We start from the raw sequence: 56,915 nt of genomic DNA on the forward strand, positions 1-56,915 counted from the left end.
GGCCTGCAGAACTACGTCGACCTCGCGCGCAGCGAGGAGGCGATCCGCGCCGGGTGGGTGACCCTGCTGATCGCCGCCGTCGGGACCGTGCTGCTCAGCGTGCTGGGTCTCGGTTTCGCGCTGCTGGTGAACGGCGCGTCCCGGTTGAACGCGTTCTTCCGGGTCGTGCTGTTCTACCCGCACGTGCTGAGCGCCCTCGTGGTCGGCTTTCTCTGGAGCGCCGTGCTCGGCACGTCGGGTGTAGTCAACGGCTGGCTGACGTCCAAGGGCGCGGAGGTGCTGCCGTTCCTGTCGAACCCGAACTGGGCGCTGGCGAGCCTGATCGGCGTACTGGTCTGGGCCGGGTTCGGCGTCAACGTGGTGCTCTACCTCGCCGGGCTGCAGACGGTGTCGCGTGACCTGCTGGAGTCCGCGCGGATCGACGGTGCGTCGACGCGGCAGACGTTCCTCAACGTCACGCTGCCTTCGCTCGCGCCGGTCGTGACGGTCAATCTGGTGCTGTCGCTGGTGACGTTGCTGAAGACGTACGACCTGGTCGTGTCGCTGACCGGTGGCGGTCCGGCCGGGTCCACGCAGACGGCGGCCTACCTGATCCTGTGGGACTCGTTCCACAACAACGCGCTCGGGTTCGGTTCGGCCCAGTCCGTCGTACTGATGATCGTCACCGCGGCCCTCGCCCTGACCGTCGCCCGCCTTCGCTCGCGGGTGGATCAGGGGGTGAAGGCGTGAGTGCTATTCGCATGCCTCGGATCAGGACCAGGGTGGTCCAGCCGAAGCCGATCAAGGCGAAGGGCGCCGGGCGGATCGCGTTCCTGGTCGTCACCAGCGTGCTGATGCTGGTGCCGATGTACCTGCTCGTGGTGAGCGCGTTCAAGTCGCAGCAGGACATCCTCACGCACCCGTTCTCGCTCTCGCCGGACCTGCTGACCACCGAGTACCTGCAGAAGGCCTGGACCAACCCGGACTTCAACATCCTCAAGGGGTACGGCGTCACCGCGCTGTTCGTGGTCCTGGTCAACGTGCTGTCCGTCGCGCTCGCCGGCCCGGTGTCGTACGTGATCGCCCGTCGCACCGAACGCCGGTACCGGGTGCTCCTGCTGCTGTTCGTCGCCGGCACCTTCATCCCCAGCCAGGTGCTGGTGATCCCGGTCGTCTACACGCTGAAGTTCCTCGGGCTGATGGGCACGATCCCGGGGTTCGTGCTGTTCGAGACCACGCTGACGCTGCCGTTCTCGATCTTCCTGTACGCCGGCTACATCATGACGATTCCGGCCAGCCTGGACGAGGCGGCCGCGGTCGACGGCGCCGGCAAGCACCGGATCTTCTGGTCGATCGTGTTCCCGCTGATGAAGCCGGCCGTGGTGACGATGGTCATCCTGAACACCTTCTCGGTGTGGAACGACTTCGTGAACCCGCAGATCATCCTCGGCCCGGGCAGCGGTCTCTACACGGTGACCACCGGCGTCTACGCGGCGGTCAGCCAGTACTCGACCGACTACACGGTCGTCTTCCCGACGCTGCTGCTCGCCGTGGCGCCACTGCTGGTGGTCTTCGTGCTGCTGCAGCGGCACGTCATCAGCGGCCTGACGGCAGGAGCGACCAAGGGATGAAGACCATCGTTGCGCAGACCCCGATCGGCAGCCCGCCCGCGTGGGCGATCATGCAGCGCCGCCTGTTCGACGTGATGGACGAGGGCTGGTGGCTGTTCCGCGAACGCTACTGCCTGCCCGACGGCAGCCTCCGGTACGCCGGCCCGGTGCCGAGCCGCGACGGCGCCGACGACTTCTACGAGGCGTTCGTGAACTGGCCGGTGCTCTACCAGCTCGGCGGCGCGGACGACCTGATCGACGTCGCCAAGTGGCACTGGGAAGGTGTCACCCGCCAGCTCACCGACCTCGGGTTCCTGGTCGACGAGTTCGAGCGCGGCTACGACTGGTTCCACATCGGCGAGTCGATGATCTTCTTCTACTCGCTGTGCGCCGCCGACCCCGGCGACGAGGTGTTCCGCGAACGCGCGTACCGGTTCGCCGAGCTCTACCTGCCCGGTTCGCCGGCCGGCAACTACGACGCGGCGACCCGCACGATCCGCGCGCCGCACAACGGCGGCGGTGGCCCGCGCTGGGGGATCAACGACGAGTGGCGGACGTACGGCGCCGACCTCACCAACATGCGCATCTTCGGGCTGCCGCTGCCCGGCGTGCAGGGGATCGAGACCTGGGACGACCTGAAGGACCCGGCCAAGGCCGACCTGATGGGCGCGGAGATGATCCGCCGCCTCGGCGCCGGCGACGTGGCGGTCAACCTCGCCGCGACCACGCTGACCGCCAACGCCTGGCTCTACGACCACAACGACCGCTTCGCCGCCTGGACGCTCGAGTATCTCGACGCCTGGCAGGAGCGCGCCGGGGCCAACGGCGGCCTGCTCCCGGACAACGTCGGACCGAGCGGTGAGGTCGGTGAGCTGCACGACGGACGCTGGTACGGCGGCAACTACGGCTGGAACTGGCCACACGGCGTCTACAGCGTCGGCTCCGCGGCGTGCATCGCGGCGCTGAACGGCGTACTGCTGACTGGTGATTCGCACCGGCTCGACTTCGCGCGGCAGCTCCTGGATCACCTGTACGAGCGTGGCATCACAGCCGCCGTGGACGAGACCGAGCTGAGCATCCGGGACCGTTGGCAGGCAGAGCTCGGTGAGGACTGCGCGGAGCCGACACTGCTGATCCCGAACCGGTACGGCGACGACGGCTGGTTCGACTACCAGCCGCCGCAGCTCGGGCTGCCGATGTGGTTGTGGCAGGCCGCCTTCGAGTCCTCCGACCGGCAGCGGCTGCAAGACCTGCGCGAGCGCAGCGGCTACGACTGGCGGACCGTGCGCGACTTCCGGAACAAGGAGGACGCCGGGCACGAGGCGCCCTGGCTCGCCTACCTGGCCGGTGACAACCCCGGCTATCCCGAGGCGATGCTCGGGGTCGCGCTGTCCCAGGTGCAGCGCCGGATGGACCTGATGGCCGTCGACACCGTCGACCCGGCCGACATGAACATCCACCACTGGCAACGGCACAACCCGGTCGCGACCGAGGCCCTGCTCCAGCTGACCACCGGTACGCCGCAACTCCTCTACAACGGTGGCCTGCTGCCGTTGCGCGTGCTGTACCTCGACCCCGAGCGCGGCCGCCCCGGTCTCCCGGCGGACGTCGCCGCGCTGGTCGACACGGTCGAGCCGGACCGCACCGGGCTGCAGTTGGTCAACCTGTCCGCGACCCAGACCCGGCGCGTGATCGTCCAGGCCGGCAGCTTCGGCACCGACCGCATCGACGAGGCCGTCGTGACCACGGTGATGCCTGGGACCGGTGCGTACCCCGGCCCGTCCCCGGCGTACACCTCGCCGCCGCCCACCCCCGGCACCGAGACGGTCGTTGTCGGCGGCAACAGGCTCGAGATCGCGATGCCGCCGGGCCGGACCATCCGGCTCGACCTGCGGCTCACCCGTAACGCCTATCGCGCCGCGCACGTGGCGCTTGACTGAGGAGACATATGAGCATCGAACAAGCCCCCGTGGCCCCGGTCTGGGACCTCCCGGTGCGCGGCGAGAACCCGCCGGCGCCGGACCCCGGCCTGGTGTCCCGGTTGTCCGCGATCGGGTCGGCCACCGCCTGCGCCCGGCTGCACGGACAGGGCATCCGCCGGACCTTCGTCGACGGGCCGACCAGCATGTTCCCCGGCAGGAAGGTGGTCGGCCGCGCGCTGACGCTGCAGTTCATGCCGCAGCGGGAGGACATCGCGGACGGCCAGACGCAGGAGTACATCGAGCGCAGTACGGCGCTGTGGGCCGTTCTCGACGAAGTCCAGCCCGGCGACGTGCTCGTGGTCCAGGCCTACGGCAGCCACACCACCGGCTGCTTCGGCGACATGCTGGTCCGTTACTTCAAGCTCCGCGGTGGCGCCGGCATCGTGGTGGACGGCCGGATCCGCGACGTGCCGCGGGTGTCCGAGCTCGACGTCCCGATCTGGTCCACCGGAGCCACCCCGCACTACGCGTCCCAGTCCGAGCTGTTCCCCTGGGCCTACAACGTCCCGGTCGCGGTCGGCGGCGTGCTGACGCTGCCCGGCGACCTGGTCGTCGCGGACGACGACGGCGCTGTCGTCGTACCGCGGCAGCGCGCCGAGGCCGTGGTGCAGGCCGCTGCCGAGCACGACGCGTGGGAGAAGTTCAGCCGGCGCCGGATCGACGAAGGCGCACCCCTGCGCGACTACTACCCCCTCACCGAGAAGACCCGCCTCGAGTACGAGCGCTGGCGCGACCAGAACGGTCACAGCGCCGGCGACTGATCCCTGAGAGGACACCGCCCAACCATGTCCCAACCCAGAACCAGGCGTACGACGCTCAGCGTCGGCGCCGGGGTGGTCGCCGCTGCCATGACAACAATTGCAGTGGCAGTAGCGTCCATCCCGCTGAACAGCCAACCCGCCGGCGCAGCCAAGTGCGAGAACTTCTACGTCGCGCCCGACGGCAACGACCAGGCCAAGGGCACCGAGAAGAGCCCGTGGAAGACGATCACCCGGGCCCGCGACGAGATCCGCAGCAAGCAGCTCAACGACCGGATGGGCTGCGACATCACGGTCAACCTGAAGGCCGGTGAGTACCCGGTCACGTCCACGATCGGCTTCGACCAGCGCGACTCCGGCAAGAACGGGCACCGCGTCGTCTACCGCAGCGTGGACGGACCCGGGAAGGCGACCCTGTCCGGAGCCGAGGAGATCACCGGCTGGACGCCGTACCAGAACGGGATCTACAAGGCCAAGGTGGACCCGTCGAAGCCGTTCTACACGCTGTTCGAGGACGGCAAGCGCGCCACCAACGCCCGGTACCCGAACCGCGGCACCGAGGACACCTGGTCGCCGTACCTGACGTCGATCCTCTACGAAGAGGACAAGATGGACGTCCGGAACTGGATGTGGGGCACGCCCGGTGACTGGGATCCCACCTGGGACCTGAGCCAGGCGTCGGTGACCATCTGGTCCGGCGGCTCCTGGTCGTGGTTCACCGACACGATCCCGTTGCTGGACACCAACTTCAAGAAGACCCAGACGACGCTGAAGCACTGGACCCGCTACGCGATGGTCAACAGCCGCGGCGGCTCCCGGTACTTCTTCCACAACTCGCTCAGCTTCCTGGACCAGCCGGGGGAGTACTACCTCGACTACAAGGCCGGCGAGGTCTACTACAAGCCGCGGTCCGGCTCGATGGACAACGTGCGGGTGCTGCGGCCGACCGTGAAGACGGTCCTGGACCTGGCCGGCGCGTCGCCGCAGGACCGGCTGCACGACGTCACCTTCGACGGGCTCGGGGTGCAGTACTCCGACTTCGTCACCTGGTACCGCAACGGGTGGGTGTCCAGCGGTGACGCCGGCATCGAGCACAGGTACCCGGAGTACGACCGTCAGATCGAGATGCCGCGGAACCGGTTCGGCGCGATCAGGCTGACCAACACCAGCAACATCGACCTGACCCGGCTGCGGTTGTCCGACACCGGCTTCACCGGGATCTACCTGCTGTTCGCCAACGACCACACCCGGATCACCGACAGCCTGCTGGAGAACATCGGCGCCGACGGCATCAAGGTGGAGGGCGGCTGGCCGGGTGAAGGTGACCTGAGCAACCACCACACCATCTCGAACGTGTTCATCGACCACATCGGTGAGCTGGTGCCGGGTGACGCGGCCGGGATCGAGCTGATGGACACCGGCAACAACACCATCTCGAACATCGTGGTGAAGCACAGCGCGCGGTACGGCATCAGCCTGGAGTCGCGGCCCGAGGTGAAGGACGGCGACCAGTACACGTCCGGCAACTCGTTCAAGTACATCCGGCTCGAGCAGACCGGCCTGGACTCCGGCGACATGGGCGCGTTCTACACCTACGGCGTCGAGAACCAGGAGCCGCACCCCGTCCAGAACACCGTCGAGCAGATGGTCGTCGGTGACGTGATCCCCGACCCGTCGATGCCGGACGCCGGTGGTACTCGCGGCGTGCACATGGACGCCGGCGGGTGTGGGTTCAGCTTCGCGAACATCGAGGTCGGCAAGGTCTCCGACGACAAGTACCAGTCGTACCAGTGCAACCAGGTGACGAACGCCAACTGGGCGACGGGTTTCGACGCCTCGAAGATGGAGTACGACAAGATCGGCGTGCTCCCGACCTTCCCCTACGACGTGGCGGGGCGGTGACCTCGATGCGCGTACTTGGTGGATTGGTCATCGGCCTGGCCCTCGGAGTGGTCGGAGCCGGTACGGCGTTCAGCGCCCGGCCGGCCGAGCAGACCGCGGGATGCCAGTCGTTCTGGGTCTCGCTCGACGGCGAGGACTCGGCGCCGGGCACGAAGTCGAAGCCCTGGCGGACGATCGAGCACGCCCGGGACACCATCCGGGCGCGGAACCTGAACCGGCACCTGTCGTGTGACCTCGTGGTCAACGTGACGGCAGGCGCCTACCAGGTCGACAAGACGATCACCTTCGACGACCGCGACTCCGGGTCGAACGGGCACAAGGTCGTCTACCGGAGCGCCGACGGTCCGGGCAAGGCCGTGCTCGAGGCGGCGCAGGAGGTCACCGGCTGGGCGCCGTACAAGGACGGCATCTTCAAGGCGAAGGTGGACATCGACCAGCCGTTCTACACGCTGTACGTCGACGGCGAGCGCGCCACCACGGCGCGGTACCCGAACCGGCGGTCCGACGAGGAGTGGGCGCCGTACCTGGAGTCCGTGCTGATCGAGCCGGAGAAGGAGGCCGTCCGGGACCAGGTCGGCTACACCGACGGGGACTGGAACGAGACCTGGAACCTGAACAGCTACACCGACTGGCCGGCCCAGCTGATGATCTGGTCCGGCGGTTCCTGGAGCTGGTTCACCGACACGGTCCCGATCAAGAACGCGGACTGGAAGGACAACAAGGTCATCCTGGACTACTGGACCCGGTACGCGATGATCAACTCCCGGGCCGGTTCGCGGTACTTCGTCCAGAACTCGCTCGACCTGCTCGACGCCGAGGACGAGTACTACCTCGACTGGGCGACCAAGGAGCTGTACTACAAGCCGCGCGGCGGCACGATGGACGGCAAGCGGGTACTGCGTCCGACGCAGACGCAGGTGTTGTCGCTGGCCGGTGCGACGCCGACGCGACGGCTGCAGGACATCGCCTTCGACGGACTCGGGATTTCGTCCTCGGACTTCATGCAGTGGTACCGCTCGGGATGGATCAGCGCGGGTGACTCGGGTCAGAAGCACAAGTACAAGGAGTACGACCGGCAGGTCGAGATGACCCGGAACCGGTTCGGTGCGGTGACGCTGACGAACACCCGGAACGTCGACCTGACCGGCCTGCATCTGCGCGACACCGGCTACCACGGCGTCTACCTGTTGTCGGCCAACGACCACGTCCGCGTGGCCGACAGCCTGCTCGAGAACCTCGGCGCCGACGGCATCAAGGTCGAGGGCCCGTACCCGGGCGAGGGCAACGTGGCGCACCACAACACGTTCACCAACCTCTACATCGACCACGTCGGCGAGCTGGTGCCGGGCGACGCGGCCGGGATCGAGTTGCTGGGCACCGGCGACAACGAGGTCTCGCACGTCGTCGTCAAACACAGCGCGCGCTACGGGATCAGCCTGGAGTCGCGGCCGGAGGTCAAGGACGGTGAGCAGTACGCCACCGGCAACTCGTTCAAGTACATCCGCCTGGAGGAGACCGGCCTGGACAGCGGTGACATGGGCGCGTTCTACACGTACGGCATCGACAACCAGGAGCCGCATCCGGTCCAGAACACGGTCGAGCAGGTGGTCATCACCGACGTGATCCCGGACGCCTCGATGCCGGACAGCGGCACCCGCGGCGTACACATGGACGCGGGCGGGTGTGGGTTCTCGTTCGCGAACATCGAGGTGGGCCAGGTGACCGACGACAAGTACCAGTCGTACCAGTGCAACCAGGTGACCAACGCCAACTGGGCGGCCGGTTTCGACGCCTCGAAGATGGAGTACGACAAGATCGGCGTCCTGCCCAGCTTCCCGTACGACGTGGAAGGGCGGTGAGGTCGATGCGATTGCTTGCAGCAGTCGTCGTCGGTGCTCTCGGAGTGGTAGGCGCTGGTTCCGTGGTGGAAGCAACGCCGGCCGACAAGTGTGATGCGTACTGGGTTTCACCGACCGGGAACGACGCCGGTCAAGGGTCGGAACGGAAGCCCTGGAAGACGGTCGAGCATGCTCGCGACATCCTTCGGTCCACGAAGTCCGCGTGCAACCCGGTGGTCAACCTGAAGGCGGGGACCTACCGGGTCAGCAAGACGATCACCTTCGACGACCGGGACTCCGGGGTGACCTACCGGAGTGTGGACGGGCCGGGGAAGGCCGTCTTCGAAGGCGCCACGGAGGTGACCGGCTGGACGCCGTACCAGGACGGGATCTTCAAGGCGCCGGTGGACGTGGACCAGCCGTTCTACACGTTGTACGCCGAAGGGACGCGGGCGACCACCGCGCGGTATCCGAACCGGCGGTCGGACGACGAGTGGGCGCCGTACCTGCGGTCGATCCTGTTCGACCCGACCAAGGAGGCGGTGCGCGACCAGCTCGGGTTCAACACCGGTGAGTGGGATCCCTCGTGGGACCTTCGGCTCGGTACGTCGTGGCCGGCGCAGGTGACGGTGTGGTCGGGTGGATCGTGGTCCTGGTTCACCGACACTGTGCCGTTGCTCGACATCAACCACACCAAGCGCCGGACCACGCTGATCTACCCGGCGCGGTACGGGTTCATCAACTCCGGCGGCGGCTCGCGGTACTTCGTGCAGAACTCGCTCAGCCTGCTCGACCAGGCGGGGGAGTACTACCTGGACTACCCGGCGAAGACGCTGTACTACAAGCCGCGCGGCGGCACGATGGACGGCGTGAAGGTGCTGCGGCCGACGGTGACCCAGGTGTTCTCGATCGCCGGCGCGTCGCCGAGCCGGCGGGTCGAGAACCTGACGCTCGACGGCCTGGCGATCCAGCACACCGACTTCATGGAGTGGTACCGGTACGGCTGGAACGGCACCGGCGGGTCCGGGTTCGCCCACAAGTACCCGAAGTACGACACGCAGATCGAGTTGCCCCGCAACCGGTGGGGCGCGATCACGCTGACCAACACCCGCGGCGTCAAGCTGACCCGCCTGCACCTGCAGCGGACCGGGTTCACCGCGATCGAGTTGCTGTTCGCCAACGAGCAGACGACCGTGTCCGACAGTCTGCTCGAGCACCTCGGCAACGACGGCATCAAGGTCGAAGGCGGTTGGCCTGGTGAAGGCGACCTCGCCCACGACAACACGTTCACGAACAATTACATCCACCACATCGGCGAGCTCGTCCCGGGCGACTCGGCCGGCGTCGAGATCATGAACAGCGGCCGCAACGAGATCAGCCACACCGTCGTCGAGCACGGCGCCCGGTACGGCATCAGCATCGAGTCGCGACCCGAGATCCCGAACGAGGACAACTACACCAGCGGCAACACCGTCCACCACGTGCGGCTGTCGCACCTGGCCAAGGACAGCGGCGACACCGGTCCGTTCTACGCGTACGGCGTCCGCAACCAGCCGCCGTACACCCCGGACGCGGCGGTGTCGCAGCTGATCATCGACGACGCCAACGCCGACCCGTCGATGCCGGACAGCAAGCCGTACGGCGTGCACATGGACTTCGGCGGCTGTGGGTTCGCGTTCTCCGACGTGAAGGTGACGAACACCGAGAGCGACCCGTACCACGGGCCGTCCGCGGGTCCGTGCGACACCTTCGAGAACGTCAGCTGGGCGGACGGCTTCGACGACTCCCGGATGCAGTACGACCGGATCGGCGTGCTGCCCTCCTTCCCCTACGAGAAGCCCTGAGGTCCCGAAGTAGATATGGACACGCAACGTTTTGCGGGCAAGGTCGCGCTGATCACCGGAGGAGCCTCCGGGATCGGCGCGGCCACGGCCCACCGGATCGCCGCCGAGGGCGGCACGGTCGTGGTCGCCGACCGCGACGGTACGGCGGCCGCCGAGCTGGGCAAGTCGCTCGGCGGCACCGGCGTCGAGCTGGACGTCACCGATCTGGAACGCACGCTGGAAGTGGTCGCAGCGCTGGACGCCGTCCACGTGCTGGTCAGCGCGGCCGGCGTCGACGTGTGCGACACCGTGCCGAACACCAGCCCGGACGAGTGGCGGACCATCCTCGACGTCGACCTGACCGGCGTCTACAACTCCTGCCGCGCGGTGCTTCCCCGCTTCATTGCTCAGGGCAACGGCGCGGTCGTGACGATCTCCTCGGCGATCGGCACGGTCGGCGAGCGCAACCGGTCGGCGTACTGTGCGGCGAAGGCCGGCGTGGAGAACCTGACCCGCGCGATGGCCCTCGACCACGGCCGCGACGGTGTCCGGGCGAACTGTGTCGCACCGGGCCTCATCGACACCCCGCTGATCCGCAACGGCAAGGTCGGCGGCGAGGACGACCCGGGCGCGATGCAGGCGATGGTCGACCGGCACCACGCCCTCGGCCGGATCGGGCAGCCGGCCGAGGTGGCTGCCGCAATCGCGTTCCTCGCCAGCGACGACGCGTCGTTCATCACTGGCGCCGTACTGCCGGTCGACGCCGGGTGGACCGCCCAATGAGCATCCTGTCCGGCTACCGCGTGCTCGACCTCTCGGTGGCGATGGCCGGTCCGCTGGCCGCGATGCGGCTGGGTGACCTCGGCGCCGACGTGGTCAAGGTCGAGCCGGTCACCGGAGAGTGGCAGCGGCACACGGCTGCCGGCGGTGCCGTCGGCAACGAGGTGAACGCGTCGTTCCTGTCCCTCAATCGGAACAAGCGCAGCCTGGCCGTCGACCTCAAGTCCGACGAGGGCCGTGAGCTGCTGTACGACCTCGTGCGCACGTCCGACGTCTTCCTACAGAACTACCGGCCGGGCGTCGCGGCCCGGCTCGGCGTCGACTACGAGACGCTGCGCGCGCTGAAGCCCGACCTGGTCTATGTCTCAGTGTCCGGGTACGGCGAGACCGGTCCGTACGCGTTGTGGCCCGGGCAGGACCTGCTCGTGCAGGCGATGAGCGGTGCGTTGTTCAGCGCCGGCCGACCAGGTGAGCCGCCGGTGGCCGCGCCGTACTTTCTGGCTGACGCGGTCACGGCCTACAGCTCGTTCGAAGGTGTGCTCGCGGCGCTGCTGCATCGTGAACGGACGGGCGAAGGCCAGCTCGTCCAGGTGAACATGCTGGACGCGGTGATCGCGATGCAGATGCAGGAACTGTCCGTCCACACGGTCGGCGGCGTCCCGCAGACGCGGTCGCAGGAGGTGCACGCCCACAGCTACATCCGCGCGCCGTACGGCATCTTCAGCACGGCAGACGGCTACATCTCGCTGGCCTTTGCCGAGTTGTCGGTGCTGGCCGACGTACTGGACGTGCCGTCGCTGGGCGAGCTGGACGCGGAGCGCGACGGGTTCGTCCGCCGGGATGAGATCTCGGCGGTGGTCTCTGCCGCGCTGCGCACCGAATCCACCGATCACTGGCTGACGAAGCTGCGCGAACGCGGCATCTGGTGCGGCCCGGTCTATTCCTACGCCGACCTCCAGACCGATCCGCAGGTGCTGCACAACGAGTCGTTCGTGACCTACGAGCACCCGACCGAGGGCACGGTCACGACCCCTGGCTTCCCGTACCGCTTCAGCGAGACACCAGCAGCGGTACGGCGACCCGCGCCGCTGACCGGTGAACACAGCGACGAGCTGCTCGCCGAGCTCGGTGTCTCCGCCGAACGCCGCGAAGAGCTGGTACGGCGTGGCGTGGTGGTGTCGCGGTGACAGTCCAGCTGCGCGGACTGACGTGGGACCATCCACGGGGATATCGACCGCTGGAGGCGTTCGAGACACCCGGCGTCGAGGTGGTGTGGGACCGGCAGCCGCTGTCCGGCTTTGAGTCGACCCCGCTGTCGGAGTTGGCCGAGCGCCACGACTTGCTGGTCGTGGATCACCCCGGTCTCGGCGCTGCGATCGAGGCCGGGGCGATCCTGCCCGTGGAGGACGTGTTCGCCGCGCGTGATCTCAAGGTCTGGCGGGACCGCGCAGTGGAGCCGACGTGGGACAGCTATCGGCTGCACGGGCACGGCTGGGCCCTGCCGTTGGATGCCGCTACGCAGACCTGCCTCTACCGTCCGGACCTGCTCGAGGTGCCTCCTGCTTCCTGGTCCGACGTGCTGGACCTGTCTGGCGTCGTGCTGTGCATCGCCGGTCCACACGCCGGGTTGATGCTGCTCGGTCTCGCCGGTGATCGGACTGGCGCCGGTCTGCTCGATCGAACTCGTGCGGTCGAGGCGATGGAGTTGCTGCGGGCTGTGTGGCGACGGTCGGACCAGAGTGCTGCCGGGCTCGACCCGATCGGCATCCATGAGCTGCTTGCCACTAGCAATGAGCTGGTCTGCTGCCCGCTGGTTTACAGCTACGCGTACTACGGTGCTGACTCGGCAGACCGCGTGCCGGTGGCCTGGTCGGCGGCTCCGCGGTTGCGGTCGGCGGACCAATTGGGCAACGGCACGCTGGGCGGTACTGGTCTGGCGGTGACACCTCGCGCCTACACGCGCGTGCTGGCCGTGACGAAGTACGTGCGTGGCTTGCTGGATGTCGGCGTACAGCTGGACACCGCGTCGACGGTGGGTGGGCAGTCGGCGACTGCGGCGGTGTGGGCGTCGGACGTGGTGGACAAGGCGTGGAACGGGCACTACTCGGCCACGCTCGGCACGCTCAGGACGTCGTACGTGCGGCCGCGGTTCGACGGCTGGATCGCCTTTCAGGACGAGCTGTCCTCGCGGGTGCGGGAATTGCTGGGGAACGCCGCCGATGCCGCGACGGCGGTCGACCGGATCGAGGACGACTATCGGAGGGCGAGCCATGGATGACGGCCGGATCCGCTTCGACACCGACGGCGGGGTCGGGCTGCTGACCCTCGACCGCCCGGCCAAGCTGAACGCGGCGACCCGCGCGATGAGCACCGAGTTGCTCGAACTCATCCCACGCATCGACGACGACCCGTCCATCCGCGCGGTCGTGGTGACCGGCGCCGGCGACCGGGCCTTCTCGGTCGGCAGCGACATCGGCGAGCTCGACCGGTACGACGGTCCGTGGCATTTCCGCAACCGCCGCGACTACTGCGACGCCCTCCGCAGCCTGCGGACGCCGATGATCGCCGCGATCAACGGCTACGCGTACGGCGGTGGGCTCGAGCTCGCGTTGTCGTGCGACATCCGGCTCGCGGCTGCGCACGCGAGCTTTGCCGCCGCGGAGATCAAGCTGGGGTGGATCGGCGGTGGGGGAGTGACCGCGCTGCTCGCCGCGAGTGTGGCGGCGAGCGACGTGGCGATGATGCTGCTGACCGGCGACCCCATCGACGCCGCGGAGGCGTTGCGGATCGGACTGATCAGCCGGGTGCTCCCCGCCGACGAGTTGTTGCCCGCGGCCACCGAGTTGGCGCACCGGATCGCCCAGCGGCCGCCGGTCGCGGCCCAAGCGGCCAAGGCCAACCTCCGGGCAGCCCTCTCGATGGGCCTCGAACCAGCCATCCAGTACGAGCGGGAGCTGCAGGCGGTGGCTCTCGGGACCCGCGACGCTGCCGAAGGCCGGGCGGCCTTCGCGGAACGTCGTACCGGAACCTTCGAAGGACGGTGAGCGATGCCGACCCAGATCGCCCCAGGGATCCACCAGTTGGCGACCGACTACCCGCACGTCTGCGGACTGCCGTTGTGGTTGCACGTGATCGACGCCGGCTCGGAGTTGGTGCTGCTGGACGCTGGGATCGCTTCCACCCCCGAGGCCGCAACTGCTCCGGAGTTGGCGGCGCTCGGACTCGGGCTGGGTGACCTCACGCTCGTGGTCAACAGTCACGCGCATCCGGACCACATGGGCGGGAACGCCGTACTGAAGAAGCACAGTGGCGCGCGGTTCGCCGCGCCTGCGCTGGAGGCCGGCTGGCTGGAGGACAACGAGAAACTGCTGACCGAGTTGTGGGGAACCGATACCGCCGCGCTCGACCTGTCGGAGGGCGAGCGGACCGAGATTCTCGGCATGCTCGACGACCGGGTCCGGGTGGACATCCTGCTGCGTGACGGCGACCATCTTCCGGCCGATCGGCGTTTACAGGTAGTCACGACCAGCGGGCACAGCCCCGGACATATCGCCGTACTCGACGAGCCCAGCCGGACGCTGTTCACCTTCGACGACGTGCAGGGCCGGGGCCGGCCGTTCCTGGACAGCGAGACCTGGCTGGCGCCGCTCTACACCAACGTCGGCCAGTACGTCGACGGCCTCAACCGCCTGCTCGAGTTGGATTTCGACGCTCTCGTGCCCTCGCACGGCGACCCGCTCGACGCGGCCGCCGGACGCGCTCGGATCACCGAGAGTGTCGAGTGGGTGAGCGACGTCGACAGCTTCACCCGGCAGCTCCTCCGAACGCGTGGATCGCTCACGGTCCGTGAGCTTGCGGGTGAGATCGGTACCCAGTTGGGTGACTTCGGAGGGCTCTGCCTGCAGACCGTCCAGATGGCCCGGGCCCACCTCGAACTCCTGGCCCGTGAGCGCCTCGCCGAGCCTCGGTGGCACCTCAGTTAACCGAAAAGACCCACCGCATGACCTAGCGCGACACGCCGAGACGCGATATCAACGTTGTAATGGTAAGCGCTCTCCAACGGTGGAGGGCGGCGTCCGGCAACGACGCAGGGAGTGTCGCGTGGCTCGAACAGACGGAGTCCTCAGCCCGCAGATCGACCAGTCCACAACCATCGACCGAGCCGGTGTGACCGGCTCCGGACCCCCGGGCGCCGCCCTCGGGGGATCCGCCCCACCGAGGCGCGGCGGGCAGCTGACCTGGTGGGGACGCGTCCGCCGGGACAAGGTGCTGCTGCTGATGGCGGTGCCCGGTCTGGGCCTGATGCTCGCCTTCCACTACCTGCCGTTGCTCGGCAACCTGATCGCGTTCCAGGAGTACCTGCCGTTCGTCCCGATGGGACGCAGCGCCTGGGTCGGCCTGGACAACTTCGCGGTCATCTTCAACGGGGACGCGGAGTTCCTGAACGCGCTGAAGAACACGCTGCTGATCACGCTGGTCCAGGTGGTCTTCGTGTTCCCGGCGCCGATCGCGCTGGCGCTGCTGCTGAACAGCCTGCTGTCGGAGCGGATCAAGCGCGTCGTCCAGTCGGTGCTCTACCTGCCGCACTTCCTGTCCTGGGTGATCGTGATCGCGATCTTCCAGCAGATCCTCGGCGGCAGCGGCATGATCAACAACATGCTGCGGTCCCGCGGCATCGACACGATCGACTTCCTCGGCAACCCGGACAGCTTCATCGCGCTGCTCACCAGCCAGGTGATCTGGAAGGACACCGGCTGGGGAACGATCCTGTTCCTGGCCGCGCTGACCCAGATCGACACCGGGCTCTACGAGGCCGCCCGGGTCGACGGAGCCTCCCGCCTGCGGCAGTTGGTGCACGTCACGCTGCCGGGGATCCGCGGGCTGATCATCCTGCTGCTGATCCTGCGGCTCGGCGACTCGCTGACCGTCGGGTTCGAGCAGATCATCCTGCAGCAGAGCTGGGTCGGCAGACCGGCCAGTGAGGTGCTGGACACCTACGTCTACAACAACGGCGTCCTGGCCGGCCAATGGGGAGTCTCGGCCGCAGTGGGCCTGGTCAAGGGTCTGGTCGGCGTCGCCCTGGTGATCGGCGCCAACAAGATCGCACACGTCTTCGGCGAGGCGGGGGTGTACAGGAAAGCATGAGCACATCAACGAATCTCTTGCGCTCCACTCGCAAACCGGAGCTCATCGACGCACCTGGGATTCCGGTCCGGGTGATCAAGGGCATCGTGCTGGTGCTCTGCTGCCTGGTCGTGATCGTTCCGTTCATCGGCGTGATCTCGACCAGCATCGCGAGCCAGGCCCACGTCACCAACTCCGGTGGCTTCGTGCTCTGGCCGGACGGCATCAACCTCGACTCGTACCGCACGATCTTCAACGGCGGCGTCGTACTGCAGGCGCTGTCGGTCAGCTTCCTGATCACGATCGGCGGCACGTTCATCAGCCTGGCCGGGTCCACCATGCTGGCGTACGCGCTCAGCCGGCCCGGTTCGGTCGGGCAGCGGCCGATCCTGATGATCGTGCTGTTCAGCCTGCTGTTCAGCCCCGGGCTGATCCCGAACTACCTGGTGGTCAAGCAGTTCGGCCTGCTCGACTCGCTGTTCGCGCTGATCCTGCCGACCGCGATCAGCGGCTTCAACGTGATCATCCTGCGGGCGTTCTTCATGAGCATCCCGGACTCGGTGGTCGACTCGGCGCGCGTCGACGGCGCCGGCGACTTCCGGATCTTCTGGTCGATCGTGCTGCCGCTGTCCCGGGCGGTGCTCGCGGTGATCGGCCTGTTCTACGCGGTCGGTTACTGGAACGCGTTCTTCAGCGCGATGCTCTACATCAGCGACACGGCGAAGTGGCCGCTGCAGCTGGTGCTGCGGACGTACGTCATCAACAACACCGAGCTCAGCAGTGGTGACCTCGGTGGCGCGGCGGCCGACCAGTTGCCACCGCAGGAGTCCATCCAGATGGCGATCCTGGTGATCTCGCTGGTGCCGATCCTGATCGTCTACCCATTCCTGCAGCGGCACTTCGCCAAGGGAATGCTGACCGGGGCGGTGAAGGGATGACGCTCAGCAGAAGAAGGTTCCTCGGCGGTTCACTGGCCGCCACGGCGGTCGCCGGCGGGTTGAGCGGCTGCGCCACGGTGACCAGGTCGACCGACATCGCGGCGTTGAACAAGCCGGTGCAGCTGCCGACGTACCGGCGGTTCGACGGGCCGAAGCCGGACCTGCCGCGGTCGCATCCGTTGATGCCGGACTGCTTCTACCGGTTCCCGGAGCAGCCCGGTCGGGTGACCGACGGCGTACCGGGGGACGGCAGCGACATGTCCGGCAGTGCGCCGACGTCGAACCCGATCCCACCGACCGCCGACCGGAACGCGTACTGGCAGGAGCTGAACAACCGGCTCGGCTCCCCGCTGGCGCTGACGATCACGGCGGCCGCCGACTACGACGACAAGTTCGCGACCTCCGTGGCCGGTGACACCCTCGGCGACCTGTTCAACGTCGAGGGTGGGTTCTCCTACCTGCCGCAGTTCCTGGAGGCGCGGGCGCAGGACCTGACCGAGTACCTGTCCGGCGACGCGATCCTGGAGTACCCGTTCCTGGCCAACCTGTCCACCGAGTCGTGGCGCGGGTGCGTGTACTCCGGGGGAATCCGGGCTGTCCCGATCCAGCGCGGAGTGATGTCGACCGACCTGCTGTTGGCGCGGCAGGACATCCTCGACCAGCTGGGTGTCGAGCTCGAGTCGCCGAACCTCGACGAGTTGATCAAGGTCGGCAAGGCGGTGACTGACGAGAAGAAGAAGCGGTGGGCTTTCGCCGTACCGCCTAAGTGGGCGCTGTGCGCGATGCTCGGGTTGCCGAGGGACTGGGAGGTTCGCGACGGCCGGCTGGTGCACAGCTGGGAGCTCCCGGAACACAAGGAGATGCTGACGATCACCCGGCAGATGGTGGTCGACGGCCTGATCCATCCCGACGGTGTGGCCAAGCCGAACCAGAAGGTCTGGTTCAGCCAGGGGTCGGCGGTGCTGACGCAGGACACGTACTCGTCGCTCCAGAGCTTCTACCGGCGCAGCGTGGTGAAGAGCTTCGCCATCGGGATCCCGGTCGTGCGTGATCAGTCCGGGAAGGTCGGCCGGGTGCTGCTCGGCAAGCCGAACAACTCGATCGCCGCGATCAAACCCAGCTCGCCGGAGCGGACCAAGATGCTGCTGCGGGTGCTGAACTGGATGGCCGCGCCGTTCGGGACCGAGGAGTACCTGTTCCGCAAGTTCGGGCTGCCCGATCGCCACTACACGCTGAAGGGCACCGACCCGGTGCTGACCGAGGCCGGTCAGAGCGAGGTCTGCCTGGGCGAGTTCCCGATCCAGTACCTGGCCGACGGCGGCTACCCGGTCTACTTCCCGGGGCGTCCCGAGGCGGTCGACGTCGCGTACGGCCACCTCAAGGCGGTCCTGCCCACGGCTGTCCTGCCGCCGGTCTACGGGCTCTACTCACCGACCGAGTCCACCAAGGGCAAGGTCTTCACGACCCGCTTCGACGCCCTGACCAAGGACATCCAGCTGGGCCGGGCCAAACTCTCCGCCTGGGACGAAGCCGTCACCGAATGGCGAAAATCCGGCGGCGACGCCATCCGCGCCGAATACGAACAAGCCATGTCAATCCAAGGCCGCAAGTAACAACCAGTCGCGGACCCGCCGCGCGCACCGCCCCCCGGGCGGTGCGCGCGGTGGTTTTTAGTTGCAGCGGAGGGTTTCTAGGTTGGCGGCCTGGCCCATGGCGTGGTTGCCGGCGTCGTTGGGGTGGAGGCCGTCGCCGCCGTCGTACGCGGACTGGAGGCGGGTGGGGTCGGCGGGGTCGCGGGTGGCGGCGTCGAAGTCGACGACGCCGTCGAACTCCCCGCTGGTGCGGATGAACGTGTTGACGGCCTGCCGAGCCGCCTCCTTCTCCGGCGAGTACACGAACGACCCACCGACCGGCGTGATCGTCCCACCGACGATGCAGCGCCCGGCCGCGTGCGCCCGCGCGATCAACTGCCGATACCCGTCGATCAGTTCGTCCGCAGTCGCCCCGGCATAGATGTCGTTGATCCCCTCCAGCACAAGAACAGTCTGTACGCCGGGCTTCGTCAGCACATCCCGGTCGAGCCGGGCCAGCGCGTTCGGCCCCGCACTACCCGCCTTCGCCACACCGTTCAGCACCCGGTTCCCGGAGATCCCCTCGTTGGAGATCGCGAGCCGCCGATGCTCGGGCAACTGCGCGTACCGGTCGGCGAGCACGTCCGGCCACCTCCGGTTGGTGTCGATCGTCGTACCGACCGACGAGGTGATCGAGTCGCCCAGCGTGGCGACCGAGTCGACCTGCCGCGGCGCCGAGACGATCGCGGCGTTGACGAAGAACCACGCCGACGACTCGGTCTGGTACGGCGTCGCCGACTCGTCGGCCGCGTGGTCACCGGAGACCGACTTGTAGCTGTGCTGCATCGCGCGGTTGTGCGCCGTGATCACACCGGTCTGCCCGACCACGTGCAAGCTCACGGTCAGGCTGGTCTGCGCCGGCACCGGACCAGGCAGCGGATCACTGATCGCCAGCCCACCCGGCGGGATCCGCACCGACGTCTTCCCGCCGAACGTCAGTCGCCGACTCGTTCCCGGTACGACGCTCGCGCCGTCCTGATGTCGCCCGACGTACACGGAATCGGTCACCAGCGGCTGGTCGCCGTACGCGTTCGTCAGCCGGATCCGCAGGTCCGACCCGCCGACGCTGGTGCGCACGATGTTCCGCACCGTCATGTCGCTCAACGTCCCGCCCGCGATGTCGTCACTGGCGCCCCAGGTCGTCACCAGTTGGGTGCCACCAGCATCGTCCCCACCATCCGGAGCCGCCGGGTCCACCAGGCCCGCCACCCCCACCGCCATCACCAGCAAACTCGCGCCCACACGGCGCCACGAGGAAGTATTCATTCTGCCAAGTCATCCCTGAATAGATATAACCTCAACGCGTTGCAGTTGTTGCAGCGCCGAACGGCCCCTTCCCCGAGCCCAGCGGTCGCTCGAAAACCGTGAGCGCCACGACACCCGCCTTCGGGACAATCAGCCGCATGCTGCTCGTACCGCAGGACCCACTGAACCCGCGCCGGGTCGACCCACACTTCGCCGGACAGGCCGCCGCCGCCCGCGAGCGGGGGATCGCCGTCGCGCGCATCGACCACGACGCGCTCGGCGATCCGGAGCGCGCCGTCCAGGGAGTGCCGGCTGCGGACCATGCCGTGTATCGCGGATGGATGATGTCGACGAGCGAGTACGACGGATTCGCGAAGGCGCTCGCGGATCGTGGAGTGACACTGCGGACGTCAGCCGAGGCCTACCGGACTGCGCACGAGTTCCCTGGCTGGTACGACGCGATGAAGTCGGTCACACCGGAGTCCGTGTGGACCACAGGTGACGACGTGGACGAGCTGACAATCGCGGCTCAGCAGCTGGGAAACGGCCCCGCCGTACTGCGGGACTACGTGAAGTCGATGAAGCACTACTGGGACGAGGCTGCCTACGTGCCCGAGCCGGCCGCCGTAGAGCGGGTGGCCCGCAGGTTCCTGGAGTTGCGGGAGGACGCGTTCACGGGTGGGTTCGTGCTGCGGCGGTTCGAGGAGTTCGCCGGGCCGGAGGTGCGGACGTGGTGGGTCGGTGGGCGGTGTGTGCTGGTCACGCCGCATCCGGACAGCCCGGACGATTTGCCGGCGGGGGTGGATCTGGTCGAGGTCGAGCCGCTGGTTGCCGGGCTCACGCTGCCGTTCGTGACTGTTGACCTGGTCCGGCGGGCCGACGGGGTGTGGCGGGTCGTCGAGCTCGGGGACGGACAGGTGAGTGATTGGCCCGCGTCGCGGGAGGCGGGCGACCTGGTCGCCGCGCTGTTCTGGTCCGTAAGGGACAATGGGTTGCGATGACGCTGACTGAGAATGTTCCGGGGACGACCGACGCCGATGCCCTGTACGACGCCTTCGCCGGGTGGGTGGGGGAGCAGGGGATCTCGTTGTACCCGGCGCAGGAGGAGGCGCTGATCGAGGTGATGACGGGGTCGAACGTGATCCTGTCGACGCCGACCGGGTCGGGCAAGAGCCTGGTCGCCACCGGGGCGCACTTCGCCGCGCTGGCGAACGGGCGGCGGACCTTCTACACCGCGCCGATCAAGGCGCTGGTGTCGGAGAAGTTCTTCGCGCTGTGCGACGTGTTCGGGGCGGACAAGGTCGGCATGCTGACCGGTGACGCGTCGGTGAACGCCGGAGCGCCGATCATCTGCTGCACCGCCGAGGTGCTCGCCAACGTCGCGCTGCGCGAGGGCGCCGACGCCGACGTCGGCCAGGTCGTGATGGACGAGTTCCACTTCTACTCCGAGCCCGACCGCGGCTGGGCCTGGCAGGTGCCGCTGCTCGAGCTGCCGAACGCGCAGTTCGTCCTGATGTCGGCGACCCTCGGCGACGTCGAGCGGTTCAAGATCGACCTGTCCCGGCGGACCGGCCGCCCGACCGCGATCGTGTCCAGTGCCGAGCGCCCGGTGCCGCTGATCTACAAGTACGTCACCACCGCCCTGCACGAGACGCTCGAGGAGCTGCTCACCACCCACCAGGCGCCGGTGTACGTCGTTCACTTCACCCAGGCCGCCGCCCTCGAGCGCGCCCAGGCGCTGACCAGCATCAACGTCTCCTCGAAGGAGGAGAAGGAGAAGATCAACGAGCTGATCGGCAACTTCCGGTTCAGCAAGGGCTTCGGCCGGACCCTGCAGCGGCTGGTGAAGCACGGGATCGGCGTCCACCACGCCGGCATGCTGCCGAAGTACCGCCGGCTGGTCGAGCAGCTCGCGCAGGCCGGCCTGCTCAAGGTCATCTGCGGCACCGACACCCTCGGCGTCGGCATCAACGTCCCGATCCGGACCGTCGTGCTCACAGCCCTCAGCAAGTACGACGGACGCCGGCAGCGGATCCTGAAGGCGCGGGAGTTCCACCAGATCGCGGGCCGGGCGGGACGGGCCGGGTACGACACGTCGGGGACGGTCGTCGTCCAGGCGCCGGACCACGTGGTCGAGAACGTGAAGGCCCTGGCGAAGGCCGGCGACGACCCGAAGAAGCAGCGCAAGGTGCAGCGGAAGAAGCCGCCGGAGGGGTTCGTCACCTGGGGCGAGGACACGTTCGACAGGCTGGTCGCGGCCGAGCCGGAGGCGCTGCAGTCGAGGATGCGGGTCAGCCACGCGATGCTGCTGAACGTGATCGCCCGCGACGGCGACGCCTTCGCGAGCATGCGGCGGCTGCTCCGCGACAACCACGAGGACGCCCGGACCCAGGTCCGGCTGATCCGCCGGGCGATCCAGATCTACCGGACCCTGCTGACCGCGGGCGTGGTCGAGCGGCTCGACGAACCGGACGAGTACGGCCGGACGCTGCGGCTGACCGTCGACCTGCAGAAGGACTTCAGCCTCAACCAGCCGTTGTCGACGTTCGCGCTGGCCGCCCTCGACCTGCTCGACCCCGAGAGCCCGGAGTACGCGCTGGACGTGGTCTCGATCATCGAGGCGACCCTGGAGGACCCGCGCGCGGTGCTGTGGGCGCAGGAGCACCACGCCAGGGGCGAAGCGGTGAACGCGATGAAGGCCGAGGGGATCGAGTACGAGGAGCGGATGGAGCTGCTCGAGGACGTCAGCTGGCCGAAGCCGCTGAACGAGTTGCTCGAGGCAACGTTCGAGATGTACCGGCAGACGCACCCGTGGATCGCCGACACCGGGCTGTCGCCGAAGTCGGTGGTCCGGGACATGTTCGAGCGGGCGATGACGTTCGGTGAGTTCATCGGGTACTACGGGCTCGCGCGGTCCGAGGGGATCGTGCTGCGCTACCTCAGCGACGCCTACAAGGCGCTCCGCCAGACGGTTCCACCGGACAAGGTGAACGACGACCTCACCGACATCGTCGAGTGGCTCGGCGAGGTGGTCCGGCAGACCGACTCCAGCCTGCTCGACGAGTGGGAGGAGCTGACCAACCCGGTGCCCGAAGAGGTGGCGGAGGTCGCGACCCCGGCCGGGCCGCGCCGGATCACCTTGAACAGCAGGGCTTTCCGGGTCCTGGTCCGCAATGCGATGTTCCGCCGGGTCGAGCTGATCTCCCTGCACCGCTGGGCGGAGCTGGGCCAGCTCGACACCGAGGCGGGCTGGGACGCCGCTCGCTGGGCCGAGGCCGGTACGGCGTACTACGCCGAGCACTCCACCCTGAACACCGGCCCGGCGGCCCGCGGCCCGGCGCTGTTCATGGTCGAGGAGCACCCCGGCTACTGGGAGGTCCAGCAGATCATCGACGACCCCGAGGGCAACCACGACTGGCGCATCACCGCGTCCGTCGACCTCGCGGCCTCCGACGAAGCCGGCGATCTCGTCCTGGAAATGGCGTCGTTCAAGCCGCTGTAGTCACCGGCGTCTCGAGCGTGCGCACCTCCCGGACGAACATGGGCAGTGCGGACAGCGCCATACCGATGGTGCCGATCGCGACCGCGGCGGTCGTGCCGAACGCACTGCCCAGCACTCCGCCCAGCGCAGCGCCGATCGGGAGCACGCCGTACGTGAACGTGCGGTAGGCGCCGTTGCTCCGGGCAAGGGATGCGCGGGGGATGAGCAGCTGGCGGATCGTCACCGACAGCACATTCGCACTGCCCAGCCCGATACCGCCCGCGAACTGGACGAGCCCGAGGAGGACGCCGTACCTGACTCCGCGACCGGGGAGGAGCGCGGTCAGGAGCGGCACGCCGGTGGACAGCACCATCGAGGCGAGGAACGCCCGGCCGTACCCCAGCCGCTTGGCGAGCCGCAGCCCGATCATCGCTCCCGCGAACGCGCCGGCGCCGCCCGCGCTCAGCGCGATGCCGTAACCCCCGGCGGACAGGCCGCGCTCCTTCACCGCGAGGACGACGAGGTTGACGACCATGATCTGTGCGGACGCGTTGAACAGCGCCGCGTGGGCGGTCAGCGAGCGCAGGAACGGGCTGACTTTGATCTGCCGGACGCCTTCCCACAGGCCAGGCCGGTCGTCGGTGGCGTGCGGCGCCGCCTCCGGCCGCCGTGCCGACCTGATGCCGAGTGCGCTGGTGAGATAGGAGAGCGCGTCCACCAGGAGTGCGACGGCCGGCCCGAGTAGCTGGACGAGCAAACCCGCCAAGCCTGGCCCGCCGACCTGCGCGGCCGTGCTCGACCCTTGGAGAGCCCGGTTCGCCGACGGCAGCTCCGCTTCCGGCACGAAGTCCGGGAGGTAGGCGAACGATGCGATGTCGAAGACCACGCTCGCGGCGCCGACCAGGAAGGCCACGGCGACCAGCAAGGGCAGGGTGAGGTGACCGAATGCCCAGGCGGCCGGGATCGCGGCCACCGCGGCGGCCCGGATCACGTCGGCGGCGATCATGACACCGCGCTTTCGCCGCCCTTCGAGCCAGTGCCCGGCGAGCAGCGGCAGCGCAGCGCTCGGTAGGTAGGTCGCCGTCGCGATCGCGCTGACGCCTGCGGCGCCCGCGTCGAGGGTGAGCGCAGCAGTCAACGGCAGGGCGACCGCCGTGACGTGGGTGCCGACCGCCGAGACCGTCTGCCCGGCCCAGAACCGCTTGAAGTCGCTGTCCACCGTTACCAGTACCTCCGCCTCATCTAGTAACCGTTACCGGATCATGCCCCAACAGCGGTAACGTGGCAAGCGTGATTCAGCCCGGCGAGCGCAACCCAGCCCCTGAGCCGCTGGTGCTTGTCCAGGACCTGGTGAACACCGTCGACCTGGAGCTGGCGCGCGACGAGCTCGGCAAGCCCGCCGATCTGCGGACCTTCTGTGCCGACCACGGACTACCGGAGCTGCGGTTCGACTGGGCCGACCTCGCCGACGTGCTGGCGCTCCGCGAGGCGATCCGCGATGTCTGCCTGGCCCATGCCGGTGTCGACGTACCGGGGGAGTCGCTTGCGGTGCTCGACCGGATCCTCGCCGAGGCGCCGCTCCGGCTCGAGCTGTCGGCCGACGGAGGCGCGACAGTTCGTCCGGCGGACGGGCTCGTGGGCGCGCCGGGGCTGGTCGCCCAGCTGGCCGCGGACATCACCGCATCAGTTGCCGTCGGCAACTGGCAGCGCCTCAAGGCATGCGCGTCCGACAGCTGCCGATGGGTGTACTACGACCGCAGCCCGGCCGGCCGCAGTCGCTGGTGCACGATGTCCCTCTGCGGCTCCCGCAACAAGATGCGGCAATACCGCGCCCGGAACTAAGGCCAGGTGACGTCGACCTGGGTCGGCGCCTCGTAGTCGACCCCGGGTACGTCGAAGCCGTAGAGCCGCCGTACCTCGGCGAGGAACCACGCGGTGTCGGCCACGTCCGCGATGGTGTCCTGCGTTGCGGACTCCCAAGCAGCCCGTACGGCGGCCTGGACGTCGTCGGTCAGCTCCCACCGGTCAAGGCGGATACGGCCCTCCTCGTCGAGGTCCAGCGGGCTCTCGCCGGTCAACTGGTCCCACAACGCGATCGACTGCTGGATCGGGGTCTGCAACCCGTCGCCGAGGACCTTGTGCAGCAGGCTGACGTAGAGGCCGATACCGGGGATCGCGGACGACGCCTGGGTGACGGCGGCACCGTTCACCGACGTCATCGCCTGGACGCCGGCGTCCTTGCTCAGCGTCAGCGCGGTCTGCTCCAGGTCGGCCTTGGCGGCGCCGATCGAGCCCTGCCGGTAGATCGGCCCGGTGAGCTCGGAGCCGATGTAGGTGAGCGCGACCGTGTTGAAGCCCGGCTTCAGCAGACCCCGCTCGGACAGGGCAGCGATCCACCGACCCCAGTCCTCGCCGCCCATCACCTTGATCGTCTGCGCGATCTCGTCCTCGGTCGCAATGTCGATCCCGACCTCCTGCAGCACCGGCTGCCCGTCCTCGAAGGCGAGGCTCTTGGTGGTGTGCGCGGCGCCGATCGCCTTGAGTGCCGACTGGTACGTCTCGCCGTTGCGCGGGTCGACCCGGCGCGGCGCGGCGACGCTGTAGATCAGGTGGTCGATCCCGCCCCAGCGCTCGGCGATCAGGTCGAGCACCTCGGTCTTCGTGGTGTCCGCGAACGCGTCCGCGTTGACGAACCGGAAGTCGCGCCCGAGCTCGGCGGCCAGCGCAGCCGTCTCGGCCGTGCGGTACCACCCCGCGGTCGCCGTGCGGCGAGCTGTCGGCGCCTTCTCGAAGGACACCCCGACACCGTCGATCCCGTAGCGCGCCAGCCCCGCGATCGTCGCGGCCAGCCCGTAGCCGGAGCTCGACCCGATCACCAGCGCCGTACGGCGTTCGGGCGCTCGCCGCGCGACCTGCGCGGCCGCGTCACGGACCAGCCGGGCACACGCGGCCGGATGCGAGTCCAGGAAGAGAAAACCACGGCCGAGGGGCTTGATCACGCGCTCAGTCATGCGCAAGACCCTAAACCGGCAACTAGTTCCAGTACATCTCCGCGTCATCCGGTTCGACTGTGACGTCGGCCCCCAGGCGGCGGAGGTTGCCGGCGAAGTCGGTGTAGCCGCGGTGCACATGATGGGCGGCCGACACCAGCGTCTCGCCCTCGGCGGCGAGGCCGGCGAGGACCAGGGCCGCGCCGGCCCGGATGTCCGACGCCACGACCGGTGCGCCCGAGAGCCGCGGGACACCGCGGACGACGGCGTGGTGACCGTCGGTCTGGATCTGGGCGCCGAGCCGGGTCAGCTCCTGCGCAAAGGTGAACCGTCCCTCGAACAGGTTCTCCGTCACCATCGCCGCGCCGTCGCTCACCGCGTTCAGCGCGATCACGAAGGCCTGCAGGTCGGTCGCGAACCCGGGGTACGGCAGCGTGACCACGTCCACCGGCTTCGGCCGGTCGTGCATCCGGACCCGGAACCCGGACTCCAGCACGGTGATCTCCGCGCCCGCCTTGTGCAGCTTGTCGAGCGGCAGCTCGAGGTGCTCGGCGTGGCCGTTCGTGACCGTCACGTCGCCCTTGGTGATCGCCGCAGCAAACGCCCAGCTCCCGGACACGATCCGGTCCGGTACGACGACGTGGTCGGCCGGCCGCAGTGGCCCGGTCACGCCGGTGATCTCGATCCGCGGCGTCCCGGCGCCGTCGATCTGCGCGCCCATCTCAACCAGCATCGCGGCGATGTCCTGGATCTCCGGCTCGCGGGCCGCGTTCTCGATCACCGTCGTACCGCGCGCCAGCACGGCCGCCATCATGATCGTCTCGGTCGCGCCGACGCTCGGGAAGTCCAGCCACACCTCGGCGCCGTGCAGCCCCTGCGGCGCCTCGGCGATCACGAAACCGTGCTCGATGTGCACCTTCGCGCCCATCGCCTCCAGGCCGGCGACGTGCATGTTCAGCCCGCGGGAGCCGATGTTGTCACCGCCCGGCAGGGCTACCTCCGCCTGGCCGCAGCGGGCCAGCAGCGGCCCGAGCACCGAGATCGACGCCCGCAGCTTGCGGACCAGCTCGTAGTCGCACTGGTGCCCGACCTCACCCGGTACGGCGATCGTCGCGGTCCGCTCGTCCGCGTCGACGGTCACCTGGCAACCGAGCGTGTCCAGCAGTTGGGCCATGAAGGTGACGTCGAGGATGCTCGGTACCTGCCGCAGTAGCGTCGTACCTTCCGCCAGCAGCGCCGCCGCCATCAGCTTCAGCACGCTGTTCTTCGCACCAGCAACTTCCACGGCTCCTTCGAGCCGTGCCTCACCCGCGATCCGAAACCGTTCCACCAGCCGACTGTAGCGTTCTGCGCCTCGACCCGTGGACCCGGCCAGCCGCGAGCAGGTGCTCGGCGGAGTGCAGCGCAAGGCGGAGAGCGAGGCTCGGAGTGGGGTTCTCCGTGCCTCGCTCTCCAACGCGGCGATGTGCCCGCCGAGTGCCGCGCAGCGCGGCCGGGTCCACGGGTCGAGGCGGAGGGATCCGGCCTTTGCGTAGAGTCCTTGCCATGGCTGTGAACTTGACGCGGATCTACACCCGGACCGGTGACGCCGGCGAGACCCGCCTGGGCGACAACTCGACGACTTCGAAGACGGATCCGCGGCTGGCCGCGTACGGCGAGGTGGACGAGGCGAACTCCGCGATCGGAGTGGCCATCGCCGCCGGGCACCTGAACAGCACCCTGGTCGTCTTGCTGAACCGGATCCAGAACGACCTGTTCGACGTCGGCGCCGACCTGTGCAACCCGATCACGCCGAATCCGCAGTACCCGCCGCTGCGGATCACCCAGGAGTACGTCGACCGCCTCGAGGCCTGGTGCGACGACTACAACAGCCGGCTCACCAAGCTCCGCTCGTTCATCCTGCCCGGCGGCACCGAAGGCGCCGCGTACCTGAACGTCGCCCGCACCGTGGTCCGGCGGGCCGAGCGGGCCGGCTGGGCCGCCGTCGAGGCGCACGGCCCGTCGATCAACCTGCTCGCCCTGACCTACCTCAACCGGCTGTCCGACCTGCTGTTCATCCTCGGCCGGGTCGCGAACCTGTCGTCCGGCGGCGACGTCCTCTGGGTCCCGGGCGGCGAACGCACCTCGTGACGGTCCGCTGGCTCCGGCCGGGTTCCGCAGAGTACGAGGCGGCCCGCCGGCCGGCCATGCCCCGGTACGGCGAGGTGCACCCGGCCGCGATCGCCCAGTGCGCCACCCCCGCCGAGGTGGCCGACGTTTTGGCGGAGGCACGCCGTACCGGGCAGCCGGTCGTGCCCCGCAGCGGCGGGCACTGCTTCGCCGGCCGGTCGACCACGACCGGCATCGTCCTCGACGTCTCGCCGATGGCGTCGATCGACGTCACCGACAGGATGGTCCGCGTCGGCGCGGGCGTCCGGTTGCCGGAGGTGTACGACGCCCTCGACGAAGTCGGCCTGACCCTTCCGGCCGGGTGCGGCGAGACGGTCGGGATCGCGGGCCTGGTGCTGGGCGGCGGAATCGGTCTGCTGGGCAGGATGCACGGGCTGACCTCGGACAAGCTGATCGCGGCCGAGCTCGTGCTCGCCGACGGCCGCGTCGTACGGTGCGCCCCGGACGAGCACGCCGACCTGTTTTGGGCGATCCGTGGTTCGGGTGGCGGGCAGTTCGGCGTGGTCACCAAGCTGTGGTTCACCGGGGTGCCGTCGCCGAGTGCGCATCGGCTGCATCTGACCTGGCCGCGCGACCATGCAGTCGCCGTCGTCGATGCGTGGCAGCGCTGGGCGCCGTACGCGCCTGACGAGGTCAACGTTGCGGTGAAGGTGACGCCCGAGGGTGTTCATGTGTTCGGGCTCGTCGTCGACGACCTGGATCAGGTCGACCGGCTCGTGGTCGCGGTCGGCAGCGAGCCGGCGACGACCGCGATCGCGCGGATGCCGTATCGCGAGCTCAAGCGCTCGGTGGTCGGCCTCGGCGACGTGGAGCGTACGCAACCGCGGCTGGACGTCAGCAAGTCGGCGTTCTTCGCGGGCAGCGTTCCCGGCGGGACCTGGCGGGAGGTGCTGGCCAGTCTCGGCGATGCCGAGCTGAACCTGACGCCGATGGGCGGCGAGTACAACCGGCACGACGTCGACTGGAGCGCCTTCGCGCACCGCGACCAGGCCTTCCTCGTCGAGCTCGTCACCGGCGCGCCGCTACCTTCCGGCGAGGAGGCGCTGCGGACGACCGAGGCCGAGTTGCGGTCCGCGCTGGCCGGGTTGTTCCGGCCGCTCGAGCCGTTCAGCTCCGGCCGGGTCTACCCGAACTTCCCCGACCCCACGCTGCCCGACGCGTTGACGGCGTACCACGGCGAGAACCTCGATCGGCTGCGCAAGGTCAAGCAGGCCTACGACCCGGACGGCTTCTTCGCCTTCCCGCAGTCGATCACGCCAGCTGCCAGTTGAGCGGCATCCGCAGCAGGCCCTCGGGCGGCAGGCCCAGCGCGCTGTAGATACCGGTTGCCAGGCCGTCGAGAGTCAGCGCCTGAGCACGAACGGCCAGGTCGTCAGTGGTCGTGGGAGCGCGCAGGTGGTCCAGCAGGTTGCGGTGCGGGACCGTGGCCAGCCCGATGTTGTCGCGGTCCAGGCCGGCCCGGTTGCAGGCGACCGTCAGCGCGTGCTGGAAGCCGCCGAGCTCGTCCACGAGCTTGCGGCTGTGGGCGTCCGCGCCGGTCCAGACCCGGCCGCGCGCGAGTCCCTCCAGTTGCTGCTCGGGCAGCCCGCGGTCCTGCGCCGCCTTGGCGACGAAGTCCTTGTAGATGCGGTCGAGCGTCTCCTCCAGCCGCGCCCACTGCTCGTCGGTGAACTCCTCCTGCGCCGAGTACATCCGCGCGTTCTCGCCCTCCGACACGGCCTCCTGCGAGATCCCGATCCGCCCGAGCGCGTCCCGTACGACGCCCTTGCCGGAGAGCACACCGATCGACCCGGTGATGGTGCCCGGCTGCGCGACGATCACGTCGGCCGGCATCGAGACGAAGTACCCGCCGGACGCTGCCACCGTGCCCATCGACGCGATCACCGGACGCCCGGTGGACCGCAGCCGGAGGATCTCGTTCCGGATCGCGTCCGAGGCGACGTACGAGCCGCCTGGGCTGTCCACCCGCAGTACGACGGCCTTCACCTTCTCGTTGTCCGCGACCGCCCGCAGCGCCGCGCCGATGGTGTCGGAGCCGGAGCCCGGTCCACCGAGCGGGCTGTTGGAGTTGCGGCCCACAGTGATCCCGCCCGAGATCCGCACGACGGCCACCAGCGGCTTCTGCGGCCACGGCAGCTGCTTTCGCAGGTCCTCCAGGGTCCGCGGCCCGCGGCGGATGTACCGCTCGGCCAGGAGCCTGGTCGTCTCGCCGAGCCCCTTGCGCAGCTCGTCGTACACGTCGGAGCGGTAGCCGAGCCGGTCGACGAGCCCAACTTCAATCCCGGTCTGGGCAGGCAGCGGCGCGGTGTTCACGAGCTCCCGCACCCGCGCGGTGTCGAGTCTGCGCCGTACGGCGATGCCCTCGACGATCTGCTCGTACGCCGACTCGGCCAGCCGCGACGCCATCTCGCGGGCCGGCTCGGTCATCTCCTTCTCGGTGAAGGTGTCCGCCGCGGTCTTGTACTCCCGGCGCTTGCCGAACTGCGGGATCACCCCGGCCTTGTCCAGCGCGCCACGGACGAAGACGGCCTGCACCGAGATCCCGGTGATCGCGAGGTCACCGGACGGCTGCAGCCAGATCTCGTCGAACGCGGTCGCCAGGTAGTACGGCACGGTCCCTTGGCCGGTCTCGCCGAACGACTCCGTCCACGCGACGGCCGCCTTGCCCGACGTACGGAAGTCCGCGACGGCCTCGCGCAGGTCCTGCACCTGGGAGAGCGACAGCCGGTGACCGCCGATGTGGGCGACCAAACCGACGACATTGTCGTCGCGCGCCCCTTTCCGCAGCGCTCCCACCAGCTCCCGCAGAGTCGGCAGGTGCCGCGCGCGAAACGCAGCCACGGGCGAGGCGGGTGGCGTCTCCAGCACACCCCTGGTCAGATCCAGCTCCAGCAGAATCCCCATACACCGACCCTAGACGGTGCGCAAAAGAACTGCCCCGCCCGGCAGCGCCGAGCGGGGCGTCGACCGGCGGTGCCAGCTCAGCGGACGGTGCGGGAGGGCGGCCGGGGTTTCTCGTCGGTCCAGCCGGACTCTAGGACGACGGTGGCGCCGGGTTTCAGGCCGCGGTACGACGAGCTCAGCAGGCGGCCGGTGACCGGGTCGATGATGTAGCGGGCGCCGCCGCGGTGCATGAAGGTCTTGCCGGCGCTGGGCATCGACGGGTCCGGCGTGAAGATGATCTCGGTCCCGGACCGGCCGATCGGGTCCTGCACGCCGGTCCGGACCTGGGTGTCGGGCAGGGTGGCGAGCACGCGGAGGGCGGCGCCGCGGAGCTTCGGCGGGGACGGCATCTCGAACAGCAGGCGTCCGGCCGCGGCGAAGACGACGTACTCGCGCTCGCTCGCCGTCGCGTCGGGGTCGACGTCGGCCGACAGGACTGCGCGGAGCTTGACCGGGTCGGTGGGGAGGGCTGCTATCTGCTGTGCGGTCAGGGGTTTGTCGCCGGTCAGGTAGTAGCCGGGCGGGACCTGGTCGAAGCCCATCTTGTTCACCACCGGCTCGATGGGTGACTTCAGGTCCACCCAGCCGAACCAGGACTGCACGCCGGGCTTCATCGGCATCCAGCTCTCCGTGATCACCCGCCGAGTCCCGTTCACCTGCAGACTCCGCACCCGGAAGAACCTCCCGGAGACCTTCTCGTCCGTCTCCTGCAGTTGCGCAACCGCGATCAACACCTGACTGGCACTCGCCAACCGCGGCGCGCTCGGCGTAATCGTCGCCGGCGCCGCCTCAACCGTCCCATCCACACCGTGGAGAAGCGGCACCCCCAAACCGACCACAGTCACCACAGCAGTAACTGCAGTCAACGCAGTCCCCACCCATCCCGTCCGAGCGATACTGCGGAAGGCGTACACCCTTCCGCCGCCGTCACCGTCGGCCTCTCGGATCAACGCCTCCACCTGACGCCGTGCAGCGGCGGTCGCCTGGGCGGACGGCGCCTCGGCTTCGGGGAAGGCTTTGCGGATTCTCTCCAGTTCGTTCACAGCGGCTCCAGCGTGTCGCGGAGGATGCGGCGGGCTCTCGAGAGCCGGGAGCAGACGGTGCCGTACGCGATCCCGAGGGCTGCGGCCACCTCGTCGTACGTGAGCTGCCCGAGCGCCACCAGGAGCAGCACCTCGCGGTCCTTGGCCGACACCTTCGCCAGCGCGGCCGCCAGTTCACGGCCTACACCTTGCGCGGTGACCTGGGCGGCGATCCGCTCCTCGTCGTCGACGGACTCCACCGGCGGCGGGAGTTTCGCGATCGCCCGCCAGGCGCGCACCTCGTCGCGCCGGTGCCGCCGGATCAGGTTGGTCGCGATGCCGTACAGCCAGGCCCGAACCACTCCGTGCCGCCGGTCGAAGCGGTCTCGCTGCCGGAACGCGATCAGGAACGTCTCCGCCGCCAGGTCGTCAGCGATGTCGGTCCCCAGCCGGCGGGCGACGTACGCGTGCACCTGGCCGAAGTACCGGTCGAAGATCAGCGTGAACCGGTCCGGCTCCCGGACCGATGCCTCCAGCGCCCGGCCGTCCTCGTCGGCCTCCGCAGGTACGGCGGCTGCCGGCAGCCGGCCCGGGAACGCGAGCGTCGCCAAGGCCAGGTCGGGCGTCATGGAGCTCCCCACGTCTGATGTACCGGTCGACTCACCCTCTTCTTGTCCGATGTCCCCCAGCCCCTTCTCACGTCGGTGAGCTACCGGGAGGTGGACGCGCGAGAGCGCTCTCGGGAGGACAGCCAGGTGGAAGAAACCGTCAGGAGGCGTCGAGCAGGCCGCGGGCCGCGGTCTCGTCCTGCGGCCAGACGTAGACGGTCCAGCCGTCCTTGGTCCGGGCCGCGGTCGCCTTGATGCCGAAGTCCTTCAGCATCGACACCTTGACCCGGACCTCGTTGTAGGTGGGCATCGTCAGGATGGCGACCAGCAGTCCGAAGGAGTCCCGGTCGGCCGGCCGCAGGTCGACACGCCGTACCAGCGAGCCGCCCTTCGCCTTCGAGAAAGCCCAGCGGCACAGCAGTACCATCAGCCCGGCCAGTGCGATGGCCACGAGTGGAAACAAGAAGTACTGCTCGGCGAACACGCAGCTATTGTCTCGCGAAATAAATCGTCGCGAAGTCTTGGCAACCTTCCGGGTCTCCATGGAGTCTTTATCTCCACACGCTGCAGTGCGGCCGATGACTCGGGGGCCGCCAGGGGAGAGCGGAGGGCACGGACATGCTCGCACCGACCCAAGACAACACAACTGCACACCCGACCACACCCAACGTCGTACATCTGACCGGAATCCTGGACGTCCGTTCGGTGGGTGACGTCCGTCAAACGCTCAACCAGGTGATCGACAGCTCCGACGGCGACGTGATCGTCAACCTGGAGTCGGTCGACGCCGTGGACGCGACCGGGCTCGGCCTGCTGGTCGCCACGCACCGCCGGACCCAGTTGCTCGGCCGTCAACTCGTGCTCTGGCACCCGATGCCCTCGGTGATCCGCATCCTCGCGGTCACCCGCCTGCACCGCATCCTCAACGTCGAACGCACCCCCCTGCCGATCAGCGCTTGAAGCCGTGCCTGTGTGATCCAGACCCCTGGTGACACCGGTCACGAGCAGGGGACGCACAAAGGAACACAGTCCTACTCTCGGGTACATGGCGACCGAGAAGGATCGACCGTGGGTGATGCGGACGTACGCGGGCCACTCGTCCGCGGCGGAGTCGAACGCGTTGTTCCGGCGGAACCTGGCCAAGGGCCAGACCGGGCTGTCGGTCGCGTTCGACCTGCCGACCCAGACCGGGTACGACGCCGACCACGCGCTGGCCAAGGGCGAGGTCGGGAAGGTCGGGGTGCCGATCGCGCACCTGGGTGATGTGCGGGCACTGTTCGACCAGATCCCGCTCGCTCAGATGAACACCTCGATGACCATCAACGCGACCGCGATGTGGTTGCTCGCGCTCTACCAGGTCGCCGCGCAGGAGCAGGGCGCGCTGCCCGCCGAGCTCACCGGCACCACGCAGAACGACATCGTCAAGGAGTACCTGTCCCGCGGCACGTACGCGTTCCCGCCGGACGCGTCGCTGCGGCTGACCACCGACCTGATCGCCTACACGGTCGCGAACGTGCCGAAGTGGAACCCGATCAACATCTGCAGCTACCACCTCCAGGAGGCCGGTGCGACCCCGGTCCAGGAGCTCGCGTTCGCGCTGTCGACGGCGATCGCCGTACTGGATCGAGTTCGGGACGCCGGCCAGGTCCCGCAGGAGCGCTTCGGCGACGTCGTACAGCGGATCTCGTTCTTCGTGAACGCCGGGGTGCGGTTCATCGAGGAGACCTGCAAGATGCGCGCGTTCGTGCGGTTGTGGGACGAGCTGACGCTGCAGCGGTACGGCGTGACCGACGCGAAGGCCCGTCGGCTGCGGTACGGCGTACAGGTCAACTCACTGGGGTTGACCGAGGCCCAGCCGGAGAACAACGTCCAGCGGATCGTGCTCGAGATGCTCGGCGTGACCCTGTCGAAGAACGCTCGCGCCCGCGCGGTCCAGCTGCCGGCGTGGAACGAGGCCCTCGGCCTGCCGCGGCCGTGGGACCAGCAGTGGTCGCTGCGCATGCAGCAGATCCTGGCGTACGAGTCGGACCTGCTCGAGTACGACGACATCTTCGACGGCTCGCACGTGATCGAGGCGAAGGTCGACTCGTTGGTCGCCGGGGCGCGCGAGGAGATCGATCGTGTGCAGGCGATGGGCGGTGCTGTCGCGGCCGTTGAGAGCGGTTACTTGAAGCAGGCACTGGTTGCATCGCACGCCGAGCGCCGGCAGCGGATCGAGTCCGGTGAGCAGATCGTCGTCGGGGTGAACAAGTTCGAGAACACCGAGCCGTCGCCGCTGACCGCCGACCTCGACACCGCGATCCAGACCGTCGACCCGGCCGCGGAGGCCGCCGCGCTCGAGTCGCTGCGGACCTGGCGCGCCGAGCGGGACGGCAAGGCGGTCGACACTGCACTCGGCAAGCTGCGCGAGGCCGCGAAGGGCACCGACAACCTGATGCCGGTCACCCTCGAGTGCGCCCGGGCGGGCGTCACGACGGGGGAGTGGGCGGGGGTGCTGCGGGAGATGTTCGGCGAGTACCGCGCACCGACCGGGGTCTCGGGGTCCGTTGGCGTCTCGGCCGGCGGTGAGGCGATCGCCGCCGTACGGGAGAAGGTGTCGGTGACCGCTGAGGAGCTGGGCGGGCGGTTGCGGTTCCTGGTCGGCAAGCCGGGGCTCGACGGCCACAGCAACGGTGCCGAACAAGTCGCCGTACGCGCCCGGGACGTTGGCTTCGAGGTGATCTACCAGGGCATCCGGCTGACCCCCGAGCAGATCGTCGCCGCCGCCGTCGCCGAGGACGTCCACTGCGTCGGCCTCTCGATCCTGTCCGGTTCCCACATGGAACTCGTCCCCCAGGTAGTTGCCGGCCTCCGCGAAGCCGGCCTCGAAGACGTTCCCGTCGTCGTCGGCGGCATCGTCCCCGACACCGACGCCCGAGCCCTCCTGGCCGCCGGCGTAGCCGCCGTCTACACCCCCAAGGACTACGACCTCACCGGCATGATGTCCGACGTAGTAGACGTAATCCGCCACGCCAACAAGCTCTGAGGCTGTGGTGTGGGGTGGGGTGGTAGAAGGGGGGCATGGCTGATCAGGTGGTGCGGAGGTTGTTGAACGGTGCTGAGATTCCGGTGCTGGGGCTCGGGGTCTGGCAGGTTCGGGACGGGCGGGAGTGTGAGCGGGCCGTCGCGGCGGCGCTCGAGAACGGGTATCGGCTGATCGACACCGCGCAGGCGTACCGGAACGAGGCGAGTGTCGGCCGGGCGATCCGGAGCAGCGGTGTGCCGCGGGAGGAGATCTTCCTGACGACGAAGTTCTACCCGGGCAGTCGCGACCCGCTGGCCGAGGCGGAGCGGAGTGTGGAGCGGCTCGGGACGGAGTACGTCGACCTGTACCTGATCCACTGGCCGCAGGGTGGGCCGACTTGGGCGTGGTCAGGCATGGAGAAGGCCAGCGAGGCCGGCCTGGCCAAGGGCATCGGGATCTCGAACTTCAGCGCCGCGGAGCTCCAGGAGCTCCTGAAGGTGAGCCAGATCCCGCCGGCGGTCAACCAGATCCAGTTCAGCCCGTTCGAGTACCGCCGCGCCCTGGTCGACGCCTGCGAGGACGCCGGCGTGATCGCGCAGGCCTACAGCCCACTCGGAACCGGCCGCCACCTCGACAACCCCGTCGTCGGCCGAATCGCCTCCGCCGTCGGACGCACCCCCGCCCAGGTCCTGATCCGCTGGGCAGTTCAGAAGGGCCTCTCGGTCATCCCGAAGTCCACCCACCCCGAACGCATCCAGGAGAACTTCGCCGTCACCGACTTCCAACTCGACGCCGACGCGATCTCCGCCCTGGACGCCCTCGACACCACCAACCAAACCCCCGACGCCTTGTCCCGCTCCGACATGTGGTGGTCCTGACCAAACCCGCGCAGGCGGGTGTCGATCAGGCGATGCTCGCGGCGGAGGCTGTGAAGGTGTTGCAGGCGGACGGGTTGGCTGCGTCGAAGCCGCGGCGGGTCCATCGACTGTGGCTGGTGCTCTTGCCGTGGCTTCGCGTCGGGTTCCATTCGTCGCCGCGATTGCGGATCGTCCACAGGTAGCGCTGCAGCCAGGCGCCGGTGGCGGGGAAGTAGCGCCGATCCGCGCCGAGGTAGACGCCGCTGAGGCAGCGATGCCTGAAGTTCGATGCGCCGGCTCTCGGCGAGCGCGGCGTCCCCGGACAGGTACTGCGAACGCGCTGCGGAAGCGCCGCTGATCCCGGTCAGCCGCTGGATGTGGTGGCCGTACTCGTGGGCGACGAGGTGGGCCATCGTGGTGCGTGCCCACAACGGGTTGTCGTTGCGGTAGTTCTTCAGGTCGTAGGTCGCGTTCATGGAGATGACGCCGCCGCAGTACGCGGCTGAGTCGGTGACGGTGCACTGGGTGCGCGACCCGCTGGTGACGATCTCGACCCGCGGCGCCTGGAAGGTGAAGCCGGCCCTGCGGACCACCGGCGCCCACACCTTGTCGAGGCAGCGGACGAACTCCGTGTAGTACTTCCGCACGTTCGCAACCGTGGTCGGCCGGGCAGCGGGTTCCTTGCACCGCGACGCCGGCAGCCGACCCACGCGGTACAGCGGGTTCTGCATAACAGCCCGATTCTGCGCCGCGAGAACCTCGGCGCTCGTACGCACGCTCGGCGTACTCCGCGGTGTACTGCGCTCAACCGTCGGCGTCGGCGTCGGCGTCGGCGTCGGCGTCGGTGTGGGCGTTGGCGTCGGGGACGGTGTCACCACAGTCCCAGCCGTCGGCCGACTCTCACCGCCGGCAACCTCCCGCACGACGACAACCCCAACCGCCGCCAGCACAACAACGGCGACCCCAGCCACCCAACCCCACCTCATCACGGCGCGATCCTAGCCACCCCCCAGGTCGCAACAACCAGCCCGCGAACGCCGGCGGCGAGCCCGCCGGCGAGCGGTAGCACGCGTTGGTCGACCGCGTCAGCTGGCGGACTTTTCCTTGATGAGGTCTTCGACCGCCTTGGGGATGGTGGTTTCGAAGTCGAGGAGTTTAGCCCAGGTGAGGGTGACGGTGATGACGGCCATCTCGGTGTAGAGGCCTTCCACGCCGGCCTTCCAGTCCGGGTACTGGTCGTCGGTCATCACCTTGTGGCCGGCTTCCAGGTAGCCCTGTGGGATGCCCTGGACCAGTTCGACCTCAGCGGCGCCGCGGAGCAGGAGGACCTTGGGCGGGAAGGCGCCCTTGTCGATGGTGATCGCGACCTTGGGATTCTTGCGGAGGGCGGCGACCTTGGCGGCCTTCGGCGCGGTGGCGATCTGGAGGCGGTCGCCGTCGACCCAGAAGCCGATCGGGACCACGCGCGGGTCGCCGTCGAGGGCGGTGTAGGCGAAGCGGGCCGGTTCGGGGCCGGCCAGGAGTTGCTGGGCGTACGGCTTGGCGAGGATCTCGGCGATCTCCTGCTTGTTCATGATTCGCATCCTTTCGGTGAGCGGCTACTCACCAGGGGGACGAACCCGGTACCCGGTTCTCGACATCGGTAGGTTGACCACTTGTGGAGATCTTCGGATTCGGCGCAGGTACGGCGCACGTCGCCGACGACGGCGCGGTCGTGCAGGTGATCGATCCGGACGGCCGACAGTTGCTGCAGGACCACGAAGCGTGGGGCAAAGGCGTCGTACTCACCGGTCAGGACAGCCAGCGCTTCGACGATCCGGTGCTGGTGCGGTGGCGGCAGAGCGGGATCGACCTGCTGCATCAACTCGGCGCGCTCGAGGTCCGCATCGGCCGCCGGTTCGGGGAGCAATGGACCGAGACATACGAGATCCGCAACACGAGCACTGAGGCCGTCGAGATCGCGTCGCTCGCGGTCAGCACGCCGTACCGCGATGCGGCCAACCCCGGTCTGGCCGTCCAGATGCTCGAAGGCACGCCGTTCCGCCCCGACGAGAACGCCCTCGTCAGCACCGACGAGTCCATCACGTTGGCACCGGGGTCGTCGTACCGGTGGACCTGGCAGTTGTCCTGGACTGAAATTCCACCAGCAGTCCACGAAGGATAACTACCTGCCCCGCGAACCCTTGATAGCCTTCCCCACCCACCCACCTCAGCTCAGCGACGGCAGCAGTTGGCGCAGCCCGTCCATCAGATGCTTGTGCACGCTGGTGCCGTACGAGATCCGCACCGCACCGGCGGCGGCCAACTCGGCCGGCGTCGGCCCGCCGGGGGCTGCGTGCGCGTTGATCGGCCCGCCGATCCCCGCGACCACCTCGGGCAGTACGTCGACCGGCGCGAAGATCGGATACGTGCAGTCCGCCCCGGCCCGTCGGTACTCGCGGCCCCGCCGGACCGCCTCGGCGACGTCACGGGATGCGCCGGCGATGAAGCTGTCGATCCGGGCGTTGATGACCAGGTCCGCACCCGCGGTCGCGCGGACCTCGGCCAGATAGTCCGCCTGCTGCGCCGGATCGGTCAGCACGTCGTCGACCGAGTCCTCCAGGTTGCAGCCGACGGCTCCGGTCTCGAGCAGCCGCTCGGCGAACTCCTTGGCCGGCAGGCCATACCCCGCTTCCAGGTCGGCCGTCACCGGTACGTCGACCGCGCGAGCGATCCGCGCCACCGCCGAGAACATCTCGGCCGGCGGTGTCAGCTGGCCGTCGTCGTACCCGAGGACCCGGGCCATCGCGCCACTGCTGGTCGCGACGGCCGGGAAGCCGGCCTCGGCCACGATCCGGGCGCTGACCGGATCCCAGGCGTTCGGCAGCACCAACGGCGTACTGCCGTGATGCATGGCGCGGAAGAGTTCCGCTGTGGATGGCATGCCGGTCAGCTCGGCTTGTAGTGGCCGGGCTCCATCCGCCCGGTCACGCCGATCCGGGTCCATGCGTTGATCGTGATGATCAGCGCGATCAGCCGGGCCAGGTCCTTCTCGTCGAAGGCCGTGGCCGCGACGTCGTACACCTCGTCGGGGACGTGGTCGACGCTGATCAGGGTGATCGCCTCGGTCAGCTCCAGCGCCGCCTGCTCCTGCTCGGAGTAGAACTTGCGCGACTCCCGCCAGACCGGCAGCAGGGAGATCCGCTGCTGCTGGTCGTCGCCGAGCTGCAGCAGGTCGAGGGAGTGCATGTCGGTGCAGTAGGCGCAGCCGTTCAGCTGGGATGCGCGGATCCGGACCAGGTGCGCGAGCTTGGGGTCGATCCCGGTGTCGGAGACCGCGTCCAGCGCGATCATCGCCTGGTAGAAGTCGGGGGCCAGGTTGGCGAGCTTGACCCGCCGCGTCGTTGTGCTCATACCTCCACGCTAGGCGGAGATCGGCCCAGACTCGTGGTCCACTTTCCGGGTGATTCCAGGGGCCAATCAGTCCGCCGCGGACTGGGCGTACGCGGCGGCGAACTCCGGCGACGGCGGGTTCGGGGTGATCACGTCGACCAGCGTGCCGCTCGGGTCGACGGTCATGAAGTGCCGCTGGCCGAAGTCCTCACTGCGCAGGCTCAGCGCGATCTCGTGACCCGCCGCGCTGATCGTCTCGTGCACGGCGTCCACGTCGTCCACCTCGATCGACACCAGGACGCCGGCCGGCTGCTGCCGGAAGCGCTCCGGGACGCTCTCGTGCTCCCGCTCGACGATCCCGAGCTGCGGCCGGTTGCCGCTGGGCGCCTCGAGCTGGACGTACCAACCGCTGTCGAAGATGACCTTGAAGCCCAGGCGGCCGGCGTAGAAGTCCCGAGTGGCGGCCACGTCGTCGGCGCAGATGACCGGAAAGATGCTGGTGATCACGGCTGTTCTCCTCGTTCGGCGATGTCGTGTCACCGACGATGGAGCCTCCGGTCGCCGGAGGGTCAAGCCGGCGAGAGACCGTCGAGGATCAGCGTGAGGCCGAACTCGAACTCGTTGCCGAAGTCGTACCCGCCCTGGTTGGTGTACTCGGTCGCCATCTCGACCATGTGCGGGTACTCGCCGCTCGCGAACCGCGCCATGATCGCCTCCGAGACCTGGGCCACGCTGTCGGGACCCTCGAACGGCAGCGAGGCCTCCTGGATGGCGAACCCGTAGATGTAGCTGTCGAGCAGCGCGTAGGCGTGCGCGGTCATCTCCACCGAGAACCCCGCCGCCCGCAAGGTCCCGAGGACCGCGTTGTGGTGGCGCAGGGTCGCCGGACCCGGCGAGGTCCGCGACTCCATCAGGCCGATCGCCCAGCTGTGCCGGCGCAGCACCCGGCGGGCCGACTCCGCGCGCTTGCGCAGCTCGGTCCGCCAGTCGCCGTCGGCCGACGGCAGGTCGATCTGGCTGAACACGTAGTCGACGATCCCGTCGAGGATCTCCTCCTTGTTGGCCACGTGGTAGTAGACCGACATCGGCTTGACCCCGAGCTCCTGGGCGAGGGACCGGATCGTCAGTCCGCCGATCCCGCCTGCGTCGGCGACCGCGACGGCGGCCTCCAGCACCCGGTCACGGCTGAGCTTGGGGCGCTCCCGACGAGTGGGCCCGGACTTTTCCATCCCCGGACCATAGCAGTTTCGTACAAAGTACGTTACCGTTGCCGTACTAAGTACGAAAGGTGCGCACGATGACGATGACCACCACCACGATGCGAGCGATCGTCCAGGACGGGTACGGCGCGGTCGACGTCCTGCGCTCCGACCGGATCGCCCGGCCCGAGGCCACCCGGCTCGGCGACCACGACGTCCTGCTCCGGGTGCAGGCAGCCGGCCTCGACCGCGGCACCTGGCACCTGATGACCGGCACGCCGTACGCGATCCGCCTCGCCTTCGGTCTCCGCCGCCCACGGAACCCTGTGCTGGGCCGGGACGCCGCCGGCACGGTCGAGGCGGTGGGCTCGGCGGTGCGCAAGTTCGCGGTCGGCGACGAGGTGTACGGCGTCGCGCCCGGCTCGTTCGCCGAGTTCGCCCTGACCCGCGAGGCCAAGCTCGCCCGCAAGCCGGCCAACCTCTCGTTCGAGCAGGCTGCGGTCGTCCCGATCTCCGCGCTGACCGCCTTGGACGCGCTGACCGTCGGCCGGATCAAGTCGGGTCAGCACGTGCTGATCACCGGGGCATCCGGGGGAGTCGGCAGCTACGCCGTACAACTCGCCAAAGCCTTCGGCGCGGAGGTCACCGGTACGGCGAGCACCGCCAAGCTCGACCTGATCCAGTCCCTTGGCGCAGACCACGTGCTCGACTACACCCGCGAGGACTTCGCCGCGACCGGGACCCGCTACGACCTGATCGTCGACATCGCCGGCAACCCGACGTTCGCCCGGCTGCGGCGTGCGCTCACGCCGACCGGGACGGTGGTGATGACCGGCGGCGAGGGCGGCGGCAGCCTGACCGGCGGGATGCACCGGCAGTTGGGCGCCAGGATCCTGTCGCTGTTCGTCGGCCAGCGGCTGACCAGCTTCATCAACAAGGAACGCGGCAGCGAGCTCGAGCGGCTCACCGAGCTGATCGAGGCCGGGAAGGTGACGCCGAGCATCGACCGGTCCTATCCGCTCGAGCAGGCACCGGAGGCGATGCGCCAGCTCGACGCCGGCAAGGTGCGGGGCAAGATCGCCATCACCATCTGAGCGGCACGGCATAGAGTCCTGCACATGGAGGACTCGGGAGCGGATCTGCACCTGGATCTGACGGCGGCGCGCGGGCGCAACGACCTGGTCGGCGCGCTGCACGACTCGATCCGGAGCGGGCGGCTGCCGGCCGGGACCCGGCTGCCGTCGTCCCGGTCACTGGCGAAGGATCTCGGGATCGCCCGGAACACGGTCGCCGACGCGTACGGGCAACTCGTCGCCGAGGGCTGGCTGACTGCCCGCCAGGGGTCCGGCACGGTCGTCGCCAACCGGACCGGCCCGCCGCCGGCCGCCGTACCGCCGCTGTCGCCGTCGTTGTCGGAGGCAAAGAGCTTCCGCTACAACCTGAGGCCGGGCTCGCCGGACCTGGCCACCTTCCCGCGCAGCGAGTGGCTGGCCGCCGCGCGCAAGGCGTTGCCCTCGGCGCCCAACGAGGCGTTCGGGTACGGCGATCCGCGCGGCCGGATCGAGTTGCGGCGGATGCTCGCGGACTACCTCGCCCGGGCGCGCGGGGTCCGGGCCGATCCGGAGCGGATCCTGATCTGCTCGGGGTTCGTGCAGGCGCTGAGCCTGCTGAGTGAGGTGCTGAGGTCGCACGGTGGGACCACGCTGTCGGTCGAGGAGTTCGGGTACTCGCTGCACCTGGACGTGATCCGGTCGCGCGGGATCGAGCCGGTGCCGGTCCGGGTGGACGAGCTGGGTGCCTGTGTCTCCGGGTTGTCGGGTCACGGCGCATTGCTCACGCCGGCGCACCAGATGCCGACGGGCGTGCCGCTTGCGCCTGAGCGCCGTACGGCGGCTGTCGAGTGGGCGCGGGAAGCCGGTGCGGTGCTGATCGAGGACGACTACGACGGGGAATTCCGGTACGACCGGCAGGCCGTGGGGGCGTTGCAGGCGTTGGACCCCGAGCGGGTCGTCTACACCGGCACCGCGAGCAAGAGCCTCACGCCGGGGGTCCGGCTCGGCTGGATGGTGCTGCCACAGCACCTGCTCGAGCCGGTGGTCGAGGCCAAGCGCACTGCCGACTACCAGACCGCGACCCTCGACCAGCTGACCCTCGCCGAGTTCATTGCCTCAGGCCACTACGACCGCCAGGTACGGCGATCCCGCCTGCACTACCGGCGCCGCCGCGACCGCCTGGTCGAGCTGCTGGCGCAACGTGCGCCGGAGGTCACGGTCGCCGGCATTTCTGCGGGCCTGCACGTCCTCCTCGACGTCCCCGGCGACGCCGAGGACATCGTCGCCCGAGCCGCCCGCCAGGGCCTCGGCCTCAACACGCTCACCAACTACCACTTCAACCCCACGCCAGCCACCCGCCAAGCAGTGATCGTCGGCTACGGCACCCCACCCGACCACGCCTACCAAGGTGCCCTGGACCTTCTCTGCCAAGTGCTAGGTGTCTGACATGCCATCACCCATCAACAACCGGATCGGCGCCGTCTTCATCCACGTCACCGACATGCAGCGCGCCATCGCCTGGTACAGCACTCTCCTCGGCGTGCCCCAGCAGCAGACCAGCCACGAGGGCCTGATCTACGACGTGCCGATGGACGGGCCGACCCGTCTGACGCTCGACGGTCACGCGCACGCGCGGGGAGCGTTTCAACCCGGTGGACCGCTGCTGATGCTGCATGCGGACGACATCCACGCCGCGCATGCTTTCGCCGTCGGGCACGCCGAGGACGTTGGACCGATCGAGGACATCGGTAGCGTCAGCGTCTTTCACTTCACCGACCCCGACGGCAACAAGCTGATCGTCTACGCGGAGAACTGAGCCGCCAGAGCGCGGATGTCGTCGGGGCCGACTCGGCAGCAGCCGCCGATGTACGTCGCTCCGGCGTCGAGCCAACCCGCCGCGAGGGAGGTCGCGTCCGCCGCTTCTCCCGTCCAGCGGCGGCCGCCGGCGTCCCAGGACTCGCCGCTGTTGGGGTAGGCGATCGCCGGCTTGCCCGTGACGGCTACGGCTGTCTCGACGGCGTGCTGCACGTCTTCCGGGGCGCAGCAGTTGATGCCTACCGCAACCACCTGGTCGAGCGTGCCCAGCTTGAAGGCCTCCGTCAGGGCTTGACCGGCTCGGGTCTGTGAACCTGCGACGGAGTAGGAGAGCCACGCCGGGAAGTCGAGCTCCGCCAGGAGTTGCACCAGGACCTCGGCCTCGTCGAGGTCGGGAATCGTCTCGACGGCGAGCAGGTCGGGACCGGCTTCGATCAGGAGCTCCAGGCGGGGGCCGTGGAAGTCGCGGAGGGCGGCGGCAGACACGCCGTACCGGCCGCGGTACTCCGAGCCGTCGGCGAGCACGGCGCCGTACGGTCCGACGGAGGCTGCCACTAGGCGTCGTTCGCCGGGGAGGGAGTCGCGGACCTCGCGGGCGATGCGGACGCTGTCGCCGATCAGGCGCTCGGCCTCGGACCGGGCGACGCCGAAGCGTTCGAAGCCAGGGACGCTGGCCTGGTAGCTGGCTGTGGTCGCGACCATCGCGCCGGCTTCGTAGTACGCGCGGTGCACGGCAGCGATCTCCGTCGGCGCGTCCCGGAGCAATCGAGCTGACCACAACGCGTCGGAGAGGTCGTGGCCGCGGTCCTCGAGCGCGTTCGACATCCCGCCGTCGAGAATGACGGGCCGGTCAGATGTCATGGATGAGCTCGAAGACCTCGTTGGCGCAGCCCCAGGACAACGTCACGCCGGAGCCGCCGTGGCCGTAGCAGTGGATGATGGGCTCGCCGCTGGTCGTGCGGACGAGCTCGCAGCGGATGGTCGGCCGCGCCGGGCGGAGGCCGACGCGATGCCGGATCACCTTCGCCTTCCGAAGCTGCGGAACCAACTCGGCAGCCCGGTCGAGGATCTCGGAGGCCGTCGCCGGGTCGACCGCCAGGTTCCAGTCGCCGGGCTGACTGGTGCCGCCGACAACGACATCCTTCTCCCGCGGGATGACGTACGTGAGGTCGTTGGGCGCGCGATCGGCGATCAGCCAGTCGGTCAGCCCACACTGCTCGACCGTCATCACCTGACCGCGCACCGGCGTGACCGTCGGGTCGGACGCGGTCAGGCGCGCGCCGAGCCCGGTGCAGTTGACGACCACGTCCGCAGTCGTCGGCAGCGCCGACAGCGCGGCCCGCGTCAGCGTGCCGCCGGCCTGCTCGAGCCGCTTGACCAGCGCCTGCAGGTAGACCGGCATGTCCATCACCGGCGCCGTGAACGCCCACCCGTCCTCGAACCCGGTCGGCGGGGACGCCACCCTGGTCAGATCCGGCAGGACGTCGGCCCAGCGCGGATCCGGCATCCGGTGCACCAGGAACTCCCGACCGTGCCGCATCCGCACCGACGGCTCGATCTCGGCCAGCTTGGCGAACTCGTCGTACGACGCCCTGGACCATGCCGCGACGCGGTCCTCGGGCGCGGACAGGTACGGGTACCAGATCGCGGCCGCCACCGCCGAGGTGGTCTCCAGCGGCAGGTCGCGGGCGAGCACGGCCACCTCGTACCCACCTTCGGCCAGCCGGACGGCGCAGCTCAGCCCGATCACGCCCGCACCGACAACGATCACGCGCATTCACACATTGTTACCCGAGCGGCGCTGCCACGCCATGTGACGTCGGGTGACGTCAGTGCAGGTCGACTGCCAGCGAGTAGAAGCGGGTGATCTGGGTGGCGCCGTTGTTGTCGTCCGACAGCAGGTACAGCTGCCGCTTGCCACCGGGAAGATAACCGCCGAGCGCGAGCGCCTCGACGTTGTCCAGCAGCGGGTTCGGCTGCGGCTGCTTGGCGACCGCGCCCGACGGCGGGCAGTTCACCAAGTCGAACAGCAGCTCCTTCTGCAGGAACACCTTGTCCGGCGCGTCCGCCAGCGACGCGCGCGCAGTCACGTCCTCAGCCCGCCGCAGCGGCACCGTGAACACACGGATCGTGTTGCCTACCCCCGCGACGAACGTGCGCTCCATCGACACCAACGTCTCCCGATCGACCACGGCCAGCTCGACCAGCGAGAGGCCCGGGTCGGTCTTGTAGGCGTACTGCGCGACCGGACGGTAGTCGTGGCCCGGCCACCCGGCGTACCGGATGATGCGGTTGCGGCCGGGGCCGTCGGGGGCGAGCGGTCCTTCCATCCCGGCGTACAGCGACAGTCCGTCCTTGCTGACCGCGAGCGACTCGAAGGTCGCGTTGGCCGTCGCCTCACCGGCGGGCGCGACCTGGAAGCGCGCGGGCACCGGCAGCGAGCCGATCTGCACCCCGTCCGACAACCGGAACCGGCGGATCGACGGCTCCCGCTCGGACGTCGCGAGGATGGTCCGGTCGCCGTGCTCGACGACCAGTCCTTCACCGTCGAAGTCGGCGCCCGTGTACGGCGTCCCGTCCGGCCGGCGCAGGATCGTCATCCCGTCCACACTGACCGTCGGTTTGCTGCTGATCTTCAGGTCGAACACCCGGGCCGGCGTGGTCCCCACGTTGTCCACCAGCGTCACCGCGCTGTTGTGGCCGGTCACGTTCAGCGCGGACAGCCCGGCCACCGGCTGCCCCTCGAACGTGGTCTTGTCGAGCGCGTCGCTGAAGCCCAGGAGCTGCGCGTCCGGCGAGCACGCACCACCCACAGCGGGGTGTGCCGAAGCAGTGAGGGTGGTGGTGAGAGCAGTCAGGACAACAGCAGCGGCGAGCGGCTTCTGCCAGCGCATTCAAGGCTCCTTGATCGGGACGACAGACCGATCGAAACCTACCCCGGGCAACACCAGGTGAACATCAGCGCTCCAGACAGGGCCGCTTCGGGTCGAAGGCCCAGCCCTTCACCAGGTACTGCATTGCCACCGCGTCGTCCCGGGCTCCCAGACCGTGTTCGAGGTAGAGCTCATGCGCGGCCTGCAACGCATCCCGATCCAGTACGACGCCCAACCCCGGCGCACTCGGTACGGCGATCGCGCCGTCGACGATCCGCAGTGGCTCCTTGGTCAGCGCCTGCCCGTCCTGCCAGATCCAGTGCGTGTCGAGCGCGGTGATCTCACCCGGCGCCGCCGCACCCACGTGGGTGAACATCGCCAGCGAGATGTCGAAGTGGTTGTTCGAGTGCGATCCCCAGGTCAGCCCGAAGTCGTTGCACAGCTGGGCGACCCGGACCGACCCGGCCATCGTCCAGAAGTGCGGATCCGCGAGCGGGATGTCGACCGCGTCCATCCGGATCGCGTGCGCGAGCTCGCGCCAGTCCGTGGCGATCATGTTGGTCGCCGTCCGCAGGCCCGTCGCCCGCCGGAACTCCGCCATCGTCTCCCGGCCGGAGAGTCCTGCCTCCGCGCCACACGGATCCTCGACGTACGCCAGTACGTCGTCCAGCCCCGAGCACAACGCGATCGCCTCGTGCACCGGCCACGCGCCGTTCGGATCGACCGTGATCCGCGCCGACGGGAACCGCCGCGCCAGCGCGGTCACCGCCTCGATCTCGGCGGCGCCCTCGAACACGCCACCCTTCAGCTTGAAGTCGGCGAACCCGTACCGCTCCTGCGCCGCCTCGGCCAGCGCGACCACCGCAGCCGCATCCAGGGCCGGCTGCCGGCGCGACGCCGACCACCGATCGCCGAACCCGTCACCGGTCAGGTAGGGCAGATCGGTCCGCGCCGGATCACCAACGTAGAACAGGTAGCCGAGCACCGGCACCGACGAGCGCTGCTGCCCGTCACCCAGCAGCTCAGCCACCGGTACGCCGAGATGCTGCCCGAACAGATCGAGCAGCGCCGACTCGAGCCCGGTCACGGCATGAACCGTCGTCCGCAGGTCGAAGGTCTGCACCCCGCGCCCGCCGGCGTCGCGACCGGCGAAGGTCTGCGAGATGGTCCGCAGCAGTTGCCGGTAGCGCGAGATCTCCTTGCCCAGCAGGAACTCCGCCGCGTCCGTGATCGTCGCGGCGATCTTCTCGCCGCCCGGCACCTCACCGACTCCGGTGTTCCCCGAGCTGTCCGTCACGACGACCACGTTCCGGGTGAAGAACGGCCCGTGCGCCCCGCTGAGGTTCAGCAGCATGCTGTCGTACCCGGCCACGGGCACGACCTCGACGGACGCGACGGCCGGAGTCACTTGATCTTTCCGATCAGGTCGGTGAGTTGGGCGAGCTCGTCGTCGGCCAGGTTCTGCAGGGGTGGGCGGACCGGGCCGGCGGAGCGGCCGATTGCGGTGACGCCGGCCTTGACGATCGAGACGGCGTACCCCTTGGTGCGGTCGCGGATGTCGAGGTAGGGGATGACGAACTCGTTCAGCTTGCGGTAGACCGACGCGCGGTCCTGGGCCAGCACGTCGGCGTAGAAGCCGAGGGCGAACTCGGGGACGAAGTTGAAGATCGCCGACGAGTAGGTGCTGACGCCGAGCTGCAGCAGCGGGAGCGCGAACGTCTCCGCGGTCGGCAGGCCGCCGATGTACGTGAGCCGGTCGCCGACCCGCGCGTAGGTGCGGGTCATCATCTCGATGTTCCCGACCCCGTCCTTCAGGCCGACCAGGTTCGCGTTGCGGTCCGCGAGCTCCGCGACCGAGAAGTCGGTGAGGATCGCGTTCGCCCGGCTGTAGACGGTGACGCCGAGCGCCGTACTGCGGCAGACGGCGGACACGTGCTCGATCAAACCACGCTGCCCCGCCTCGGTCAGGTACGGCGGCAGCAGCAGGATCCCATCGGCTCCGGCGGCCTCCGCGGCCCGGGCCTGCTCGATCGCGGACGCCGTACCGCCGGTGGCGGGGGCGATCACCGGGACCTTGCCGTCGACCTCGGACACCGCCGCCCGGACGACCGTGTCGATCTCGGCCGCGGTGAGCGAGAACCCCTCGCCGGTCCCGCCGGCGGCGAACAGGCCGGCCACGTCGTACTGGCTCAGCCAGGACAGGTGCTCGCGGTAGCCGGGCTCGTTGAAGCTGAGGTCGGCGTGGAAGTGCGTCACCGGGAACGAGAGCAGTCCGGTCTTGAGTCGAGCGGCCAGTTCGGCGGGGGAGTAGTGGGTCACGCCGTCACGGTAGAAGTGCTCTCCGATGCTTGTCCAAGATCATCTTTGGATCCTTTGATGCTCTGAGAGCATCAAAAAACTGAAAAGCACCCGCCTACGGCGGGGTGGTGGGGTGGAGCATCGTGAGCACGCGGTGGAGGACCGGGTTGGTGGAGGCTTGGTTCCAGATTGCGTGGAGTTCGACTGGTTCGCCGGGGACGCCTAGGTCGCAGAAGGTGACGCCTTCGACGGCGAGGTTGCGTGCCGATGCGGGGACCAGTGCGACGCCGCGACCGGCCGCGACCAGCAGGATGACGGTGAGGATCTGCTGCACCCGCTGCTCGATCCGCGGATGGGCGTCGGCCAGGAACCGGACCGTCAGCTCGTGGAAGTAGCGCGCCTGCGTCGGCGAGTAGCTGATCACCTGCTCACCGCCGAAGTCCTCCGGCGACAACGGCCGGCCGAGGGAAGCCAGCCGATGGTTGCTCGGGACAACGGCACACAACGGCTCCCGGGACACGATCCGGGACCCGAGCACCCGCGCGTCGAACGGCGGCCGGCCCAGCCCGAGATCCAGTTCTCCCCGCAGCAGACCGTCGATCTGCGCAGACGTCACCCGCTCGTGCAGGATCACGTCCACCCCTGGCAACTCTTCCGAGAGCCGCCGCAGCAGTGGGCCGAGCGTCCGGATCGCCGACGTCGCCGTGAACCCCAGGCGGAGCGTGCCCGCGGCGCCCTGGTCGACGCGGCGGGCCAGATCGCCGGCGGTCTCGACGAGCGCCAGCACGCGGCGGGCCTCACCGAGGAAGGCCCGGCCTGCCTCGGTCAGCACCACCCGGCGGTTGTCCCGCTCGAGCAACTGGACGCCGACGGCCCGCTCCAGCTTCTGCACCTGGCGGCTCAACGGGGGCTGCGTCATGTTCAGCCGCTCGGCGGCGCGGCCGAAGTGCAGCTCCTCGGCGACGGCGACGAAGGCGCTCAGCTGGTCGAGCGAGAACATGATTCCCAAAAGGTATCACTCGATGCCTTATCGGCCTTGGACAGGCATTATCGGCCGTCCCTACGCTCACGCAATCGGCCGTCCTCGCGCTGCCGTCGGTCCGATCCGTCGTTCGGAAGAAAGTCGTCGCGGGAGAAGGAGTTGGTGTGAGCAAGGTTTCCAGGGTCGAGATCACGCCGGTCGCGTTCGCCGATCCACCGTTGCTCAACGTCGTGGGCGTGCACCAGCCGTTCGCGCTGCGTGCGATCGTCCAGGTGTGGACCGACGACGGGCTCGTCGGCCTCGGCGAGACGTATGCCGACGACAAGCACCTCGCTCGGCTGGGGGCGGTCGCCAGTGTGCTGCCCGGCCTCGAGGTCTTCGACCTTAACGGGCTTCGTCGGTGGGTGAGCGACGTCCTCGCGTCCGAGGGCCGGGCGAGTGTCGCGGGCAGGTTGAACCTGCAGGATCCGGTCGACGTGGTGCTGTCGCCGTTCGAGGTTGCGTTGCTGGACATCCAGGGCAAGGTGCTCGGCCGGCCGGTGGTCGACCTGCTGGGCGGTGCGGTGCGGGAGAGCGTGCCGTTCAGTGCGTACCTGTTCTACAAGTGGGCGGCGCATCCGGGCGGTGACGCGGACAGCTGGGGTGCGGCTCTTGACCCGGATGGAATCGTTGATCAAGCACGATCAATGGTTGATCAGTATGGATTCACCGCGATCAAGCTGAAGGGCGGTGTGTTCGAGCCGGCCGTCGAGGTCGAGGCGGTGCAGGCGCTGGCGGCGGCCTTCCCCGAGCACAAGCTGCGGATCGACCCGAACTGCGCGTGGACGGTCGAGACCTCGGTGCGCGTCGCCAAGGAGCTCGAGGGCGTCATCGAGTACCTGGAGGATCCGACGCCCGGGATCCCCGGTATGGCGCAGGTCGCCGCGCAGACCGAGATCCCGCTGGCGACCAACATGTGTGTGATCGCGTTCGCCCATCTGAAGCCGTCCGTCCTCGCGGACGCCGTACAAGTAGTGCTGTCGGACCACCACTACTGGGGTGGGTTGCGGCGGTCGCAGTTGCTGGCCGGGATCTGCGACGCGTTCGGGATGGGGTTGTCGATGCACAGCAACTCGCACCTCGGGATCAGCTTGGCCGCGATGACGCACCTGGCCGCGGCGACGCCGAATCTCACCTACGCCTGCGACACGCACTACCCGTGGAAAACCGAAGACCTGATCAAGCCGGGCGTCCTGTCGTTCGTCGACGGCAGCGTGCGAGTGCCGTCCGGTCCCGGGCTCGGTGTCGAGTTGGACGTGGACGAGCTCGGCCGGCTGCACGAGCAGTACCTGGCGTGTGGCATCCGCAAGCGCGACGACACGTCGTACATGCGGACCGTGCAGCCTGACTTCAGTCCGAATACCGCTCGCTGGTGAGGCGGTGCCGGGTGTTCGACAGGTGCACCCGGGCCGCCGCGCGGGCCGCGTCGGGATCCTGGCGGGCGATTGCGGCGTAGATGTTCTCGTGCTCGAGGACGACGCGGGTGAGGTGGGTCGCGTCGGACATCTCGTAGGCCGGGTCGAGGCGGGTCCGCGGCAGCATGATCATCATCGGGCCGAGCGAGTCGATCAGGTCGGTGTAGAAGCGGTTCCCGGACGCGGCCGCGACCTTGAGGTGGAACGCGAAGTCCGCCTCGACCGACCGGCCCGGGTCGGCCCCGATCCGCCGGAAGTCGTCCAGTGCCCGCTCGATCGCCTTCAGCTGGTGCTCGGTACGCCGTACCGCTGCCAGCCCGGCCGCCTCACTCTCCACCCCGATCCGAAAGTCCAGCAGCTCCAGCACATCCCGGTGCGAGCGCACCTGCCGCAACCCGGCCGCCCGCTCGGGAACCGCCAGCACGAACGACCCACGCCCTTGGAACGTCTCCACCAGACCGGCCGCCTGCAACCGCGAAACCGCCTCCCGCACCACCGTCCGGCTGACCCCGAACTCCTCGACCAAGCTGTTCTCCGCGGGCAGCTTGTCGCCGGGTGAGATCTCCGCGCTGAGGATTCGCCGCTTGAGCTCCTCGACCACGTCGTGGGCCAGCCCGCGCTTGCTCATCGCGTGCCGAACTCGCAGGCGTCGACGGTCCACGCCGCGCACTGGTCGCTGGTGGTGAAGCCGAGGCCGGGACGGTCGGGGACGAGCATGCGGCCGTCGAGGGTCTCCAACCGCTCGTTGAACAACGGGTTCAGCCACTCGAAGTGCTCCACCCACGGCTCGCGTGGGTACGCCGCAGCCAGGTGCAGGTGAATCTCCATCGCGAAATGCGGAGCCAGCTGCAGACCGTTGTGGTCGGCAAGCGCCGCCAGCCGCAGGAACGGCGTGATCCCGCCGATGCGCGGGGCGTCGGGCTGGATGATGTCGGCGGCCCGTGCCTCGATCAGTCGGACGTGCTCGCCGACGCTCGACAGCATCTCGCCGGTCGCGATCGGCGTGTCCAGCGCGGCCGCCAGTTGCGCGTGCCCCTCGGCGTCGTACGCGTCGAGCGGCTCCTCGATCCAGACCAGGCCGAACTCCTCCAGCACCCGCCCGAACCGCAGCGCGGTCGGCCGGTCCCATTGCTGGTTGGCGTCGACCATCAGCGGTACGTCGTCGCCCAGGTGCTCACGCACGGCGCGAACCCGGTCCAGGTCGATCCGGGTGTCCGGCTGCCCGACCTTGATCTTGATCCCGCCGATCCCGTCCGCCAGCGACTTCGACGCCCGCTCCTTGACCTCCTCGATCGGCGCGTGCAGGAACCCGCCGGAGGTGTTGTACGCCCGGACCGAGTCCCGGTGCGCGCCGAGCAGCTTCGCCAGCGGCAGGTCCGCCCGCTTCGCCTTCAGGTCCCACAGCGCGATGTCGATCGCCGCGATCGCCTGCGTCGCCACGCCGGACCGCCCGACCGACGCGCCGGCCCAGAGCAGCTTGTCGTACACCTTCCCGATGTCCGACGGATCCTCGCCGATCAGGTTCGCCGCGACCTCCTTGGCATGCGCGTACTGCGCCGGCCCGCCGGCCCGCTTCGAGTAGCTGAACCCGATCCCGTGCTGGTCCTGCGCGGTCGCGAGCTCGGCGAACAGGAACACGATCTCGGTCATCGGCCGCTGCCGGCCGGTCAGCACCTTGGCGTCGCTGATCGGCTGGTCGAGCGGGAGGACGACGGACGAGAGACGGACGTGACGGATCTGATCACTCGGCATCCGGTCATCATACAAGTGACATACCTGTACGACGACTCGACCGTTTGACCGCCGCGTAACACCGCGGATCCGGCCCTGAAACACAACCCGGATTAGCTGCAGCTCATCTTCTGGGGAAGGGGTCAGCGATGGATGTGTCGGAGTTGACGCACCGCCGGTTGTTCGACGCGCTCGACCAGGACGGCGACGGCCGGGTCTGGGCCTGGGAGCTGCTCAGCCCCTTGGGCCGCGCCGGGATCCAGCCGGGCGACCCGCGGGTCCGGGCGGCGCTCGCGGACCTGCGCGACCCGGACGGCAAGCCGCTCGGGATCGACAGCCAGCCGGTGCAGATCGACTACCAGCAGTTCGTCGCGATCGCGCAGCACGGCGACGGCATCGTCCAGCGTGCCCTGCAAGGTGACCTGGCGGTCTCGCCGGCCGAGTTCGCGGAGCTCGCCCGCGGCCTGCAACGGATCTACGCCGAGGTCGAACCGAACCGGGACGGCGAGGTCGCGCAGTACATCCCGACCCTGAAGGACGCGGATCCGGAGCGGTTCGGGATCGCGATCTGCACCGCCGACGGGCAGGTGTTCGAGGTCGGCGACACCCAGCTCCCGTTCAGCGTGCAGTCGACCTCGAAGCCGTTCAGCTACGCGATGGCGCTCGAGGAGCTCGGCGCGGACGAGGTGCACCAGTGGGTCGGCCAGGAGCAGAGCGGCGGCACCTTCAACGACTACAGGCTCTCGCTGGACGCCCATCGCAGGCCGCTCAACCCGATGATCAACGCCGGCGCGATCGGCACCCTCGCGCTGGTCGACTCGGGCAGCGACGAGTCGGCGCGGATGCGCACGGTCAAGGAGACCTGGACGGCGATGATGGGCCGGCCGCCGGGCTCCGACGTCGAGACCTTCCTGGCCGAGCGGGACACCGGCGACGGGAACCGCGGCCTGGCCAGCCTGATGGCCGCCGAGCAGATGCTCAAGGGAGCGAACGGCCGGGAGGGCGCCGAGCGGGCCGCTGAGTTCTACTTCCAGGTCTGCTCGCTCGAGGTGGACGCGTCCCGCCTCGCGGCTGCCGGTGCCACGCTGGCGAACGGCGGCGTCGCGCCGTACAGCGGTGAGCGGGTGTTCTCCCGGGAGACCACCGGCCGGGTGCTGTCGGTGATGGGGCACAGCGGGATGTACAACGACTCCGGCAAGTTCGCCGACCAGGTCGGGCTGCCGTCCAAGAGCGGGGTCTCCGGGAACGTGATGATGGTGGTGCCGGACAAGCGGCTCGCGGTGGTGACGTTCTCGCCGCGGCTGGACGAGGCCGGCAACTCGGTGCGCGGCGTCGAGGTGTGCCGCCGGCTGGTGAACGAGTTCGGCCTGCACCCGTACAAGGCGCTGGGCGCCGAACGCAGCCGGCAGGCCGATCAGCAGGCCGCCATCGCCGACACCGTGCGCCGGGCCCTCGGCGGCATGCCGACGCCGGGACGCGAGGGCGCAGCCGTCCAGGGAACCACCCCGGGCGCCCACCGCGCCGGCGGCGCCGGCCGCAACCAGTGGGGCCAGACGCTCTGAAAACCGCCGCAGCCCCCGTCGAGGAGAGCGGGGGCTGCGGCGTTCAGCGGGCGGTCACTCCACGGTGACGGACTTCGCCAGGTTGCGCGGCTTGTCGACGTCGTGGCCGAGGGCAACGGCCGCGTAGTACGCGATGATCTGCAGCGGGATGGTGAGCAGGATCGGGTCGAGCTCCGGCTCGTTCTTCGGTACGACGATCTGCGCCGCCACCCCGTCCGGCACGTCCACGCCCGGGTGCGTCACGACGTACAGCGGGCCGGACCGGGCGCCGATCTCGTGCAGCGCGCCGATGTTGCGGTCCAGCAGCTCGTCGTCCGGCACGATCGCGACACTCGGCACGTCCGGCGAGATCAGCGCCAGCGGGCCGTGCTTCAGCTCCGAGGTCTGGTACGCCTCGGCGTGCCGGTAGGAGATCTCCTTCAGCTTCTGCGCACCCTCGCGGGCGACCGGGTAGCCGCGGGTCCGGCCGACGAAGAACAGGCTCTCGTGCTGGGACAGCCGGCCGGCGATCTTGGCCAGCTCCTCCTCCTGGGCGACGATCTCGGCGATGTGCCCGGGCAGCTTCTTCAGGCCCTCGATCAGCCGCCGGCCGTCGGCGGGGGAGACGTCGCGGATCCGGCCGAGGTGGATGCCGAGCATCGCGAACCCGACCGCCATGTTGGTCAGCGCCTTGGTGGACGCGACCGAGACCTCCGGGCCGGCGTGCAGATAGACCCCGCCGTCGACCTCACGGGCGATGCTGGAGCCGACCGCGTTGACCAGGCCGATCACCCGGCCGCCCTTGCGCTTCAGCTCCTGGACCGCGACCAGGGTGTCCAGCGTCTCGCCGGACTGGCTCACCGCGATGTACAGGGTGTCGCGCTCGACCACCGGGTTGCGGTAGCGGAACTCCGAGGCCGGCTCGGCGTCGGCGGGGATCCGGGCCACCTCCTCGATGAACTGGGCGCCCATCTGGCCGGCGTAGTACGCCGAGCCGCAGCCGAGGATCTTGACCCGCTTGATCTCCCGGGCCTCCCGCGCGTCCATGTTCAGGCCGCCCAGGTGGACCGTGTGGAAGCGCTCGTCCAGGCGGCCGCGGATGGCCCGGCCGACCGCGTCCGGCTGCTCGTGGATCTCCTTCATCATGAAGTGCTCGTGCAGGCCGCGCTCGTACTCGTCGGCCTCCCACTCGACCGTCTTGGCGGTCTTGGTGGTCGGTGCGGCGTCCTGGGTGAAGGTGCGGTAGCCGTCGGCGCGGACGGTGGCCAGCTCGCCGTCGTCCAGGTAGACGACCTGGCGGGTGTAGCGGATCAGCGCGGCCGCGTCGGAGGCGACGTGCATCTCGCCGTCGCCGATGCCGAGGATCAGCGGGCTGCCGTTGCGGGCGACCACGATCCGGTCCGGGAACTCCAGGTCGATCACGGCGATGCCGTAGGTGCCCTCGATCCGGCGCAGGGCGGCCATCACCTTCTCCTCGAGCGTGCTGCCCTCGGACTGCTCGATCAGGTGCGCGAGCACCTCGGTGTCGGTCTCCGAGCGCAGCTTGACGCCGGCGTCCTCGAGCTGGGCGCGCAGGGCGCCGGCGTTGTCGAAGATGCCGTTGTGCACGACCGCGATCCGCTCGTTGCCGCTGACGTGCGGGTGCGCGTTGTCCTTGCTCGGGCCGCCGTGGGTCGCCCACCGGGTGTGGCCGATGCCGAGCTTGCCGCCGAACCGCTTGGGCAGCGACGCCTCCAGCTCGCGGACCCGGCCGGCGTCCTTGTGCACCTTCAGCTCACTCGACCCCAGGACGGCGACACCCGCCGAGTCGTAGCCGCGGTACTCCAGCCGCGCCAGTCCGTCCACCAGGATGGGCGCAGCCGGCTTGGTGCCGACGTACCCGACGATTCCGCACATGTGTTCATGCCTTTCGGA

Annotated in this window: 51 protein-coding genes and 1 pseudogene; 29 read left to right on the forward strand and 23 right to left on the reverse strand. The window is 69.1% G+C overall.

All coding sequences use genetic code 11. The features are described 5' to 3' along the window. The 15 genes from AB0H36_RS33535 to AB0H36_RS33605 all read left to right on the forward strand — a co-directional run. Positions 1-729, forward strand: a 729-nt coding sequence (locus AB0H36_RS33535) for a sugar ABC transporter permease (protein ID WP_360532911.1), incomplete at its 5' end; no start/stop codon positions are given. Positions 730-740: 11 nt separating this feature from the next. Then, the gene (locus AB0H36_RS33540) at positions 741-1,610 is read left to right on the forward strand and encodes a carbohydrate ABC transporter permease (RefSeq protein WP_360532914.1); all 870 of its coding nucleotides are present in this window, start codon (positions 741-743) and stop codon (positions 1,608-1,610) included. Next, positions 1,607-3,529 (forward strand): hypothetical protein, encoded by a 1,923-nt coding sequence (locus tag AB0H36_RS33545; protein WP_360532917.1) that lies wholly within the window; start codon positions 1,607-1,609, stop codon positions 3,527-3,529. Before AB0H36_RS33540 ends, AB0H36_RS33545 begins: the two co-directional genes overlap by 4 nt. 8 nt (positions 3,530-3,537) lie before the next feature. Further along, the gene (locus AB0H36_RS33550; protein WP_360532920.1) at positions 3,538-4,332 is read left to right on the forward strand and encodes a hypothetical protein; all 795 of its coding nucleotides are present in this window, start codon (positions 3,538-3,540) and stop codon (positions 4,330-4,332) included. 24 nt (positions 4,333-4,356) lie between these two features. Beyond that, entirely contained in the window at positions 4,357-6,231 is a 1,875-nt protein-coding gene (locus AB0H36_RS33555) for a right-handed parallel beta-helix repeat-containing protein (protein ID WP_360532923.1), read from the forward strand. Positions 6,232-6,236: 5 nt separating this feature from the next. Next, positions 6,237-8,090 carry a right-handed parallel beta-helix repeat-containing protein gene (locus AB0H36_RS33560; protein WP_360532926.1) on the forward strand — a complete coding sequence of 618 codons (1,854 nt, stop codon included), beginning with the start codon at positions 6,237-6,239 and terminating at the stop codon, positions 8,088-8,090. A gap of 5 nt (positions 8,091-8,095) precedes the next feature. Further along, positions 8,096-9,913 (forward strand): right-handed parallel beta-helix repeat-containing protein, encoded by a 1,818-nt coding sequence (locus AB0H36_RS33565; RefSeq protein ID WP_360532929.1) that lies wholly within the window; start codon positions 8,096-8,098, stop codon positions 9,911-9,913. Between the two features lie 15 nt (positions 9,914-9,928). Beyond that, on the forward strand, positions 9,929-10,675 hold the full coding sequence (locus AB0H36_RS33570; RefSeq protein WP_360532932.1) for an SDR family oxidoreductase: 747 nt from the start codon (positions 9,929-9,931) through the stop codon (positions 10,673-10,675). Next, positions 10,672-11,859 (forward strand): CoA transferase, encoded by a 1,188-nt coding sequence (locus AB0H36_RS33575; protein ID WP_360532935.1) that lies wholly within the window; start codon positions 10,672-10,674, stop codon positions 11,857-11,859. Before AB0H36_RS33570 ends, AB0H36_RS33575 begins: the two co-directional genes overlap by 4 nt. Then, positions 11,856-12,950, forward strand: coding sequence for a hypothetical protein (locus tag AB0H36_RS33580; protein WP_360532938.1), 1,095 nt, complete (start codon positions 11,856-11,858; stop codon positions 12,948-12,950). Before AB0H36_RS33575 ends, AB0H36_RS33580 begins: the two co-directional genes overlap by 4 nt. Then, positions 12,943-13,716, forward strand: coding sequence for an enoyl-CoA hydratase/isomerase family protein (locus AB0H36_RS33585; protein WP_360532941.1), 774 nt, complete (start codon positions 12,943-12,945; stop codon positions 13,714-13,716). The genes AB0H36_RS33580 and AB0H36_RS33585 overlap by 8 nt, the downstream gene beginning before the upstream one ends. 3 nt (positions 13,717-13,719) lie before the next feature. Then, positions 13,720-14,655, forward strand: a complete 936-nt coding sequence (locus AB0H36_RS33590; protein ID WP_360532944.1) for an MBL fold metallo-hydrolase — start codon at positions 13,720-13,722, stop codon at positions 14,653-14,655. 118 nt (positions 14,656-14,773) lie between these two features. Continuing rightward, complete coding sequence (locus AB0H36_RS33595) at positions 14,774-15,817, forward strand: ABC transporter permease subunit (protein ID WP_360532947.1); 1,044 nt, start codon at positions 14,774-14,776, stop codon at positions 15,815-15,817. Further along, entirely contained in the window at positions 15,814-16,734 is a 921-nt protein-coding gene (locus AB0H36_RS33600) for a carbohydrate ABC transporter permease (RefSeq protein ID WP_360532950.1), read from the forward strand. The genes AB0H36_RS33595 and AB0H36_RS33600 overlap by 4 nt, the downstream gene beginning before the upstream one ends. After that, entirely contained in the window at positions 16,731-18,347 is a 1,617-nt protein-coding gene (locus AB0H36_RS33605; RefSeq protein ID WP_360532953.1) for a hypothetical protein, read from the forward strand. The genes AB0H36_RS33600 and AB0H36_RS33605 overlap by 4 nt, the downstream gene beginning before the upstream one ends. A gap of 57 nt (positions 18,348-18,404) precedes the next feature. Here the strand turns inward: AB0H36_RS33605 and AB0H36_RS33610 are convergent, their stop codons facing one another. Further along, complete coding sequence (locus tag AB0H36_RS33610) at positions 18,405-19,631, reverse strand: SGNH/GDSL hydrolase family protein (protein WP_360532956.1); 1,227 nt, start codon at positions 19,629-19,631, stop codon at positions 18,405-18,407. Positions 19,632-19,768: 137 nt separating this feature from the next. On the opposite strand from AB0H36_RS33610, the gene AB0H36_RS33615 reads away from it, so the two are divergent. Beyond that, positions 19,769-20,611, forward strand: coding sequence for an ATP-grasp domain-containing protein (locus tag AB0H36_RS33615; RefSeq protein ID WP_360532959.1), 843 nt, complete (start codon positions 19,769-19,771; stop codon positions 20,609-20,611). Then, on the forward strand, positions 20,608-23,112 hold the full coding sequence (locus AB0H36_RS33620) for a DUF3516 domain-containing protein (protein WP_360532962.1): 2,505 nt from the start codon (positions 20,608-20,610) through the stop codon (positions 23,110-23,112). The genes AB0H36_RS33615 and AB0H36_RS33620 overlap by 4 nt, the downstream gene beginning before the upstream one ends. Here the strand turns inward: AB0H36_RS33620 and AB0H36_RS33625 are convergent. Next, the gene (locus AB0H36_RS33625) at positions 23,099-24,310 is read right to left on the reverse strand and encodes an MFS transporter (protein WP_360532965.1); all 1,212 of its coding nucleotides are present in this window, start codon (positions 24,308-24,310) and stop codon (positions 23,099-23,101) included. The genes AB0H36_RS33620 and AB0H36_RS33625 overlap by 14 nt on opposite strands. A 71-nt stretch (positions 24,311-24,381) precedes the next feature. Between AB0H36_RS33625 and AB0H36_RS33630 the strand changes: the two genes are divergently transcribed. Further along, on the forward strand, positions 24,382-24,933 hold the full coding sequence (locus tag AB0H36_RS33630) for a CGNR zinc finger domain-containing protein (RefSeq protein WP_360532968.1): 552 nt from the start codon (positions 24,382-24,384) through the stop codon (positions 24,931-24,933). Here AB0H36_RS33630 and fabV read toward each other — a convergent pair. Both fabV and murA read right to left on the reverse strand, forming a co-directional pair. Beyond that, the gene (fabV, locus tag AB0H36_RS33635) at positions 24,930-26,102 is read right to left on the reverse strand and encodes an enoyl-[acyl-carrier-protein] reductase FabV (RefSeq protein ID WP_360532971.1); all 1,173 of its coding nucleotides are present in this window, start codon (positions 26,100-26,102) and stop codon (positions 24,930-24,932) included. The genes AB0H36_RS33630 and fabV overlap by 4 nt on opposite strands. A 22-nt stretch (positions 26,103-26,124) precedes the next feature. Beyond that, on the reverse strand, positions 26,125-27,411 hold the full coding sequence (murA, locus tag AB0H36_RS33640; protein ID WP_360532974.1) for a UDP-N-acetylglucosamine 1-carboxyvinyltransferase: 1,287 nt from the start codon (positions 27,409-27,411) through the stop codon (positions 26,125-26,127). Positions 27,412-27,626: 215 nt separating this feature from the next. Here murA and AB0H36_RS33645 point away from each other — a divergent pair, with 215 nt between their 5' ends. Both AB0H36_RS33645 and AB0H36_RS33650 read left to right on the forward strand, forming a co-directional pair. Continuing rightward, entirely contained in the window at positions 27,627-28,211 is a 585-nt protein-coding gene (locus tag AB0H36_RS33645; RefSeq protein WP_360532977.1) for a cob(I)yrinic acid a,c-diamide adenosyltransferase, read from the forward strand. Then, entirely contained in the window at positions 28,208-29,521 is a 1,314-nt protein-coding gene (locus AB0H36_RS33650) for an FAD-binding oxidoreductase (RefSeq protein ID WP_360532980.1), read from the forward strand. The genes AB0H36_RS33645 and AB0H36_RS33650 overlap by 4 nt, the downstream gene beginning before the upstream one ends. Here AB0H36_RS33650 and sppA read toward each other — a convergent pair. The 4 genes from sppA to AB0H36_RS33670 form a co-directional block, all read right to left on the reverse strand. Then, positions 29,502-31,154, reverse strand: coding sequence for a signal peptide peptidase SppA (sppA, locus tag AB0H36_RS33655; protein WP_360532983.1), 1,653 nt, complete (start codon positions 31,152-31,154; stop codon positions 29,502-29,504). The two genes, AB0H36_RS33650 and sppA, sit on opposite strands and share 20 nt — an antisense overlap. Before the next feature lie 77 nt (positions 31,155-31,231). Then, entirely contained in the window at positions 31,232-32,236 is a 1,005-nt protein-coding gene (locus AB0H36_RS33660; RefSeq protein WP_360532986.1) for a CU044_5270 family protein, read from the reverse strand. Beyond that, positions 32,233-32,844, reverse strand: a complete 612-nt coding sequence (locus AB0H36_RS33665; RefSeq protein WP_360532989.1) for an RNA polymerase sigma factor — start codon at positions 32,842-32,844, stop codon at positions 32,233-32,235. The genes AB0H36_RS33660 and AB0H36_RS33665 overlap by 4 nt, the downstream gene beginning before the upstream one ends. A 139-nt stretch (positions 32,845-32,983) precedes the next feature. Continuing rightward, complete coding sequence (locus AB0H36_RS33670) at positions 32,984-33,307, reverse strand: hypothetical protein (protein ID WP_360532992.1); 324 nt, start codon at positions 33,305-33,307, stop codon at positions 32,984-32,986. A 134-nt stretch (positions 33,308-33,441) separates the two neighbouring features. On the opposite strand from AB0H36_RS33670, the gene AB0H36_RS33675 reads away from it, so the two are divergent. The 3 genes from AB0H36_RS33675 to AB0H36_RS33685 all read left to right on the forward strand — a co-directional run bounded on the left by AB0H36_RS33675 (position 33,442) and on the right by AB0H36_RS33685 (position 36,705). Next, complete coding sequence (locus AB0H36_RS33675; protein ID WP_360532995.1) at positions 33,442-33,783, forward strand: STAS domain-containing protein; 342 nt, start codon at positions 33,442-33,444, stop codon at positions 33,781-33,783. An 85-nt stretch (positions 33,784-33,868) separates the two neighbouring features. Beyond that, positions 33,869-35,848 carry a methylmalonyl-CoA mutase family protein gene (locus AB0H36_RS33680; protein ID WP_360532998.1) on the forward strand — a complete coding sequence of 660 codons (1,980 nt, stop codon included), beginning with the start codon at positions 33,869-33,871 and terminating at the stop codon, positions 35,846-35,848. 35 nt (positions 35,849-35,883) lie between these two features. After that, the gene (locus tag AB0H36_RS33685; protein ID WP_360533001.1) at positions 35,884-36,705 is read left to right on the forward strand and encodes an aldo/keto reductase; all 822 of its coding nucleotides are present in this window, start codon (positions 35,884-35,886) and stop codon (positions 36,703-36,705) included. Positions 36,706-37,019: 314 nt separating this feature from the next. Here AB0H36_RS33685 and AB0H36_RS33690 read toward each other — a convergent pair. Then, positions 37,020-37,670 (reverse strand): annotated as a pseudogene (locus AB0H36_RS33690) (neutral zinc metallopeptidase); the annotation flags it as partial. A gap of 99 nt (positions 37,671-37,769) precedes the next feature. Further along, the gene (locus AB0H36_RS33695) at positions 37,770-38,258 is read right to left on the reverse strand and encodes a pyridoxamine 5'-phosphate oxidase family protein (protein ID WP_360533004.1); all 489 of its coding nucleotides are present in this window, start codon (positions 38,256-38,258) and stop codon (positions 37,770-37,772) included. An 83-nt stretch (positions 38,259-38,341) separates the two neighbouring features. Between AB0H36_RS33695 and AB0H36_RS33700 the strand changes: the two genes are divergently transcribed. Beyond that, positions 38,342-38,848 (forward strand): hypothetical protein, encoded by a 507-nt coding sequence (locus AB0H36_RS33700; RefSeq protein WP_360533007.1) that lies wholly within the window; start codon positions 38,342-38,344, stop codon positions 38,846-38,848. 45 nt (positions 38,849-38,893) lie between these two features. Here the strand turns inward: AB0H36_RS33700 and AB0H36_RS33705 are convergent, their stop codons facing one another. From AB0H36_RS33705 to AB0H36_RS33720, 4 genes are all read right to left on the reverse strand, one after another. After that, complete coding sequence (locus tag AB0H36_RS33705) at positions 38,894-39,607, reverse strand: isocitrate lyase/phosphoenolpyruvate mutase family protein (RefSeq protein WP_360533010.1); 714 nt, start codon at positions 39,605-39,607, stop codon at positions 38,894-38,896. A 5-nt stretch (positions 39,608-39,612) separates the two neighbouring features. Further along, on the reverse strand, positions 39,613-40,077 hold the full coding sequence (locus AB0H36_RS33710) for a carboxymuconolactone decarboxylase family protein (RefSeq protein WP_360533013.1): 465 nt from the start codon (positions 40,075-40,077) through the stop codon (positions 39,613-39,615). A gap of 66 nt (positions 40,078-40,143) precedes the next feature. Beyond that, entirely contained in the window at positions 40,144-40,563 is a 420-nt protein-coding gene (locus AB0H36_RS33715; RefSeq protein ID WP_360533016.1) for a VOC family protein, read from the reverse strand. Positions 40,564-40,625: 62 nt separating this feature from the next. After that, positions 40,626-41,285 (reverse strand): TetR/AcrR family transcriptional regulator C-terminal domain-containing protein, encoded by a 660-nt coding sequence (locus AB0H36_RS33720; RefSeq protein ID WP_360533019.1) that lies wholly within the window; start codon positions 41,283-41,285, stop codon positions 40,626-40,628. 68 nt (positions 41,286-41,353) lie between these two features. Here AB0H36_RS33720 and AB0H36_RS33725 point away from each other — a divergent pair, with 68 nt between their 5' ends. From AB0H36_RS33725 to AB0H36_RS33735, 3 genes are read left to right on the forward strand one after another with little or no spacing between them, the layout of a single operon-like run. After that, complete coding sequence (locus tag AB0H36_RS33725) at positions 41,354-42,349, forward strand: NAD(P)-dependent alcohol dehydrogenase (RefSeq protein ID WP_360533022.1); 996 nt, start codon at positions 41,354-41,356, stop codon at positions 42,347-42,349. Positions 42,350-42,373: 24 nt separating this feature from the next. After that, positions 42,374-43,753, forward strand: a complete 1,380-nt coding sequence (locus tag AB0H36_RS33730; protein WP_360533025.1) for a PLP-dependent aminotransferase family protein — start codon at positions 42,374-42,376, stop codon at positions 43,751-43,753. A 1-nt stretch (position 43,754) separates the two neighbouring features. After that, positions 43,755-44,123 (forward strand): VOC family protein, encoded by a 369-nt coding sequence (locus AB0H36_RS33735; RefSeq protein ID WP_360533028.1) that lies wholly within the window; start codon positions 43,755-43,757, stop codon positions 44,121-44,123. On the opposite strand, the gene mmuM is transcribed toward AB0H36_RS33735, so the two are convergent. From mmuM to AB0H36_RS33765, 6 genes are all read right to left on the reverse strand, one after another. Next, a complete protein-coding gene (gene mmuM / locus AB0H36_RS33740) occupies positions 44,108-44,983 on the reverse strand; it encodes a homocysteine S-methyltransferase (protein WP_360533031.1) in 876 nt (291 codons plus the stop codon). The genes AB0H36_RS33735 and mmuM overlap by 16 nt on opposite strands. Further along, positions 44,973-45,899, reverse strand: coding sequence for an FAD-dependent oxidoreductase (locus tag AB0H36_RS33745; protein ID WP_360533034.1), 927 nt, complete (start codon positions 45,897-45,899; stop codon positions 44,973-44,975). The genes mmuM and AB0H36_RS33745 overlap by 11 nt, the downstream gene beginning before the upstream one ends. Before the next feature lie 52 nt (positions 45,900-45,951). After that, entirely contained in the window at positions 45,952-47,016 is a 1,065-nt protein-coding gene (locus AB0H36_RS33750; RefSeq protein WP_360533037.1) for an esterase-like activity of phytase family protein, read from the reverse strand. A 64-nt stretch (positions 47,017-47,080) separates the two neighbouring features. Further along, positions 47,081-48,403 (reverse strand): enolase C-terminal domain-like protein, encoded by a 1,323-nt coding sequence (locus tag AB0H36_RS33755; protein WP_360533040.1) that lies wholly within the window; start codon positions 48,401-48,403, stop codon positions 47,081-47,083. Then, on the reverse strand, positions 48,400-49,314 hold the full coding sequence (kdgD, locus tag AB0H36_RS33760) for a 5-dehydro-4-deoxyglucarate dehydratase (RefSeq protein WP_360533043.1): 915 nt from the start codon (positions 49,312-49,314) through the stop codon (positions 48,400-48,402). Before kdgD ends, AB0H36_RS33755 begins: the two co-directional genes overlap by 4 nt. A gap of 94 nt (positions 49,315-49,408) precedes the next feature. Then, positions 49,409-50,293 carry a LysR family transcriptional regulator gene (locus AB0H36_RS33765; RefSeq protein ID WP_360533046.1) on the reverse strand — a complete coding sequence of 295 codons (885 nt, stop codon included), beginning with the start codon at positions 50,291-50,293 and terminating at the stop codon, positions 49,409-49,411. Between the two features lie 146 nt (positions 50,294-50,439). Here AB0H36_RS33765 and AB0H36_RS33770 point away from each other — a divergent pair, with 146 nt between their 5' ends. Further along, positions 50,440-51,690, forward strand: a complete 1,251-nt coding sequence (locus tag AB0H36_RS33770) for a glucarate dehydratase family protein (protein ID WP_360533049.1) — start codon at positions 50,440-50,442, stop codon at positions 51,688-51,690. Here the strand turns inward: AB0H36_RS33770 and AB0H36_RS33775 are convergent. Both AB0H36_RS33775 and AB0H36_RS33780 read right to left on the reverse strand, forming a co-directional pair. Further along, positions 51,665-52,357 carry a FadR/GntR family transcriptional regulator gene (locus tag AB0H36_RS33775; RefSeq protein ID WP_360533052.1) on the reverse strand — a complete coding sequence of 231 codons (693 nt, stop codon included), beginning with the start codon at positions 52,355-52,357 and terminating at the stop codon, positions 51,665-51,667. The genes AB0H36_RS33770 and AB0H36_RS33775 overlap by 26 nt on opposite strands. Then, positions 52,354-53,481, reverse strand: coding sequence for a mandelate racemase/muconate lactonizing enzyme family protein (locus AB0H36_RS33780; RefSeq protein ID WP_360533055.1), 1,128 nt, complete (start codon positions 53,479-53,481; stop codon positions 52,354-52,356). The genes AB0H36_RS33775 and AB0H36_RS33780 overlap by 4 nt, the downstream gene beginning before the upstream one ends. Before the next feature lie 128 nt (positions 53,482-53,609). Here AB0H36_RS33780 and glsA point away from each other — a divergent pair, with 128 nt between their 5' ends. Beyond that, the gene (gene glsA, locus AB0H36_RS33785; protein WP_360533058.1) at positions 53,610-55,022 is read left to right on the forward strand and encodes a glutaminase A; all 1,413 of its coding nucleotides are present in this window, start codon (positions 53,610-53,612) and stop codon (positions 55,020-55,022) included. 54 nt (positions 55,023-55,076) lie between these two features. On the opposite strand, the gene glmS is transcribed toward glsA, so the two are convergent. Next, entirely contained in the window at positions 55,077-56,897 is a 1,821-nt protein-coding gene (glmS, locus tag AB0H36_RS33790) for a glutamine--fructose-6-phosphate transaminase (isomerizing) (RefSeq protein WP_360533061.1), read from the reverse strand. Positions 56,898-56,915 lie beyond the last annotated feature (18 nt).

It is taken from the genome of Kribbella sp. NPDC050820, assembly GCF_040653975.1.
In the GTDB taxonomy this organism is placed as follows: domain Bacteria; phylum Actinomycetota; class Actinomycetes; order Propionibacteriales; family Kribbellaceae; genus Kribbella.

What these genes read in the sequence shown, in the direction of transcription:
- AB0H36_RS33540 (WP_360532914.1), top strand. Translation starts at nt 741, where the DNA reads ATGCCTCGGATCAGGACCAGGGTGGTCCAGCCGAAGCCGATCAAGGCG.
- AB0H36_RS33545 (WP_360532917.1), top strand. Translation starts at nt 1,607, where the DNA reads ATGAAGACCATCGTTGCGCAGACCCCGATCGGCAGCCCGCCCGCGTGG.
- AB0H36_RS33550 (WP_360532920.1), top strand. Translation starts at nt 3,538, where the DNA reads ATGAGCATCGAACAAGCCCCCGTGGCCCCGGTCTGGGACCTCCCGGTG.
- AB0H36_RS33555 (WP_360532923.1), top strand. Translation starts at nt 4,357, where the DNA reads ATGTCCCAACCCAGAACCAGGCGTACGACGCTCAGCGTCGGCGCCGGG.
- AB0H36_RS33560 (WP_360532926.1), top strand. Translation starts at nt 6,237, where the DNA reads ATGCGCGTACTTGGTGGATTGGTCATCGGCCTGGCCCTCGGAGTGGTC.
- AB0H36_RS33565 (WP_360532929.1), top strand. Translation starts at nt 8,096, where the DNA reads ATGCGATTGCTTGCAGCAGTCGTCGTCGGTGCTCTCGGAGTGGTAGGC.
- AB0H36_RS33570 (WP_360532932.1), top strand. Translation starts at nt 9,929, where the DNA reads ATGGACACGCAACGTTTTGCGGGCAAGGTCGCGCTGATCACCGGAGGA.
- AB0H36_RS33575 (WP_360532935.1), top strand. Translation starts at nt 10,672, where the DNA reads ATGAGCATCCTGTCCGGCTACCGCGTGCTCGACCTCTCGGTGGCGATG.
- AB0H36_RS33585 (WP_360532941.1), top strand. Translation starts at nt 12,943, where the DNA reads ATGGATGACGGCCGGATCCGCTTCGACACCGACGGCGGGGTCGGGCTG.
- AB0H36_RS33590 (WP_360532944.1), top strand. Translation starts at nt 13,720, where the DNA reads ATGCCGACCCAGATCGCCCCAGGGATCCACCAGTTGGCGACCGACTAC.
- AB0H36_RS33600 (WP_360532950.1), top strand. Translation starts at nt 15,814, where the DNA reads ATGAGCACATCAACGAATCTCTTGCGCTCCACTCGCAAACCGGAGCTC.
- AB0H36_RS33605 (WP_360532953.1), top strand. Translation starts at nt 16,731, where the DNA reads ATGACGCTCAGCAGAAGAAGGTTCCTCGGCGGTTCACTGGCCGCCACG.
- AB0H36_RS33610 (WP_360532956.1), bottom strand. Translation starts at nt 19,631, where the DNA reads ATGAATACTTCCTCGTGGCGCCGTGTGGGCGCGAGTTTGCTGGTGATG.
- AB0H36_RS33615 (WP_360532959.1), top strand. Translation starts at nt 19,769, where the DNA reads ATGCTGCTCGTACCGCAGGACCCACTGAACCCGCGCCGGGTCGACCCA.
- AB0H36_RS33620 (WP_360532962.1), top strand. Translation starts at nt 20,608, where the DNA reads ATGACGCTGACTGAGAATGTTCCGGGGACGACCGACGCCGATGCCCTG.
- fabV (WP_360532971.1), bottom strand. Translation starts at nt 26,102, where the DNA reads ATGACTGAGCGCGTGATCAAGCCCCTCGGCCGTGGTTTTCTCTTCCTG.
- AB0H36_RS33645 (WP_360532977.1), top strand. Translation starts at nt 27,627, where the DNA reads ATGGCTGTGAACTTGACGCGGATCTACACCCGGACCGGTGACGCCGGC.
- sppA (WP_360532983.1), bottom strand. Translation starts at nt 31,154, where the DNA reads ATGGGGATTCTGCTGGAGCTGGATCTGACCAGGGGTGTGCTGGAGACG.
- AB0H36_RS33665 (WP_360532989.1), bottom strand. Translation starts at nt 32,844, where the DNA reads ATGACGCCCGACCTGGCCTTGGCGACGCTCGCGTTCCCGGGCCGGCTG.
- AB0H36_RS33675 (WP_360532995.1), top strand. Translation starts at nt 33,442, where the DNA reads ATGCTCGCACCGACCCAAGACAACACAACTGCACACCCGACCACACCC.
- AB0H36_RS33680 (WP_360532998.1), top strand. Translation starts at nt 33,869, where the DNA reads ATGGCGACCGAGAAGGATCGACCGTGGGTGATGCGGACGTACGCGGGC.
- AB0H36_RS33685 (WP_360533001.1), top strand. Translation starts at nt 35,884, where the DNA reads ATGGCTGATCAGGTGGTGCGGAGGTTGTTGAACGGTGCTGAGATTCCG.
- AB0H36_RS33695 (WP_360533004.1), bottom strand. Translation starts at nt 38,258, where the DNA reads ATGAACAAGCAGGAGATCGCCGAGATCCTCGCCAAGCCGTACGCCCAG.
- AB0H36_RS33705 (WP_360533010.1), bottom strand. Translation starts at nt 39,607, where the DNA reads ATGCCATCCACAGCGGAACTCTTCCGCGCCATGCATCACGGCAGTACG.
- AB0H36_RS33710 (WP_360533013.1), bottom strand. Translation starts at nt 40,077, where the DNA reads ATGAGCACAACGACGCGGCGGGTCAAGCTCGCCAACCTGGCCCCCGAC.
- AB0H36_RS33720 (WP_360533019.1), bottom strand. Translation starts at nt 41,285, where the DNA reads ATGGAAAAGTCCGGGCCCACTCGTCGGGAGCGCCCCAAGCTCAGCCGT.
- AB0H36_RS33725 (WP_360533022.1), top strand. Translation starts at nt 41,354, where the DNA reads ATGACGATGACCACCACCACGATGCGAGCGATCGTCCAGGACGGGTAC.
- AB0H36_RS33730 (WP_360533025.1), top strand. Translation starts at nt 42,374, where the DNA reads ATGGAGGACTCGGGAGCGGATCTGCACCTGGATCTGACGGCGGCGCGC.
- AB0H36_RS33735 (WP_360533028.1), top strand. Translation starts at nt 43,755, where the DNA reads ATGCCATCACCCATCAACAACCGGATCGGCGCCGTCTTCATCCACGTC.
- mmuM (WP_360533031.1), bottom strand. Translation starts at nt 44,983, where the DNA reads ATGACATCTGACCGGCCCGTCATTCTCGACGGCGGGATGTCGAACGCG.
- AB0H36_RS33745 (WP_360533034.1), bottom strand. Translation starts at nt 45,899, where the DNA reads ATGCGCGTGATCGTTGTCGGTGCGGGCGTGATCGGGCTGAGCTGCGCC.
- AB0H36_RS33750 (WP_360533037.1), bottom strand. Translation starts at nt 47,016, where the DNA reads ATGCGCTGGCAGAAGCCGCTCGCCGCTGCTGTTGTCCTGACTGCTCTC.
- AB0H36_RS33765 (WP_360533046.1), bottom strand. Translation starts at nt 50,293, where the DNA reads ATGTTCTCGCTCGACCAGCTGAGCGCCTTCGTCGCCGTCGCCGAGGAG.
- AB0H36_RS33775 (WP_360533052.1), bottom strand. Translation starts at nt 52,357, where the DNA reads ATGAGCAAGCGCGGGCTGGCCCACGACGTGGTCGAGGAGCTCAAGCGG.
- AB0H36_RS33780 (WP_360533055.1), bottom strand. Translation starts at nt 53,481, where the DNA reads ATGCCGAGTGATCAGATCCGTCACGTCCGTCTCTCGTCCGTCGTCCTC.
- glsA (WP_360533058.1), top strand. Translation starts at nt 53,610, where the DNA reads ATGGATGTGTCGGAGTTGACGCACCGCCGGTTGTTCGACGCGCTCGAC.
- glmS (WP_360533061.1), bottom strand. Translation starts at nt 56,897, where the DNA reads ATGTGCGGAATCGTCGGGTACGTCGGCACCAAGCCGGCTGCGCCCATC.